Annotated in this window: 47 protein-coding genes; 16 read left to right on the top strand and 31 right to left on the bottom strand. The window is 55.1% G+C overall.

Translation table 11 applies throughout. From position 1 onward, the window contains the following. Positions 1–370: 370 nt before the first annotated feature. The 6 genes from VV869_RS22220 to gmhB form a co-directional block, all read right to left on the bottom strand. Positions 371–1,219, bottom strand: a complete 849-nt coding sequence (locus tag VV869_RS22220; RefSeq protein ID WP_337737132.1) for an ATP-binding cassette domain-containing protein — start codon at positions 1,217–1,219, stop codon at positions 371–373. Positions 1,220–1,252: 33 nt separating this feature from the next. Beyond that, positions 1,253–2,131: an ABC transporter ATP-binding protein gene (locus tag VV869_RS22215; RefSeq protein WP_337737131.1), complete on the bottom strand. Its 879-nt coding sequence runs from the start codon at positions 2,129–2,131 to the stop codon at positions 1,253–1,255. 11 nt (positions 2,132–2,142) lie between these two features. After that, positions 2,143–3,975 (bottom strand): extracellular solute-binding protein, encoded by a 1,833-nt coding sequence (locus VV869_RS22210; protein ID WP_443147358.1) that lies wholly within the window; start codon positions 3,973–3,975, stop codon positions 2,143–2,145. A 21-nt stretch (positions 3,976–3,996) separates the two neighbouring features. Beyond that, the gene (locus tag VV869_RS22205; RefSeq protein WP_337737130.1) at positions 3,997–5,040 is read right to left on the bottom strand and encodes an ABC transporter permease; all 1,044 of its coding nucleotides are present in this window, start codon (positions 5,038–5,040) and stop codon (positions 3,997–3,999) included. Between the two features lie 2 nt (positions 5,041–5,042). After that, positions 5,043–6,068: an ABC transporter permease subunit gene (locus tag VV869_RS22200; RefSeq protein ID WP_337737129.1), complete on the bottom strand. Its 1,026-nt coding sequence runs from the start codon at positions 6,066–6,068 to the stop codon at positions 5,043–5,045. 241 nt (positions 6,069–6,309) lie between these two features. Then, on the bottom strand, positions 6,310–6,864 hold the full coding sequence (gene gmhB, locus VV869_RS22195) for a D-glycero-beta-D-manno-heptose 1,7-bisphosphate 7-phosphatase (RefSeq protein WP_337737128.1): 555 nt from the start codon (positions 6,862–6,864) through the stop codon (positions 6,310–6,312). A gap of 322 nt (positions 6,865–7,186) precedes the next feature. Here gmhB and metN point away from each other — a divergent pair, with 322 nt between their 5' ends. The 3 genes from metN (at position 7,187) to VV869_RS22180 (ending at position 9,803) form a co-directional block, all read left to right on the top strand. Continuing rightward, entirely contained in the window at positions 7,187–8,221 is a 1,035-nt protein-coding gene (metN, locus tag VV869_RS22190; RefSeq protein ID WP_337737127.1) for a methionine ABC transporter ATP-binding protein MetN, read from the top strand. Continuing rightward, entirely contained in the window at positions 8,211–8,897 is a 687-nt protein-coding gene (locus VV869_RS22185) for a methionine ABC transporter permease (protein ID WP_337737126.1), read from the top strand. The genes metN and VV869_RS22185 overlap by 11 nt, the downstream gene beginning before the upstream one ends. A 90-nt stretch (positions 8,898–8,987) precedes the next feature. Beyond that, positions 8,988–9,803, top strand: a complete 816-nt coding sequence (locus VV869_RS22180) for a MetQ/NlpA family lipoprotein (protein ID WP_337737125.1) — start codon at positions 8,988–8,990, stop codon at positions 9,801–9,803. A gap of 100 nt (positions 9,804–9,903) precedes the next feature. On the opposite strand, the gene ykgO is transcribed toward VV869_RS22180, so the two are convergent. Together ykgO and VV869_RS22170 are read right to left on the bottom strand one after the other, a co-directional pair. Next, the gene (ykgO, locus tag VV869_RS22175) at positions 9,904–10,044 is read right to left on the bottom strand and encodes a type B 50S ribosomal protein L36 (RefSeq protein ID WP_337737124.1); all 141 of its coding nucleotides are present in this window, start codon (positions 10,042–10,044) and stop codon (positions 9,904–9,906) included. 2 nt (positions 10,045–10,046) lie between these two features. Next, positions 10,047–10,310 carry a type B 50S ribosomal protein L31 gene (locus VV869_RS22170; RefSeq protein ID WP_255389607.1) on the bottom strand — a complete coding sequence of 88 codons (264 nt, stop codon included), beginning with the start codon at positions 10,308–10,310 and terminating at the stop codon, positions 10,047–10,049. A 145-nt stretch (positions 10,311–10,455) separates the two neighbouring features. On the opposite strand from VV869_RS22170, the gene tsaA reads away from it, so the two are divergent. The 6 genes from tsaA to VV869_RS22140 all read left to right on the top strand — a co-directional run bounded on the left by tsaA (position 10,456) and on the right by VV869_RS22140 (position 15,798). Continuing rightward, positions 10,456–11,160 carry a tRNA (N6-threonylcarbamoyladenosine(37)-N6)-methyltransferase TrmO gene (gene tsaA, locus VV869_RS22165; RefSeq protein ID WP_337737123.1) on the top strand — a complete coding sequence of 235 codons (705 nt, stop codon included), beginning with the start codon at positions 10,456–10,458 and terminating at the stop codon, positions 11,158–11,160. A gap of 130 nt (positions 11,161–11,290) precedes the next feature. Further along, a complete protein-coding gene (locus tag VV869_RS22160; protein ID WP_337737122.1) occupies positions 11,291–13,006 on the top strand; it encodes a proline--tRNA ligase in 1,716 nt (571 codons plus the stop codon). A 173-nt stretch (positions 13,007–13,179) separates the two neighbouring features. After that, complete coding sequence (locus VV869_RS22155) at positions 13,180–14,304, top strand: patatin-like phospholipase family protein (RefSeq protein WP_337737121.1); 1,125 nt, start codon at positions 13,180–13,182, stop codon at positions 14,302–14,304. 92 nt (positions 14,305–14,396) lie between these two features. Continuing rightward, entirely contained in the window at positions 14,397–15,251 is an 855-nt protein-coding gene (locus VV869_RS22150; protein WP_337737120.1) for a GGDEF domain-containing protein, read from the top strand. Between the two features lie 152 nt (positions 15,252–15,403). After that, a complete protein-coding gene (locus VV869_RS22145) occupies positions 15,404–15,610 on the top strand; it encodes a YaeP family protein (protein WP_337737119.1) in 207 nt (68 codons plus the stop codon). Next, on the top strand, positions 15,610–15,798 hold the full coding sequence (locus VV869_RS22140) for a DUF4250 domain-containing protein (protein WP_337737118.1): 189 nt from the start codon (positions 15,610–15,612) through the stop codon (positions 15,796–15,798). Before VV869_RS22145 ends, VV869_RS22140 begins: the two co-directional genes overlap by 1 nt. An 83-nt stretch (positions 15,799–15,881) precedes the next feature. Here the strand turns inward: VV869_RS22140 and VV869_RS22135 are convergent, their stop codons facing one another. From VV869_RS22135 to rpsB, 20 genes are all read right to left on the bottom strand, one after another. Beyond that, on the bottom strand, positions 15,882–17,231 hold the full coding sequence (locus VV869_RS22135) for a sodium-dependent transporter (protein ID WP_337737117.1): 1,350 nt from the start codon (positions 17,229–17,231) through the stop codon (positions 15,882–15,884). A gap of 211 nt (positions 17,232–17,442) precedes the next feature. Further along, on the bottom strand, positions 17,443–17,754 hold the full coding sequence (locus VV869_RS22130) for a c-type cytochrome (protein ID WP_337737116.1): 312 nt from the start codon (positions 17,752–17,754) through the stop codon (positions 17,443–17,445). 85 nt (positions 17,755–17,839) lie between these two features. After that, entirely contained in the window at positions 17,840–19,159 is a 1,320-nt protein-coding gene (gene tilS, locus VV869_RS22125) for a tRNA lysidine(34) synthetase TilS (RefSeq protein WP_337737115.1), read from the bottom strand. Positions 19,160–19,311: 152 nt separating this feature from the next. Continuing rightward, a complete protein-coding gene (gene accA, locus VV869_RS22120; RefSeq protein WP_337737114.1) occupies positions 19,312–20,271 on the bottom strand; it encodes an acetyl-CoA carboxylase carboxyl transferase subunit alpha in 960 nt (319 codons plus the stop codon). Positions 20,272–20,329: 58 nt separating this feature from the next. Further along, complete coding sequence (gene dnaE, locus VV869_RS22115) at positions 20,330–23,809, bottom strand: DNA polymerase III subunit alpha (protein ID WP_337737113.1); 3,480 nt, start codon at positions 23,807–23,809, stop codon at positions 20,330–20,332. A 148-nt stretch (positions 23,810–23,957) separates the two neighbouring features. Continuing rightward, entirely contained in the window at positions 23,958–24,563 is a 606-nt protein-coding gene (rnhB, locus tag VV869_RS22110) for a ribonuclease HII (protein WP_337737112.1), read from the bottom strand. Further along, on the bottom strand, positions 24,564–25,703 hold the full coding sequence (lpxB, locus tag VV869_RS22105; protein ID WP_337737111.1) for a lipid-A-disaccharide synthase: 1,140 nt from the start codon (positions 25,701–25,703) through the stop codon (positions 24,564–24,566). Between the two features lie 2 nt (positions 25,704–25,705). After that, a complete protein-coding gene (gene lpxA, locus VV869_RS22100) occupies positions 25,706–26,494 on the bottom strand; it encodes an acyl-ACP--UDP-N-acetylglucosamine O-acyltransferase (protein ID WP_337737110.1) in 789 nt (262 codons plus the stop codon). After that, the gene (gene fabZ, locus VV869_RS22095) at positions 26,491–26,946 is read right to left on the bottom strand and encodes a 3-hydroxyacyl-ACP dehydratase FabZ (protein WP_261601866.1); all 456 of its coding nucleotides are present in this window, start codon (positions 26,944–26,946) and stop codon (positions 26,491–26,493) included. The genes lpxA and fabZ overlap by 4 nt, the downstream gene beginning before the upstream one ends. Positions 26,947–27,042: 96 nt before the next feature. Beyond that, positions 27,043–28,068, bottom strand: a complete 1,026-nt coding sequence (gene lpxD, locus VV869_RS22090; protein ID WP_337737109.1) for a UDP-3-O-(3-hydroxymyristoyl)glucosamine N-acyltransferase — start codon at positions 28,066–28,068, stop codon at positions 27,043–27,045. 149 nt (positions 28,069–28,217) lie between these two features. After that, positions 28,218–28,727, bottom strand: a complete 510-nt coding sequence (locus VV869_RS22085; RefSeq protein ID WP_337737108.1) for an OmpH family outer membrane protein — start codon at positions 28,725–28,727, stop codon at positions 28,218–28,220. 18 nt (positions 28,728–28,745) lie between these two features. Then, positions 28,746–31,169, bottom strand: a complete 2,424-nt coding sequence (gene bamA / locus VV869_RS22080; RefSeq protein WP_337737107.1) for an outer membrane protein assembly factor BamA — start codon at positions 31,167–31,169, stop codon at positions 28,746–28,748. Positions 31,170–31,214: 45 nt separating this feature from the next. After that, complete coding sequence (gene rseP / locus VV869_RS22075) at positions 31,215–32,570, bottom strand: sigma E protease regulator RseP (RefSeq protein WP_337737106.1); 1,356 nt, start codon at positions 32,568–32,570, stop codon at positions 31,215–31,217. After that, a complete protein-coding gene (ispC, locus tag VV869_RS22070) occupies positions 32,567–33,763 on the bottom strand; it encodes a 1-deoxy-D-xylulose-5-phosphate reductoisomerase (protein WP_337737105.1) in 1,197 nt (398 codons plus the stop codon). Before ispC ends, rseP begins: the two co-directional genes overlap by 4 nt. Positions 33,764–33,874: 111 nt before the next feature. Continuing rightward, entirely contained in the window at positions 33,875–34,723 is an 849-nt protein-coding gene (locus tag VV869_RS22065; protein WP_337737104.1) for a phosphatidate cytidylyltransferase, read from the bottom strand. 147 nt (positions 34,724–34,870) lie between these two features. Beyond that, positions 34,871–35,629 (bottom strand): isoprenyl transferase, encoded by a 759-nt coding sequence (locus tag VV869_RS22060; RefSeq protein ID WP_337737103.1) that lies wholly within the window; start codon positions 35,627–35,629, stop codon positions 34,871–34,873. 80 nt (positions 35,630–35,709) lie between these two features. Continuing rightward, positions 35,710–36,267, bottom strand: a complete 558-nt coding sequence (gene frr / locus VV869_RS22055; RefSeq protein WP_337737102.1) for a ribosome recycling factor — start codon at positions 36,265–36,267, stop codon at positions 35,710–35,712. Between the two features lie 86 nt (positions 36,268–36,353). Then, positions 36,354–37,082: a UMP kinase gene (gene pyrH / locus VV869_RS22050; RefSeq protein WP_337737101.1), complete on the bottom strand. Its 729-nt coding sequence runs from the start codon at positions 37,080–37,082 to the stop codon at positions 36,354–36,356. Positions 37,083–37,175: 93 nt separating this feature from the next. After that, positions 37,176–38,021: a translation elongation factor Ts gene (gene tsf / locus VV869_RS22045; RefSeq protein WP_337737100.1), complete on the bottom strand. Its 846-nt coding sequence runs from the start codon at positions 38,019–38,021 to the stop codon at positions 37,176–37,178. A gap of 113 nt (positions 38,022–38,134) precedes the next feature. Further along, a complete protein-coding gene (gene rpsB, locus VV869_RS22040) occupies positions 38,135–38,863 on the bottom strand; it encodes a 30S ribosomal protein S2 (RefSeq protein ID WP_337737099.1) in 729 nt (242 codons plus the stop codon). A 323-nt stretch (positions 38,864–39,186) separates the two neighbouring features. Between rpsB and map the strand changes: the two genes are divergently transcribed. The 3 genes from map (at position 39,187) to VV869_RS22025 (ending at position 43,292) form a co-directional block, all read left to right on the top strand. Then, positions 39,187–40,014 carry a type I methionyl aminopeptidase gene (gene map, locus VV869_RS22035; protein ID WP_337737098.1) on the top strand — a complete coding sequence of 276 codons (828 nt, stop codon included), beginning with the start codon at positions 39,187–39,189 and terminating at the stop codon, positions 40,012–40,014. A 111-nt stretch (positions 40,015–40,125) separates the two neighbouring features. Further along, complete coding sequence (glnD, locus tag VV869_RS22030) at positions 40,126–42,750, top strand: bifunctional uridylyltransferase/uridylyl-removing protein GlnD (RefSeq protein WP_337737097.1); 2,625 nt, start codon at positions 40,126–40,128, stop codon at positions 42,748–42,750. A gap of 161 nt (positions 42,751–42,911) precedes the next feature. After that, complete coding sequence (locus VV869_RS22025) at positions 42,912–43,292, top strand: DUF3461 family protein (protein ID WP_261601852.1); 381 nt, start codon at positions 42,912–42,914, stop codon at positions 43,290–43,292. 194 nt (positions 43,293–43,486) lie between these two features. Here the strand turns inward: VV869_RS22025 and VV869_RS22020 are convergent, their stop codons facing one another. The 3 genes from VV869_RS22020 to VV869_RS22010 all read right to left on the bottom strand — a co-directional run bounded on the left by VV869_RS22020 (position 43,487) and on the right by VV869_RS22010 (position 45,201). Next, complete coding sequence (locus VV869_RS22020; RefSeq protein ID WP_337737096.1) at positions 43,487–43,942, bottom strand: flavodoxin; 456 nt, start codon at positions 43,940–43,942, stop codon at positions 43,487–43,489. A 174-nt stretch (positions 43,943–44,116) separates the two neighbouring features. Continuing rightward, entirely contained in the window at positions 44,117–44,857 is a 741-nt protein-coding gene (truC, locus tag VV869_RS22015) for a tRNA pseudouridine(65) synthase TruC (RefSeq protein ID WP_337737095.1), read from the bottom strand. After that, positions 44,857–45,201 carry a YqcC family protein gene (locus tag VV869_RS22010; RefSeq protein ID WP_337737094.1) on the bottom strand — a complete coding sequence of 115 codons (345 nt, stop codon included), beginning with the start codon at positions 45,199–45,201 and terminating at the stop codon, positions 44,857–44,859. The genes truC and VV869_RS22010 overlap by 1 nt, the downstream gene beginning before the upstream one ends. A 186-nt stretch (positions 45,202–45,387) precedes the next feature. On the opposite strand from VV869_RS22010, the gene VV869_RS22005 reads away from it, so the two are divergent. The 4 genes from VV869_RS22005 to VV869_RS21990 all read left to right on the top strand — a co-directional run. Beyond that, entirely contained in the window at positions 45,388–46,431 is a 1,044-nt protein-coding gene (locus VV869_RS22005) for a DUF3549 family protein (RefSeq protein ID WP_443147359.1), read from the top strand. Positions 46,432–46,480: 49 nt separating this feature from the next. Beyond that, positions 46,481–46,783 (top strand): DUF3301 domain-containing protein, encoded by a 303-nt coding sequence (locus tag VV869_RS22000; protein ID WP_337737093.1) that lies wholly within the window; start codon positions 46,481–46,483, stop codon positions 46,781–46,783. 2,542 nt (positions 46,784–49,325) lie between these two features. Further along, positions 49,326–49,556 (top strand): DUF2789 domain-containing protein, encoded by a 231-nt coding sequence (locus VV869_RS21995; RefSeq protein ID WP_261601847.1) that lies wholly within the window; start codon positions 49,326–49,328, stop codon positions 49,554–49,556. Positions 49,557–49,584: 28 nt separating this feature from the next. Continuing rightward, positions 49,585–49,848, top strand: a 264-nt coding sequence (locus VV869_RS21990) for a hypothetical protein (RefSeq protein ID WP_337737092.1), incomplete at its 3' end; no start/stop codon positions are given.

Raw genomic sequence — 49,848 nt, 5'->3', positions numbered from 1 at the left:
GGCTCAGTGATTACTGATTTCTTGCCGCCGCTTTTTAAGAAAAAGCAGAAGCAAAAATAAATTGACTGTGCCGATATAGCCGAAGCTATGTCGTTTTGGTCACTCAGTTCACTGATAAATCTTTTGACTATCATTTCACGAGTGCCCACACAGATTGCATGGTCAAATTGTTAAAGAACTTGTTTTCACAACGTTTCTTGCGAACCGTTTATCGTGTCAACGGAGGCGCATTATAGGGAGTATTCAGAACAGCGCAATCCTTTTTTTCAGGTTTTATGGCAGAAACCAACCAAGCGAACAAAAAACAAACCAAAATACCTTAAGCCATCGTTTTTTCACCATCATTTGTCATTCCACGGTAACCCTTTCGCTAAATTTGATGCTCGGCACGCTCTTTAATCGGTATTCGGGGCTTTTTTCGCCGTCTGTCCCTCGGGTGCGTGGCAGGAATCGCAGCTAACAAGGTTTTGGTGTAATCCGCCTGCGGCGCATGATAGATCGCTTCAACAGGACCGCTCTCAATAATTTGTCCGAAGTGCATGACAGCTACCCGATCGGACACCTTCCGAACCACAGACAAATCATGCGAGATAAAAATCATCGCCAGATTCATCTCGCTTTGTAGCTGAAGCAACAAATTCAGGATCTGGGCCTGGACGGATACATCCAGCGCAGAAACGGACTCATCACAAATCAGTAGCTTGGGCTTTAAGGCAATTGCCCGGGCAATCCCGATACGCTGGCGCTCGCCACCGGAAAACTCGTGCGGATATTTATGGACAGATGCTGCCGGTAAGCCGACTTTATCCAATAACGCCTTAATCCATACCAGCCGCTCGCTCGCCGTACCGACCTGGTGGATGGCAAATGGCTCTTCCAGGATCATCCCTACCGTATGGCGTGGATTCAGCGATTCCATCGGATCTTGAAACACCATCTGCATTTCCCGACGTAAGGGACGCATTTGCCGGGCTGTCCACTGAGTGATCTCCTGGCCTTCAAAAAAGATCTGTCCCGCCGTCGGCTCATGCAGTTTCAATATGGTCCGCCCCAGCGAGCTTTTCCCGCAGCCGGACTCACCAACCAGCCCCAGAGTCTCCCCCCGGGCCACCGAAAGGCTCACTCCATCGACGGCTTTCACCGTATAGCCTTTCTTAATGATGCCCTTCCCGGAAATAAAGTGTTGCTTGAGATTTTCCACGTGCAGCACTGTTTTCATCCCGCTTCTCCTTTACCTGCCGCGAGCACGCCATCAATCGGATTGCGGCGACCGGAACTCCGGAAACAGCTCGGGATCAATCGGCTTGATGTCAATCAGCTGCTTCGGCTCACTCTCTAAGCCCGGCATCAAGCCAAGCAGCCGCTGCGTATACGGATGACGAGGGCAGTCAAATAAAGTAAAGACATCCGCGTACTCGACAATCCGTCCGTTATACATCACCGCGACGTCATCACAGATCTCCGCCACCACGCCTAAATCATGGGTGATAAAAATCATCGCCATGCCGGTTTCCTGTTGCAGATCCAGCATTAAGTCCAGGATGGAAGCCTGAACGGTGACATCCAGCGCGGTTGTCGGCTCATCACAAATTAAGATATCGGGATGGCACGCCAGCGCCATCGCAATCATCACCCGCTGCCGCATGCCGCCGGATAAATGATGCGGATACTCATGAACCCGCGTTTCCGGTTCGGGGATCTTCACTTTTGCCAACAATGCAACGCAATGGCGCTGCCTTTCTTTCTTCGTCAGCTCCGGACGATGCAGCGCCAATACTTCAGCCAGTTGCTGACCGACCGAGTAAACCGGATTGAGTGCCGTCATCGGATCCTGAAAAATCACTGAAATCCGATTGCCGCGCATGGCGTACATCTCCCCCGGTGGCAACGTCACCAGATCCGTCCCACGATACAGCACCTGTCCCCGGGTGATCCGCCCGTAAGGCTTGGGCAGCAATCCCATAATGGACATTGCCGTCACGCTCTTGCCGCAACCGGACTCCCCCACCAGCCCGAGCGTTCGGCCCCGGCGCACCTCGAAATTCACCCCATGCAAGACCGGCGTCACACCGTCATCGGTCATAAACACCGCATGGAGATCACTGACACGCAGGATCACATCATCTGTCATACGCACCTTCCTCAAAGCTTGAATCGGTCGTCAATCACGGTGACTGGCTCAAAGGTCTTGCCGTCCTCCATGGCTTTAAGGGTTTGTTGCTTGACCGCTTCATCAATCCAGAAGGTGCCGTATTCCACCGGGTAAAACATGACTTCGGTTCTTTTGGTCATGCCCGGATCCGGATATTTCACCCAGCGCCAGTGCGCTTCCCGGGTATAGGGCACCATATAACCCGGCACAATAATGAAAGCATCGGCGACGAGTTTCTGGATCCGGCGCGACAGCGCATAACGCTTCTGGACATCAAACTCACGCTTAAACGCATCAATCAGCTGATCCAATTGCGGCGAACTGTAGCTGGCATGATTGTTGGTTTGCGGTTTCACATTGTCCGAATGCAGATATTCCCAGTAAGCCGGGATTTCCCCGCCGCTCATATTCAAAAAAGCCAGATCGTGTTTTTTCTCCAGAATGTATTTAAACGCCGCCGAGCCATCGACCAGATTGAGGGTGAACTCCAGCCCGGCCTGTTTGGCCTGCTCTTTTAAGTACGCAATGCGCGGGGTCCACACCGGATAGCCGTAGGTAATCGCAAAACTGAGCCTTTGCCCCTGACGGTTGATCCGGATCCCGTCCGGACCAATGCGGTCAAAACCGGCCTCGGTGAAGTACTTCGCCGCCAACGCCGGGTCAAATGGCGGCGGGCGGTTGTCCGGGCGGTCATACTCCCCATGTCCGAATCCCAATCCATGAGGTTTACGGGCATAATCCCCGCGCAGGACATGCTGAATCATGCCGTCAAAGTCAGTGGCGTAGGTGATCCCCTGCCGGATCGCCAGATTGTCCAGCAACGGCTTGGCCGTGTTCATCCACAATCCCCCCGCTCCCTGAGCCACCTGGTTGTAGCCCCAGAATTTATGAATATAGCCTTTACGATACGGCTCGCTGTCCGACTTTTCATGCCACAGGGAAGGCAGGATCAAACCAAAAGTATCGAGCTGACCTTTCTCAAAGTATCGCAGTGCGATGTCGTTATCGCGGATCACCCGAATCCGCACCTGATCGACATTGTAGCGGTTGCGGTAATAACGGTTCCCGTACCCCCACCAGTCCGCCCCGACATGCTTGAAGGTCACGCTTTTCCCTTTCTTCACGTCAGACAGGTAATACGCCCCGGCCGTCGGCTCGCTCTTGAAGTTATAACGGCGGACAAAATCATCATCGATTCCATCTTTGTTAACGTCTTTCTTGGGTTTGAAAAAATGTGCCGGGCGGGGTTGCAGGCCATTGCTGGGCAGGTTGATCTGCACCATCAGCTCATCCTGACTCTTCGCCGTACCGGAAACAATCGCGATGGTGTAATCATCATATTTTTCGACCGCCTTGATCGAGTGGATAAAAAAGTCGTTGTACCAGGGATCGATGATGTCCTTCGAGCGGTAATAGGTCAGCATGAACAGATAGTCATCTGCCGTGATCGGTTTGCCGTCCGACCAACGGGCGTCGGGGTTGAGCTTGAAGTACACGGTTTGATGGTCGTCACCAAACGCCCAGGCCTGCGCCAACTGTGGTATCCATTTGCCGGTATTCGGATGCCTTGCTGCCAGCTTCGGTGTCCCGTCCATAAAGTAATGCCGCAACCCTGAATTGGCATCCGGCCCGACACTGCGCAATGTTTGGGGAAAGCTGGCCATAAACGTGTGCAGAGTGCCGCCGCGCTTGGCCTGATCGGAGGCAAACAATGGCTCTTCCATATTGGAGACCCAGACCAGATCCTGAGGCAAGTCCGCTGCCAGGGTGGGCCGGAGACTCAAAACCATCAGACAAAACAACCACAGTTCACGACTTCTCATCTTCACATCCTGTCGATAGCGTCAGATATAACGGGTAAATTTTTTCGGATCGAATGCCGCCCGGATCGCTTCCCCGATAAAGGTCACCATCACCAGCACCAGGACAATCGCCGTCACGACTGAGCCGACGATCCAGGGCGCATCCAGGTTCGATTTCCCTTGTTGCAGCAACTCCCCCCAACTCGGCGTGGGTGGCATCAGCCCCAAGCCCAGATAATCCAGTGCCGTCAGGGCGGTAATGTTGGCTGCAATAGTGAACGGCGCCAGGGTCACGATCATCACCGTGGTGTTAGGCAGAATATGGCGAAAGATGATCCGCCCGGTCGATGCCCCCAGCGCCCGGGCAGCCATCACATACTCACGGGCAGATTCTTTATACGTCATGGTGCGCATATACCAGGTCATGCCCATCCAGCCAAAGAGCACATTGATCCCGACAAACAGGGTGAACGTCGGCTGGGTAACCGAGACCAAAATCATGATCACATACAAAAACGGCACCATAGACCACACTTCAATAAGGCGCTGGACCAGCAGGTCAAACTTGCCGCCGAAAAAGCCCATCGCGCATCCGACCGCCGTGCCGATGGCGTAAGACACCGTCATGGTCAGCAGGGCGAATCCCATCGCAGTACGAAATCCATAGACCAGCCGCGCCAGAATATCGCGACCAATCACATCGGTTCCCAGATAATGCTGAGTCTGGACGCTGGGCGGCGTCGGCGGATAATCACCACTGAAATCCTGCTCAAACGGATCCCACGGCACCAGCGGCATGATCACGAAGTTCTCGCTGCCCTCCAGTTGAAACTGACGTTGCATCGCTTTGTAATCCGGCTCACTGAGATAATCGAAACCATAATCGGTGCCGGCCTTCACATCACTGAACACAGGAAAGCTGTATTCACCGTTGTATTTCACCACCAAAGCTTTGCTATTGATCAACAGCTCCGCCACCAGCGACAGCATCAGCAACCCCGAGAGCAGGACGAATGACCAATACCCCCGCTTGATCGCCTGAAAGCGTCGCAATTTTTTCCGGGTCAGCGGGTCGAGTCTCAGCATCGTCAGGCTCCAAACCGCACACGCGGATCGACCGCCGCCACGCAGATATCCGAGACAATATTGCCGAGCATCAGCAAGGCGGCATTAATCGCCACGATCCCCATGACCACCGGATAGTCGCGCTGCATAATCGACTCATACCCCAGCAGGCCGATACCATCAATGTTGAAGATCACCTCAATCAGAAACGAGCCGGTCATAAAGAAGAGTATAGAGTTGCCGAAATGGCTAGCGATCGGGATCAGGCTGTTGCGCAGGGCATGCTTTCGCACCGCGGTCCGGAACGGCAAGCCTTTGGCAATCGCGGTGCGGATATAATCCGAGGACAGGTTTTCCATCAGGTTATTTTTCATCGTCATAGTCAGGGTGGCGAAATCCCCGATCAGATAACAAATCAGCGGTAAGACCGCATGCCAGAGCACATCCTGCACCTGTTGATATAGGGTTTCATAATCGTCAAAGTCATCACTGACAAAGCCGCCCATTGGAAACCATTCCAGGTGATAGCTGAACAAGGTGATCAGCAACACCCCGACGACATACCCCGGCAGGGCATAACCGACAAAGATCAGAATGGAAGAACCAGAATCAAACGCCGAGTCATGTTTGATGGCTTTGAAATAGCCCAAAGGGATGGAAATAAAATAGCTGATAAAGAACGTCATCCCACCGTAGAACAGCGAAATCGGCAGTCGTTCGGCAATCATCTCGGTGACCGGCTCGTAATAACGGGTCGACTCCCCTAAATCAAAGCGTATCAGCTTCTTCAGCCACTCCCAGTACGCCTGGTGAACCGGTTTATCCAGGCCATAAAACGCATTGAGCTGCGCCAGCTGATCATCAGACAAGGCCGTACTGCCGCCCGCGGTCGTCATCGCCGCCGCTCCATCCCCCTGAAACTGCATGTTCGCCAGCATCCGCTCGACCGGCCCGCCGGGCACCAGCCGGGTAATGGCAAAGATCAGCACGGTAATGCCTAAGAATGTCGGTATAATCAGCGCCATACGATGCAATAAATACGACAGCATGTATCGGCCCGCTCCCTTTCTCATAGCCTGAGCAAGGTCCCGCCATCCACAAGAGTTGATGACATGATGTCCAGACGACTCAGGTAACGAATTGACCACGCTCACAGGGCGTGTCTTCAACTGAGTATAGTGTCAAATTTATAACAGTGAGAAACCGCAAGTTTTTCTGATGATGTCAAAAAAAACAGGTCGCGAGACGACCTGTTTTTTTATCTCTGGAAGTTGTGTACTGTTTTGCGGTTTAGCGCGCAGCCAGCCAGGCCGGGACATCGGCAACGCTGTCGAGCACAGTATCAGCCAGTGCTTCGCCGGCTTCGGTGATCGGTTTGCCGGTACGGACCAGGATCTTGGTGCCGACGTCTGCCGCCTGCGCCGCTTTCATGTCATCGGTTTTGTCACCAATCATCACCGAGTTGGCCATATCGATTTTCAGGAAATCGCGGGCTGAAATGAACATCCCCGGATTCGGCTTGCGACAGTTACAATCCTGCAGGTAATCCCCTTTGCCTTCCGTCGGATGGTGCGGACAGTAATAAATCCCGTCAAATTCCACTCCGTTGTCGACAAAGTTCCAGTCCATCCACTCGGTCAGGGTCAGGAATTCATCTTCGCTGTACATGCCACGGGCAATCCCCGCCTGGTTGGTGACCAGGACCAGCAAATAGCCCATCGCCTTGAGCTTTTTACACGCCTCAAAAACACCTTCGACATACTCAAAATCATCGACGGTATGCACATAACCATGATCCACGTTAATCACGCCGTCACGATCAATAAAAACTGCGGGTTTGGCCAAAAGTCAGCCCTCTGTCTGTCTACATTACTGGCGCGATTATGACACGGCTCACCCCGGGATTCATCCGTTTATCCGCCCGGTTTCTGCCAGGGCTGAAGATTTTGGCTCAAGTCAAGAAAGCCATTTAGACGTCCAGACGTAAAAATATCTATTGACTTAGCCGTCTAGACACCCTAGCATCAACCACATAAGCGTTTAGGAAACACTTTACGCACAAACTAATTACAGTGTAAACACAATAAACAGCAACAAATTAAACCATTATCACCCATTTTTGCCCGGTGAATTGTATTGGGCAGCAGCAAACAGCTCAGGAAGTTCGATGATAGAAATCAATAGAGTGAACAAAGTGTTCTATCAGGGAGAAAAGGAAATCAACGCGCTGCGTGATATCAACCTCTCCATTGAGCAAGGCACAATTTTCGGCGTGATCGGTTCATCCGGTGCAGGGAAAAGTACCCTCATCCGCTGCGTGAACCTGTTAGAAAAGCCCACCAGCGGCCATGTGATTGTCGATGGTGTCGATTTGACTCAGCTCTCCACCCAGGAGCTGACGTTAGCCCGGCGTAAAATCGGGATGATCTTCCAGCACTTCAATCTGTTGTCTTCCCGGACGGTGTTCGACAACGTGGCCCTGCCGCTTGAGCTGGCCGGGACCAAAAAAGCGGACCTCAAAAGCAAAGTGACTGAGCTGCTGCAACTGGTGGGGCTGGCCGACAAGAGCAGTGCCTATCCGTCCAACCTCAGCGGCGGCCAGAAACAACGTGTGGCCATCGCCCGGGCCTTGGCATCCGACCCGAAAGTCCTGCTGTGTGATGAAGCGACCAGTGCGCTGGATCCGGCGACCACCCAGTCGATTTTAGAGCTGCTCAAGGAGATCAACCGCAAGCTGAACCTGACCATTTTGCTGATCACTCACGAGATGGATGTGGTGAAAAGCATTTGTAGCCAAGTGGCGATCATCGGCGATGGTGAACTGGTCGAGAAAGGTCCGGTCGGCGATATCTTTGCCCATCCGAAAACCGAACTGGCCCGGGAGTTCATTCGCTCAACCCTGGATCTGTCGATCCCGGAAGACTACCGCGCCCGGCTCACCGACACCCGAGTTGAGAACAGCTACCCGCTGGTCCGCCTGGAATTTACCGGCGCTTCCGTGGATGCTCCGCTAATCAGCCAGGTCGCCCGTGAGTTTAATATTGACATCAGCATTCTGAGCTCAGATATGGATTATGCCGGCGGCGTCAAATTCGGCCTGATGCTGGCGGAGTTTTTCGGCACCGAACAAGCAGCAGAGCAGGCCATTGCCTTCCTGCGCGATCACAAGGTTAATGTAGAGGTACTGGGTTATGTTGCTTGAAACAATTGCGAACTGGTGGCAGGCCAATGAACGCCTGACGTATTTACTGATTGAGGCGCTGGGTGAAACGCTGGTGATGGTGCTTGCCTCCGGTCTGATTGGCTTCGCCATCGGGATCCCGGCTGGTGTTGCCCTGCACCTGACCAAACAAGGCGGGCTGCTGGAACACTCGACCCTGAACAAGGTTCTGGGGACCGTGACCAATATCGGCCGCTCGATCCCGTTTATTATCCTGCTGGTCGCCATTATTCCGTTTACCCGTTTTGTGGTCGGCAGCTCGATTGGGACCGCCGCGGCGATTGTTCCGCTGACCGTTGGCGCGATTCCGTTTATCGCCCGCCTGGTTGAAGGGGCGCTGCTGGAAGTGCCGGGCGGCCTGGTAGAAGCCGCTCAGGCGATGGGTGCAACACCGCGCCAGATCATCAGCAAGGTGCTGCTGCCGGAAGCCATGCCGGGCATTATCAACGCTATCACCATTACGCTGGTGACCCTGGTGAGCTACTCAGCCATGGCCGGCACCGTCGGCGGCGGCGGTCTAGGCGATGTTGGGATCCGTTACGGCTACCAGCGTTTCGACGGCACCGTCATGCTGATCACCGTGGTCATGCTGGTCATTCTGGTGCAATGCATTCAGTCTGCCGGTGATCATCTGGTCAAGCGTGTCGATCACCGCTAAGTCCACCCAATACGAACACACAATGTAAAAACAAAGACAACCCTATTACCGACTAGGATTATGGAAATCCCGCTTTTAAGGAGAAGTAACATGGCGTTTAATCTGAAAAACCTGTTTGCAGTAGCCGGCCTGGCCTCGGCACTGGTTCTGACCGGCTGCGGCGAGAAAGAAGCTGCGGTAGACAACAGCAAAATTAAAATCGGTGTCATGGCGGGTGCAGAAGCACAGGTTGCTGAAGTGGCTGCCAAGGAAGCCAAAGACAAATACGGCCTGGATGTTGAGCTGATCACCTTCACCGACTACGTTTCACCGAACGCAGCACTGGAAGAAGGCTCGATCGACATCAATGCGTTTCAGCACAAACCATACTTGGATCAGCAAATCACGGACCGTGGCTACAAGTTTGCGATTGCCGGTAACACGTTTGTCTACCCGATTGCCGCCTATTCCAGCAAAATCAAATCAATCGATGAGCTGAAAGATGGCGATCAAGTCGCAGTACCAAACGATCCGACCAACCTGGGCCGCTCGCTGCTGCTGCTGCAACAACAGGGCCTGCTGACCCTGAAAGACGGTGCGGGCCTGACGGCAACCGTGCTGGATATTGTCGGGAATCCGAAGAACCTACAGATTGTTGAGCTTGAAGCAGCCCAACTGCCGCGTTCGCTGGATGACGTTCAGCTGGCGATCATCAACACCACGTATGCCAGCAGTATCAACCTGACACCAGAGCGTGATGGGGTGTTCGTCGAAGACAAAGATTCACCCTACGTGAACCTGATTGTGGCCCGCGAAGACAACGTGAATGCTGAAAACGTGCAGACTTTCGTCAAAGCCTACCAATCTGAAACCGTGTATGAAGCGGCCAAAGAGATCTTCCAGGGCGGTGTGGTGAAAGGCTGGTAATTTCAAGGCTGCTGTTCCTTCCTGAAACAAGCCTCGCCCCTCCAATCGGAGGGGCTTTTTTATCGCTGCCGACCAGCGTTCCCTGCTGGTTCTGTCTTACTTATCGCTTTTTCACCCGTCCCTGAACCGCTTTGAATCGTGGGTTGGATTTACAAATCACATAGATCCGCCCGCGTCGTTTCACGATCTGGCAATCCCGATGACGCAACTTGGCACTTTTGAGTGAGCTGAGCACTTGCATGATCACCCCTCCTGCTTGGCGCCGAAGCGACCGAATCGGCGGTTAAAGTGAGCCATCCGACCTTCACTGCTGACCACTCGCTGCTTGCCGGTGTAAAACGGGTGCGAGGCCGATGACACATCCAGGGTGTAGTACGGGTAGGTGTTGCCGTCTTCCCATTCAATGGTGCGATCGGTTTTCAGCGTCGAGCCGACTAAAAAATACTGATCCACGCTGGTGTCGTGGAAAACAACGGTGCGATATTCCGGGTGAATACCTGGTTTCATCCTGATCTCCTTGAGCAATGCCCGGTCTGTGAACACCACAAACCGAAGTGTTATGTTATAACATACCATTTGACATCAATTCTCATTAAAAGATCAAGCACAATTTTATGCTATCGTCAGCGCCAGATTGAAAAAGGCCCATGCAATGAGTTACCAGATTGACCCGGTAGGCGTGATCCGCTCGCCGTATAAAGAAAAATTTGCCGTCCCGCGCCAGCCCGGACTAGTCCCCAGCGCCCGCTCGGAGCTGGTGCTACAGGGGGAAGCCAATGCCCTGGAGGCTGTCCGGGGCATTGAGCAGTTCAGCCACCTGTGGTTGCTGTTTCTGTTTGATCAGAACCTGGAAGCCGGCTGGCGCCCGACCGTTCGGCCACCGCGCCTCGGCGGGAATGAGCGCATCGGCGTATTTGCCAGCCGTGCGACGTTTCGCCCCAACGGGATCGGAATGTCCGCGGTCGAACTGATCGGCGTGCGCCAGCAAGGCGGGGATGTGATCCTCGAACTCGGTAGCGTGGATCTGGTCGACGGCACCCCGATTATCGATATCAAGCCCTATATTCCCTACTCCGACAGCCTGCCCGGGGCCATCGGCGGATTTGCCAGCGAGAGCCCGGAAACCCTGCCGGTTCACTTCAGCCCCAAAGCCGAGTCGCAACTGCAAGGCCGTCACTTGGCTCGCCAACGGGCGGTGATTGAAGAAGTGCTGGCGCAGGATCCGCGCCCGGCCTATAAGAAAGGCAAACCGGATCCCAAAGAGTACGCCGTGCACCTGTTCGACTACAATGTAAAATTCAGTGTCAGCGACGCACAGATCACCGTCCATGCGCTGGAGCGTCCGCTCACAAAATAACAGTCGCCAACCGTTTGTTCTCTTTGGCGAACCGGCAATAGGCTGTTAATATATGCGGTTATCGCCCTAAAACGGCGGACGGGGCTGGCCCCGAACCCAATTCATTTCATCTAACCAACGGATACCATCAATGCGTACCAGTAAATATCTTCTTTCAACGCTGAAGGAGACTCCAAACGACGCAGAAGTGATCAGCCACCAGCTGATGCTACGTGCAGGTATGATCCGTAAGCTGGCTTCAGGTCTTTACACCTGGCTACCTACAGGTCTGCGTGTTCTGCGTAAGGTCGAAAACATTGTTCGCGAAGAAATGAACAATGCAGGTGCAGTCGAAACATTAATGCCCGTGGTTCAGCCCTCTGAGCTATGGGAAGAAACCGGTCGCTGGGACAAGTTTGGTCCTGAGCTGCTGCGTATCGCTGACCGCCATGACCGACCGTTTGTGCTGGGCCCTACGCACGAAGAAGTGATCACCGACATGGTTCGCAACGAAGTGAAGTCATACAAACAACTTCCTTTGAACCTGTATCAGATCCAGACCAAATTCCGTGACGAAGTGCGCCCACGCTTCGGGGTGATGCGCTCGCGTGAGTTCATCATGAAAGATGCTTACTCGTTCCACCTGGACAAAGAAAGCCTGGTTGAAACCTACGAGATCATGCATCAGGCATACTGCAATGTCTTCAACCGCATGGGCCTGGACTTCCGTCCGGTGCTGGCGGATACCGGCTCGATCGGCGGCTCTGGCTCTCATGAGTTCCACGTTCTGGCTGAGAGCGGCGAAGATCTGATCGCCTTCTCGACTGAGTCTGAGTACGCGGCCAACATCGAAAAAGCAGAAGCACTGGCACCGGCAACCGAGCGCGCTGCGCCGACTCAGGAGATGACCCTGGTCGATACGCCGAACGCCAAGACCATTGACGAGCTGGTTGAACAGCACGGGATCGCGATCGATAAGACCGTGAAAACCCTGTTCGTCAAAGCATCGGACGAAGTTGACGCTGAACTGATTGCCCTGATCATCCGTGGCGACCACGAGCTCAATGAAATCAAAGCTGAGAACCTGTCTTGCGTTGCTGCGCCACTGGAGTTTGCAACTGAAGAAGAAATTCGTGCCATCGTGAATGCCGGTCCTGGCTCACTGGGTCCGGTGAACCTGCCGGTACCGTTTGTTGTCGACCGCACTGTCGCTGTGATGAGTGACTTCGGCGCGGGTGCCAACATCGACGGTAAACACTACTTCGGTATTAACTGGGGTCGTGACGTTGCGCTGGGCCAGGTCGAAGATCTGCGTAACGTGGTTGAAGGTGACCCAAGCCCATGCGGCAAAGGCACCCTGCAGCTCAAGCGCGGCATTGAAGTCGGCCACATCTTCCAGCTGGGCAACAACTACTCCGCAGCAATGAACGCTGCAGTACTGGGTCCGGATGGCAAGAACGTGATCATGGAAATGGGCTGCTACGGCATCGGCTGTACCCGCGTGGTTGCTGCGGCCATTGAGCAGAACAACGACGACAACGGCATCATCTGGCCGGATGCGATCGCCCCGTTCCAGGTGTCGATTGTACCGATGAACATGGCGAAATCTGATGAAGTTCGCGACGCGGCTGAGAAGCTATACGCCGATCTGACTGCTGCCGGAATCGAAGTCCTGTTTGACGATCGCAAAGAGCGTCCGGGCGTGATGTTTGCCGACCACGAGCTGATCGGGATCCCGCACACCATCGTCATTGGCAACCGCAGCCTGGAAAACGGTGAGATGGAATATAAAAACCGTCGCGCCGGCACCAAAGAAGGTGTGCCTGTGACTGAAATCGTGGACTTTATTCAGCAAAAACTGGCTTAATCCACCGCTCACATGCAATCAAGCCTCCCTTGCGGAGGCTTTTTTTATGACCGTTTTCCTGGCCAACAGCAGGCTTTGGGACACCTGCCGCAGATCTCAGAAGCAGGTTGTCACGATCCAATGTCGGATGATTCCGGTGTATAGTGAGTCGAGAAAGAGAGAAGGAAGACCCAATGGCGAAGGATAAGCCCAGGATCAGCTTGCTACTGCCCGGCGGGGGCGCCCGAGCCGCTTATCAGGTCGGCGTGCTGAAGGCGATTGCCGAGTGGTATCCCCGCGTTCACCACAGCCCGTTTACCATTTACTCCGGCACGTCTGCCGGGGCCATCAATGCCACCGCCATGGCCTGCTATGCCTCCTGCTTTCGGCTTGGGGTCAAAAAGCTGGAATGGATCTGGGCCCGGCTGCACAGCCGCCGGGTGTTCCGGGCCAGTGCCCTAGGCATGACCGGTTACCTCGCCCACCAATGGCTGGCCCGCCTGCAGGCCGACTATCATGAACGCCCACCGTTTGGGTTACTTGACAGTCGTCCGCTGCGCCAGTTGCTCAATCAGGTCAACAACTATGAGCGGCTGGAAACGCAGATCCTGGCCGGTAACCTGCACGGCCTGTCTGTCACTGTCTCGAGCTACAAAAGCGGCCAGTCGGTCAGCTTTTTTCAGGGCCAGCCGGAAATTCCCGAGTGGAACCGAGCCAAGGCCAAGGGCCGCCGGTCCCTGATCACCACCGAGCACCTGCTGGCTTCGGCCGCAATCCCGGTGGTCTTCCCGGCGGTGCGGATCGGCAGGACCTATTACGGCGATGGCTCGATCCACCAATTGGCTCCCCTGCGCCCGTCCCTGAAAATGGGCGCCGACAAGATCCTGATCATTGATTTGATCAACCAGAAGATCAACGAAATGGATCACACCAAAGCGCCCGGCCTGGCAACCCTGGGCGGCCACCTGATGGACACCATTTTCAGCGACACCCTGGCTGCGGATCTGGAACATCTGGCGCGATCCAATCAGCTGATCCAAGCTCTGCCGCCAACTGAAAAAGAGAAAATGGGGATGAAGATCGTCGATCATCTCCTGCTCTATCCCAGCCAGTCATTCGAACCGCTGGCCCAGAAATATTACGGTCAGATGCCACCGATGACCCGGGCATTAATGCGCCTGACCGGCCTGAGTCCGAAAGATGATGCGGCAATTACCAGTTATATCCTGTTCGAACCAGGATATATTCACGCCTTGATGGAGCTGGGGTATCACGACGCCCTGGAAAAAGAAACGATCCTTCGCAATTTCCTGCAATAAATCCTTATATTTATTGATAAAAACCCATGATAAGTGTTGAAATGGCTTAATAATTGCCTATAGTAACCCCCTGATCTTTTTTTGACGCCCTTATGGATCCAAAAGTCTGGAGTAATATATTTGCCGACAGCAGTAAACCAAGGACCAAACCCCTTGGGGCTGATCAACGTCTGCTGATCCTGCAAAAATTCCAGGGCAAGCTGGATCTCGGCTTAATTTTTGAGATTTTTGCCCGCGAAGTCGAAAAACAGATCGATGTCAGTCGCATGGTCTGGGCGTTTGAAGAGACCACCTCCCTGGTCCGCCGGGGGCAGGCAACCCCACACAGGCAAACCTTTGTCCTGCGATTTGGCGACAACGAACTGGGCAAGCTGCAATACGCCACCCCCTACCCGCTCGATAAAGACGAAATCAGCCTGCTGCACACCTACCACCGGTTATTTGCCGGTCCGCTGGCGAACGCCATTGAATATCGCCGGGTAAAAAACATGGCGCTGCGCGACTACCTGTCGGGCCTCGGCAACCGCAGCAGCTTCGAACAGGATATCCAGCATGCCATCGCCATGAGCGAGCGGCGCAATGTCGGCCTGGTGCTGATGATGTTTGACCTGGATAACTTCAAACAAGTCAACGACAAATACGGCCACCTGGACGGCGATAAAGTGATCCGCAAGTTTGCAAGCCTGCTGAAACAGGCCGTACGGAGCTCCGACCGCTGTTACCGCATCGGCGGCGATGAGTTTGCCGTCCTGCTCCAGCCTGCCACGGACCAATCTGCCATGCACGTCAGCGAGCGGGTCGACCAGCTCATGCAGGAGGACCCGACCCTGCGCAACTTACGGATCGGGGTCTCGATCGGATTTGCCGAATACCAGAAAGGAGACACCAGCACGACCCTGGTTGACCGCACCGACCGCCAGCTCTACCGCCACAAACGAGCCCGTTAACGCACCAGATTTTGATCTCAGCACCAAAGCCGTGCTACAACTTTGCTAAGATAGCTGGGGTTGACGCACCGCCGGGCAAGGCGCACGCAGCCGCACTTCCCATAGATATTCCGGTGTCTATCGGAAGTGAACGAATCAAGAAGGACACGACCATGAAAGTCTATGAATGCTGCGAGCTGATCCGGATGACCTATGCCCAAATTGGTGGCGGTGAACTGGGATATATCCCCAATGCGATTCATTGTGCCGTCAAGGCACTCAACGAGATTGCTGCCAATGAACAAGTCCCGCTGGCGCTGCGCGAGCAGGCTGCATTTGCCGCCGCAAATCTGTTAATGAGTGATCACGAGGACCAATAATGGATGTGACAAAGTTTGAAACCATGGATCCGGTGATGCTGATGAGCATTGTCAACATGAAGATCCGCGATGAGTTCGGGACCCTGGACAGCCTGGTCAAATACTACGGGATTGACAAAGACAAGCTCATCGCCCGCCTCGCGGCCGCCGGGTTTGATTATCTGCCGGACGCCAAGCAGTTTCGCTGAGCCCGCGCGAGCGTGCCATACGCCCGACACCGAAAAACAAAAACGGAAGACAAGGCTTCCGTTTTTTTATATTGAAGGTCAGTTTATCCCAGAGAGGCGTAAAGCACCGTCGCCACCAGCACCGGGCACACCACCTTGACGTAGAGCGGCCAGATTTTCCAGAACAGGCTGTGTTGCAGATCCGGACTCCCGGCACTGAGCTCTTTCAGCTTCGAGTGACGCGACCACACCCACCCCCCGAACAAGGTGAACATCAGTGCTGCAACCGGCTGGAAGTATTGGGTAGCCACTTTGGCGACCAAGCCGAACAAGGCGCCGAAGTTGAAAATAATCACCACACTGAACAGCGCAATCACCCCACCCAGCAACCAGCTCGTCGGCTTGCGGCCTAAAGCAAAGCGCTCACTCACCAGCGACACCGGGCATTCCAGCATCGATATTGAAGAGGTCAACGCGGCAATGGTCATCAGGATAAAGAACACCAGTGCCACCAGCTGGCCGACAAATCCCAGGCTGTCAAACAGCATCGGCAACACGGTAAAGACCAGGGTATCCGAGCTCAGCAGCGAGCCGTCTTCGGCATAAATCGCCACGCCTTTGTTCATGGCAACGAACATGGCAGGCAGGACCACCAGGCCAGCGATAAAGGCCACAGCCGTATCCACCAGCGTCACGCTCAGCGCCATTTTCGGCAGGCTTTCTTTTTTGCTCAGGTACGAGCCGTAAATCAGCATGGAGCAGCCACCAATCGTCAGCGAGAAGAAGCCCTGGCCCATCGCCGCTAGAAGCAGCTCACGATCAAACACCATACTAAAATCCGGCACCAGGTAGTGCTTGAGGCCTTCCATCGCCCCGTCCTGGGTCATGATGTAGAGAAACAGCAAACCGAACAGCGCAAACAGCGCCGGCATTAAACGGGTAGACCATTTCTCAATCCCCTGCTTCACCCCGCTCTGAACAATCAGAATCGTCAGCAGGTAAAACACCACGGCACCGAACAGATTTCGGGAAACAGAGAAGCCTTTCAACCACTCAGACGCAGCCTGCAGGCCGATCATATCGGTCACGGCAGCCAGCATAAAACAAATCAACCAGCCCGCGACAATGCTATAAAACGCCAGGACCAACGACGGGACCATCAGACCAATCCAGCCGACCAGTGCCCCGGCCTTTTTTGCCGTCGGGTTGTCCGACAAGCTGCGCATACTGTCGATAGGGTTCGCCTGACCGTGACGGCCGATCGCCATTTCGACAATCAGCATCGGAAAGGCCACCACCAGAATCATCAACAGATAAACCAGCAAAAAAGCGCCACCGCCGTTGCTGGCAGCTTGCGTCGGGAATCCCCAGATGTTGCCCAGGCCCACGGCAGCACCGGCGGCTGCCAAAATAAACCCTATCCGTGATCCAAAATGTTCTCTGTTTCCTGCCATGACCCTTACCTTGATGTATCAGTGTGCTAGTACAATAATCCATCCCTGTTTTCGGATCAACACCAGAACGTCCGACTGGCTAAAACATAACCACCTAGCGGAAAGTATCAGGTTCATTCTGATTTAAACGATTCCTGACGCACATAAAAAAGCCGCTTCCCCGGAGAGGAAGCGGCTTTTTTGTCTGCGTCTCGCAAGACAAGCAGATAAATTATTTCAGCGAGGCATAATAAGCCGCCACATTGGCAATATCGCTATCGCTCAGCATCGCAGCCTGTGGCTGCATCACCACGGCCATGCCGCCAGTCCGCTCTTTGTTTTTGTAAGCTTTCAGGGCTCCGACCAGGTACTGCTCATTCTGGCCTTTCAGGTTTGGGTAAGTCGGGATCATCGCCGTACCATCCGCGCCATGGCATGCGGCACAGACCGCAGCTTTCGCTTTCCCCGCGGCTGCATCCGCAGCAAGTGTAGGGCCAGAAATCACGGTTGCTAACACTGCTATTGCAAGAACTTTTTTCATCATGTCCTCTTATAATTTTGTTTATCCAAAGGGGTGGTCTTTCAATTTACGATGAAAAACCAGCAAGTTAGATTGTGCACTCTTTAACCTAACATTGCACATCAAATACATCATTCTGCCAAGTCAGGTCACAGTCTTGACCCCGATACGCATCGACGACAAATAACCCGGCGACAGCCGCCAGCTGATCGCCATAAAAAATCAACGGCGTCCGGCGGCGATTCCAACTCGGCACGCCGTATTCCTGAAACAGTTTTTTGAGCTTGCGCCGCCCCACCCGGCCAACCGGTTTGGCTTCGATGCCTTCCGGATTAAAACGCACCGTCACCGGCTCGTCCGAAGCCGGTAGCCGGAGTTGCCCCTGCCCGGTGTGCTGAAGCAGCACGGTGCCGAGCGCCTGAGGCAAGTGACACGGAGCCCCCAGCGTACAAGACAGCTGAATATGGTGAATCGCCGGCCATTGCCGGATCAGGTACAGGCACTGGCGGTGGCGGCGCACTTCAACCTGCTGCCAGCGAAGCTGCGGGTTGGCATCCGCTCGGGCCATCACCACGCTGTTCCAGAGCTGACTGAGCTGTGCCTGAGACGGCATCAAGACGTCCTGCTGGCGCAACCACAAACGGATCAATTGCTTGCCTGTTCGCTCCGAGCCGAGCTCGGCAATCGCCAGGCTGCCGTCCGCCTGAACGGCCTGGGCTAGCCGGGTGGCCAGCAGCTCTGCCAACAGCGCTTCCTGCTCACCGCACAAGGCCGCGCTACGCGCGACAGACTTGCGCAGCCCGGGCCAGCGTGCCGTCAACCCGGGGGTGATCTCATGGCGTAAGAAGTTCCGATCATACCGGGTATCCCGGTTGCTCTCGTCTTCAATCCACGCCAGCCCCTGATGGCGGGCATACACTTCAATCTCTTCCCGGGTGGCCCAGAGCAACGGCCGCAGATGTTGCCCCTCGCCAAAAGGCGTCTCCGGCGCCATCGCAGCCAACCCCGCCGGGCCACTGCCCCGTTTGAGCGCCAGGAGGAAGGTCTCCAGCTGATCATCGGCATGCTGGGCCGTCAGGAGCAGATCCCCGTCGTTCACATGCCGGGCCAGCGCCTGATAACGCTGCTCGCGGGCCTGTTGCTCGACACTGACCCGGGCGCCCAGCGTTAACGTGACATGCTCTGCCGCAAACGCCAGACCGGCCTGCGCGCTCCAGTCGCGACAGCGCGCCAGCCAGGCATCAGCATTGGGACTCAAGCCGTGATGGACATGAACCACCTGCGCCTGATGTTGCGGGTGGCGCCGGATAAACTGCCCCAGCAATGCCAGCAACACGCGCGAATCCAGTCCACCGCTCAGGGCTAACACAAAACGTCGCGGACGTTCGCCATAAGGCTGAAGAAAGGCAGCGAATCGGGAATACAGCATGGGGCAGCTCACATCGATAATAGTGAAGCTCTTATACCAGAGTGACCCATAAAAAAAAACGGATCACCTGGGTGATCCGTTCTTCCGTCAATTGTGTTGCAGTGCGGCGGTTAGCCGTTAATAGCTAGCAGTTAGCAGTTAGCGGTTAGCGGTTAGCAGTAACCGTAGCTCAGCAGACGCTGGTAGCGACGCTCCAGCAATGCTTCGGTATCCAGACCGTCCAGCTCTTCCAGCGTCGCCAGAATTTGCTTCTTCAGGTTCTCAGCCATTTCGATCACGTTGCGGTGTGCACCACCCAGCGGCTCATCGATAATGTTGTCGATCAGATCCAGCTCTTTCAGGCGCTCCGCAGTCATGCCCATGGCTTCCGCCGCTTGCGGGGCCTTGTCAGAGTCACGCCACAAGATGGAGGCACAACCTTCCGGCGAGATCACCGAGTACGTGGAGTATTGCAGCATGTTGACACAGTCACCCACACCGATGGCCAGCGCGCCGCCGGAACCGCCTTCACCCACCACGTTACAGATCACCGGCACCGTCAGGCCAGCCATCTCTTTGAGGTTGGTCGCAATCGCTTCGGACTGACCACGCTCTTCCGCACCCACGCCCGGATAAGCACCCGCAGTGTCGATGAAGGTGATGATCGGCATCTTAAACCGCTCCGCCATTTTCATCAGACGCAGCGCTTTGCGGTATCCTTCCGGCTTTGGCATCCCGAAGTTACGCAACACTTTCTCTTTGGTTTCACGGCCTTTCTGGTGACCAATCACCATCACCGGACGTCCTTCCAGACGCGCGATCCCACCCACCAGGGCTTTGTCATCGGCAAACGCACGATCACCGGCCAGTTCGTCAAATTCGGTGAACATATGTTCAACATAATCAAAAGTGTACGGACGCTGTGGATGACGGGCTAACTGAGCAACCTGCCAGGCACCCAGATCGCCAAAAATCTTCTTGGTCAGCTCCAGGCTTTTCTTTTCCAGTTGTTCAATTTCTTTGTCCAGATCAACCGATGCTGATTCATCACGGCGCGACACTTCACGCAGTGCTTCAATTTTGGCTTCTAGTTCCGCAATCGGCTGTTCAAACTCAAGGAAGTTCAGGCTCATACCACTTCAATCCTTCGGCTCACGCTTATTGGCTATTGCACAATAAGTATGGGCACATTTAATTAAACTCAAGCTCTACCTGCTTTTCACCCAGCAAGATTTTAAGATCAGAAATCAGCTGATCGGCCGGGGTCACGCGCCACTCGGTCCCGAGGGTCAACTTGGCGCGCGCATTAGAGCGCTGATAGTACATATTTACCGGCACAGTACCTGCGCGGTGCGGCTCCAGCACTTTGCTGAAACGCTCAAAAAACTGTTCATCAATTTGCCTCTCCGTCACAGAGATGGCAAGTCCTCGCAAATGCTTTTCTCTGGCTTCTGAGATATCAAGCACTTCTCGCGCCGACATTTTAAGGCCACCGTTAAAATCATCAAAGCTGACCTGTCCGGAAACGACCAAAATGCGATCTTTCTCGACCAAATCAAGGTATCTTTCCAGCGGATCGGAAAATAACATCACTTCCATCCGCCCGGACCGATCGTCCAGAGTCAGCAAGCCGATGCGGGTGCCGCGCTTGGTGGTCATCACCCGGGCAGCAATCACCAGCCCGGCGACGGTCACCACTTTATCCCGCCCGGTCGGATGGGCATCTTTCAAACGCCAGGTGGTGTAGTGTTTCAGCTCCGGCACATAGACGTTGATCGGGTGGCCGGTCAGATACAGGCCAAGGGTTTCCCGCTCACCTTCCAGCCAGACTTTTTCCGGCCATTCCGGAATATTGGCATAAGCATGCTCAACTTCTTCCGGCGCTTCGGTCAGCACCCCGAACATGTCAGTCTGGCCGAAGGCTTCGGCCTGGTGGTGCTGACTCGCCGCTTTCAGGGCATCGTCCAGGGAAGCCATCATCGCGGCCCGGTTCGGCCCCAGGCGATCCAACGCGCCGCACTTGATCAGCCGCTCCAGCACCCGCTTGTTGACTTTTTTAGTGTCAATCCGGGCACAGAAATCAAACAGATCTTTGAAGTGACCGCCCTTCTCGCGCGCCGCAATGATATTTTCGATCGGGCCCTCACCGACCCCCTTCACCGCACCGATGCCGTAAACGATAGCGCCATTGTCATCGACGTTAAAGCGATACAGGCCCTTGTTGACATCCGGCGGCAGCAGTTCGAGCTTCATCCGGTGGCACTCGTCCACCAGACCGACGATCTTGTCGGTGTTATCCATATCGGCGGTCATCACCGCCGCCATGAATTCTGCCGGGTAGTGCGCCTTGAGCCACAGGGTCTGGTACGACACCAGCGCGTAAGCAGCGGAGTGGGATTTGTTAAACCCGTAACCGGCAAATTTCTCTACCAGGTCGAAGATCCGCATCGCCAGCTCGCCGTCGACGCCGTTCTTGATTGACCCTTCTTCGAAAATTGCCCGTTGCTTGGCCATTTCCTCCGGCTTTTTCTTACCCATGGCCCGGCGCAGCAAGTCCGCGCCGCCCAGGGTATAACCGGCCAGCACCTGGGCGATCTGCATCACCTGCTCCTGGTACAGGATGATGCCGTAGGTCGGCTCAAGAATTTCTTTCAGCGATTCGTGCTGCCACTTTTCATCCGGGTACGACACCGCTTCGCGGCCGTGCTTCCGGTCGATAAAGTTGTCTACCATGCCCGATTGCAGCGGGCCCGGACGGAACAGGGCCACCAGAGCGATCATATCTTCAAAGCAGTCCGGCTGCAGACGCTTGATCAGATCTTTCATCCCGCGCGATTCGAGCTGGAACACCGCGGTAGACTCCGAGCGCTGCAGCATGGCGAAGGATTTCGCGTCATCCATCGGAATGGCGGCGATATTGACCGGCGGCTTGCCCTGCGCTTCGAGGCGTGGGTTCACCATCCCCAGCGCCCAGTCGATAATGGTCAGGGTCCGCAGCCCAAGGAAATCGAATTTGACCAGCCCGGCGGTTTCAACGTCGTTCTTGTCGAACTGGGTGACCGGGTGATGGCCTTCGGCATCACAGTACAGCGGCGCAAAGTCGGTAATGGTGGTCGGTGAAATCACGACCCCACCGGCGTGTTTGCCGGCGTTTCGCGTCACCCCTTCCAGCACCCGGCACATGTCGATCAGATCCCGGACTTCCTCGTCCGCGTCATACACTTCCTGCAACTGCGGCTCGGCCTCAAACGCCTTGGCCAGCGTCATCCCCGGCTCGGCCGGCACCAGCTTGGAGATCCGGTCGACAAACCCGTACGGGTGCCCCAGCACCCGGCCGACATCACGGATCACCGCCTTGGCCGCCATGGTGCCGAAGGTGATGATCTGGGATACCGCATCCCGGCCGTACATTTCGGCCACGTGGTCGATCACCAGATCCCGTTTATCCATACAGAAGTCGATATCGAAATCGGGCATGGAGACCCGCTCCGGGTTCAGGAAACGTTCGAACAGCAGGTCAAATTCCAGCGGGTCCAGATCCGTGATATCCAGCGCGTACGCCACCAGGGAGCCGGCACCGGAGCCCCGGCCCGGCCCCACCGGGATCCCGTTATCTTTCGACCACTGGATAAACTCCATCACGATCAGGAAGTAGCCCGGAAACCCCATCTGGTTGATCACTTCCAGCTCGATGTCGAGGCGCTCATCATATTCCGGACGCCGCTCCTGGCGCACTGCTTCATCCGGGAACAGGAAGGCCAAACGCCGCTCCAGCCCCTCTTTGGACATTTTGACCAGATAATCTTCGGTGCTCAGATCGCCGGTCGGGAAGTTCGGCAGGAAGTATTCATTCAGGCGGACCGTCACGTTACAGCGCTTGGCAATTTCGACGCTGTTTTCCAGCGCTTCCGGAATGTCGGCAAACAAATCGCACATCTCTTCTTCGCTGCGCAGGTATTGCTGGGCGCTGTAGAGCTGCGGCCGGTTCGGATCGGCCAGGGTATAGCCGTCATGGATCGCGACCCGGATCGAGTGGGCATCGTACTGATCCGGCGAGATGAAGCGCACATCGTTGGTCGCGACCACCGGCAGCGCCATTTGCTCAGCCAGTTCAATCGCAAAGTGCAAATACACTTCTTCATCCGGGCGACCGGTGCGGGTCAGCTCGAGATAGTAACGATCGGGAAAGTGGGTCTGGTAGAACGCCACCAGGCGCTCGACCATCTGCTGGTTACCCTTGAGCAGCGCCTGGCCGACATCACCCCGCCGGCCGCCGGAGAGCAGGATCAATCCCTGGTGGCGCTCAACCAGCCAATCTTTGTCAATCACCGGCTGATGCTGCACATGACCGCGCTGATACGCATCCGAGATCAACAAGGTCAGGTTGCGATAGCCATCATTGTCAGCGGCCAGCACGGTCAGTTCGGTCAGGTCATCCCCCATCTCGTCCGAGCGGACTTTAAAATCCGCCCCGATGATCGGTTTCATCCCGGCACTGTGCGCGTTGTTGTAGAACTTCACCAGACCACACAAGTTGGTGAAGTCGGTCAGCGCCATGGCCGGCATGCCCATAGCGGCGACTTTTTTGACCAGCGGCGGGACCTTTGACAGGCCGTCAACCATTGAGAAATCACTGTGGACACGAAGATGAATAAAGCGGGGTTCAGCCATGACAAACCAGATTTGATAAATGCTTAAATCGTTAAGCGAGGATTATAGCCTAAAGGACGCCGCGCATCACCGCATGCGATGCAATCGGGCAAAACGCCACGCGCACGTGGCGAATGCCTCAGCGACCCGGCGCTGTCCTGCGGGAAAATCAGTCAATCCCGAGAATGCGTTTGACGGGTTTGAAACTCTTGCGGTGCTGTTCAATCGCGCCGAATTTTTCCAGGGCTTCAAAATGGGCCTTGGTCGGATAGCCCTTGTGCCGGGCAAACCCGTAATCCGGATACTGGGCGTCCAACGCTTCCATTTCCCGATCCCGGGTCACTTTGGCCAAAATCGAAGCGGCACTGATCTCCGCCACCCGCAAATCGCCTTTCACCACCGCCTGAGCAGCCATCGGCAGCTGCGGGATCTTATTGCCGTCAACCAGGACAAAATCCGGCTGGACCGACAGGCCCGCGACCGCCCGCTGCATGGCAACCATGGTGGCCTGCAAAATATTGAGCTGGTCGATCTCTTCCGGCTCACAACGCCCCAAAGACCAGGCCAGAGCCTTTTCCTTGATTTCATCAAACAAGGCGTTGCGCTTTTTCTCGCTCAGTTTTTTGGAGTCGGTCAGCCCGGCAATCGGGTTGGCCGGGTCTAAAATCACCGCTGCAGTGACCACCGCGCCGACCAGCGGCCCGCGGCCGACTTCATCCACCCCGGCAATGCACTGCGCCGCCGGGTATTCAAAAGGTTCCAAAGATGTTGCCATTTACTTGCCTATCAATTTCAGCACCGCTGCCGCGGCCTGTTGGTCTGCATTACATTTGATGAGCTGATGCAGGCGGGCAAACTCAGCCATCAGCGCGCTGTTGTCCGCATTCAGGAAGCGATCCACTTCGTGGCATAACTTCTCCGGCACGCAGTCGTCCTGCAGCAGCTCCGGCACCAGTTCGCGATCGGCCAGAATATTGGCCAGCGAGACATACTTGGTTTTCAGCATGCGCTTGGCCAGCCAGGCGGTCAGCGGCTTGACCTTATAGCCCACCACCATCGGCCGTTTGACCAGCATACACTCGAGTGCCACGGTGCCCGAAGCCAGCAGCACCACATCCGAAGCAATCATGACATTGCGGGCCGTATCGTCCACCAGCACAAAGTCGAGCTCCGGTGCGGTTTCGCGCCAAGCCTGCTCAAACTGCTCCCGGCGCTTTTGATTGACCAGCGCCACCACAAATCCGAGATCCGGGTGCTTTTGCTTAAGCAGCTTGCAGGTTTCGATAAACGGCGCGGCCAGCATGCCCATCTCGCTGCCCCGGCTGCCCGGCAATACGGCTAGCCAGCGTTTGCTGCGATCGAGTCCCAGCAGGTCCTGCGCCGCCCCCTGATCGGTTTCCAGCGGGATCGCATCGGCCATGGTATGGCCGATAAACTCACACGGGACATTGAATTTGTCGTAGAAGGCCTTCTCGAACGGCAGGAACGCCAGCACCAGATGAGTGGCGGCTTCAATCTTGAAGATCCGCTTCTGGCGCCAAGCCCAAACCGACGGGCTGACATAGTGCACGGTTTTGATCCCGCGCAGCTTCAGATCGCGCTCCAGACGCAGGTTGAAATCCGGGGCATCAATACCGACAAACACATCCGGCGGATTGTCACTGAAATACTTCACCAGCTCGGCTTTGACTTTCAGCAAGCGCGGCAGGCGGCCGAGGACTTCAACAATCCCCATCACCGCCAGCTCTTCCATATCAAACAGGGTCTCGCACCCGGCGGCCTGCATCCGCGGGCCGGCAATACCGACGAACTCCGCGTCCGGATACTGTTGCCGGATGGCCTGGATAAACCCGGCACCTAAAATATCGCCGGAGATTTCCCCGGCGACAATTCCAATTCGAAGTGGCTTGGTCATATTCAGCGAATGATTCCGCGCGTTGATTGCTCGAAGAAGTCGACAAACCGTTGCACCGGGGCATGCGTTTTCGCCAGGGCTTCGATTTCCGGTTTCACTTCCGCCAGGGTCTTGCCTGAGCGGTACAGCGCCTTATACACCGCACGAATTGCTTTGATATCTTCTTTCTCAAAGCCGCGGCGCTTGAGGCCTTCAACGTTGATGCCGAACGGCGCACAGTGGTTCCCCTGTGCCATCACGTACGGTGGGACGTCCTGAACGACAATCGAGCCGCCGCCCAGCATGCAGTGATCGCCAATGGTACAGAACTGGTGAATCGCAGACATTCCGCCGACAATCGCATGGTTGCCCACGGTCACGTGACCGGCCAGGGTTGCGTTATTGGCAAAAATACAGCGGTCACCGACGACACAGTCATGCGCCACATGGGCGTTAATCATGAACAGGTTGTCATTGCCGACTTTGGTGATCCCGTTGTCCTGAACCGTACCGCGGTGCATGGTTACGCTTTCGCGGATGGTGTTGCGATCGCCGATCTCCAGACGGGTCGGCTCACCGGCATATTTCAGGTCCTGGCACTCTTCGCCAATGGAAGCAAACTGGAAGATGCGGTTCTCACGGCCAATCTTGGTCGGACCTTTCACTACCACGTGGGACATAATTTCTGTCCCTTCACCGATTTCAACATCAGCGCCGATGTAGCTAAACGGACCCACTTTCACGTTGGCACCGAGAATCGCCCCTGCTTCGACCACCGCCGACGGGTGGATTTGGGCTGTTTCGTGAATCATGAAAACTCTCGTCTTGCACATTTCAGTTCGGCAGAGCACACGACGTCGCCATCAACTCTGGCAACCCCATTAAACATCGCAATGCCGCGGCGCTCTTTCAGGAATTCCACTTCAATGATCAGCTGATCACCCGGGCCCACCGGCTTGCGGAATTTCGCGTTATCAATGCTGGCAAAGTAATACAGTTCATTTTCCGATGGCGCGCCAAAGGTCTTAAATGCCAGCAGGCCAGTCGCCTGAGCCATGGCTTCCAGGATCATGACCCCCGGGAAAACCGGCATCTTCGGAAAGTGGCCGGTAAACTGCGGCTCATTCACAGAAACATTCTTAATCGCGGTCAGGGTTTTACCCTCTTCGTAGTCGGTTACGCGATCAATCATCAGAAACGGATAGCGGTGTGGCAAAAGTTCCTGAATCTCTGTGATATTTAGCGTCTTGTTTTCGCTCGTCAAAACTGCATTCCTGTCTTAAATAAAAGTCAATATGGGCTCATTCTACCGCAAAAAGATCCGCAGAGTGTGCGGACCTGTTGATTTCGGCGAAGGCGATCAGCTGTTTTCGTCCAGCTTCTTCTCAACCGCCTTGAGCCGCTTATTCATGTCGTCAATCTTCATGGTGCGGGCCGCGGTCTTGCGCCATTCTTTGTTTGGCTGCAACGGGATCCCGGAAGAGTACATGCCCTTCTCTTCGATACTGCGCATCACCATCCCCATGCCGGTAATCGTCACGCCATCAGCGATCTCGATATGACCGTTCAACACGGACGCGCCGCCGATAATACAGTATTTACCGATTTTGGTACTGCCGGCGACAATCGTGCCGCCCGCCATCGCGGTGCCGTAACCAATCTGCACGTTGTGGGCAATTTGCATCTGGTTGTCGATAATGACGTTATCTTCGATGATGGTGTCTTCCAGGGCACCCCGGTCAATGGTCGTCCCGGCACCGATCTCTACCCGGCTGCCGATCCGAACGCTACCCAGTTGCGGGATCTTGACCCACTCGCCTTTGTTGTTAGCGTACCCGAAACCGTCCGAACCAATCACAGTGCCGGCCTGCACCAGACAATCGGTGCCCAGCACCACGTTGTGGTAAATGCTCACATTGGCCCAGATTTTGGTCCGCGCGCCAATCTCAGCATTCTTACCGACAAAACACCCCGGGCCAATCTGGACGTGATCGCCCAACTTCACACCGGATTCAATCACGGCATTGTGGCCGATGGCCACACCTTCGCCCAGTACCACGTCATCAGCGACATAAGCACTTGGGGCAATCTCGGTCGCCGCGGCTGGCGTGGTATCGAGCAGCTGAGCCACAAGTGCATAGCCCAGGTATGGGTCGTTCATCACCAGGGCATTGCCGTCAAAATAAGGCAGATCCGCTTCTTTGAGGATCACCGCCGAAGCCCGGCATTCCGCCAGATGCTTGCGGTATTTACTGCTCGACAAAAACGTGATGTCACCCTGCCCGGCCTGGTTGGTGCCCGCGATCGATTCAATGCTGACAGTGCCATCTCCGCGTAGCTCTGCCCCCAGTTTCGCTGCTATTTCAGCAAGAGTAATTCCAGCCATGTGTTACCTTAAATTTTTTATCATTGTTCAGCGGTGATCGGCGACCCTGAGGGTCTCCCAGAAACAGCAAAGCGAAAGGGATAGCCACTCGAGATGACCATCCGCTTTCGACTTGATTACTGCCATTCCAGCCAGGTGTTGCGCGCTGCTTATTTCACCGCGGCAATGACCTTCGACGACAAGTCATCTTTCGGGCTGGCGTGCAGCACTGCATTGGCATCAAGCACCAGATCATAGCCTTCTTTCTTAGCCACATCCTGGATTGCCTGGCGAATTTTCTGAACCAGTTTCTGCTCTTCTTCGGAGCCGCGGCGACGCTGATCTTCCTGCAAGGCCTTGGCTTTCAGTTTATAGTCAGACTCCAGGGCAGCCATTTCACGCTGTAGTTTGGTGCGATCTGCGGCGCTCATCAGCTCGCCATCACGCTTAAGCTTTTCGACTTTCGTCTTCATGCTATTTTCAATACCGCGCAATTCGTCGATGCGATCTTTAAATTCATTGCGCAGCTTTTGTGGCACATTATACCGTTTTGCCAGCTGAGCCATAGCCTGACCAGTCGCAACATAGCCGACTTTTTGCGCAGCTTCCCCGGCATTGGCATACATCGATGAAGAAATAATCACCAGGCTCAGGCCTGCCGCTTTAATCCACTGTTTCAAAAGACTCTCCTTAATTGATTAGAATGTGCGACCGATGGTGAAGGTGAAGAACTCTTCATCATCCCCTTCGTATTTCTTGATTGGACGTGCAACCGAGAATACGAGCGGCCCCATCGGGGACATCCACTGCAATGCAGCACCGTAAGATGCCCGGATCAAGGATGGATCAGAGTAGTCATTCAAGAATCTCCCATCCGAATCCGTCAGATCATATTCAGTATCCCATACCGTCCCGGCATCCACGAACACACTGGTGCGTAACTGGTTCTGGGCTTCTTCCGAAGCAAACGGGGTCGGGACAATCAGCTCGACACTTCCCAGTGCCACAGCGTTCCCCCCGGCCGCATCATCGGTCCCGGTTGCACAGCTGTTATTCCCGCCACCACCGATCCCGCCGGATGGACAACCACCGACATAGACGGCCTTCGGACCCACAGTGTTCGAGCGGAAACCACGCAGGGTCGAGAAACCACCGGCATAGAAGTTTTCATAGAACGGCAGCAGGTGATCGCTGCCGTTATCCGTAGTGCCGTAACCGTTGCCGTACCCCAGCTTACCACGCAGCAGCAGGCTGAAGTGGTGGTCTTCATCCAGTGGATAGTACTGACGGACGTTATACTGCACCTTGAAATACTGCGCATCCGACCCCGGAATCGTCATCTGGAACGACGCCCGCTGGTGATTCCCTGCCGTCGGGAAATAACCGCGGTTGAGGTTATTGCGGGTCCAGGAGACCGACCAGTCGAAGTCATCGAGCTCAATCACGTTGTCACCGCGGTCAAAACCGTGGATCGCTTTGAATTTCTCGATCTGGTAATACTCCTGGGTATTGGAGATCTTGTTGTGATCATAGCCCAGGCCAAATTCGAAGAAGTTCAGCTCGTCAAACGGGAAACCCCAGGTCAGGCTGGTGCCGTAACTCTGGTTGGTATAGTCCGAAATGTTCGCATCCGACGCTTCGAACTCATTGTAGTAAACTTTCCCGCCCAGGCTGACGCCATCCAGCGTGAAGTACGGATCACGATACTCCATGCTGATATTTTTCTGGTAATCGTTCATCATCGCGCTGATGCCGAAGCGATTCCCGGTACCCAGGAAGTTATCCTGCTGGATCCCGGCCTGGAAGCTGACCCCGGATTCGGTGCCGTAGCCAATCCCAAAGTTGATGTTACCGGCGTTGGCCTCCTTCACAGCGTATTGCAGGTCAACCTGATCGTCGGTGCCCGGCACCCGGACGGTCTGAACATCCACCGTTTCAAAGAAACCGGTCCGGCTCAGACGCTCTTTACCACGCTCAACGGATTTGGAGTTGAGCCAACTGCCTTCCATCTGGCGCATTTCCCGGCGCAGCACTTCGTCTTTGGTCGAGACGTTACCGGAGAAGCCGATGTTGCGGACATAAATCCGCTTCCCCGGATCCACATTCACAATCAGGGAAACTTGCTGGTTGGCATCATCGAAATCGGGGATCGTGGTCACCTGCGGGTAGGCATAACCCAGCTCACCCAGCTTACGCTTCACCGCTTCTTCCAGCGCCGTCACTTTGGCGCCGTTATAGACTTCGCCACCCTTGATGGTCACCAGGCTCTGAAGCTCGTCGCCCTTGTCCATCAGGTTACCGCGAAAACTGACGCCTTGGACCCGGTACTGCTCGCCTTCATTGATTTTCAGGGTGATATACACCCCTTTTTTGTCCGGTGAAATTGCCACCTGGGTCGATTCAAGCTTGTACTTGAGGTAACCATTGTTCAGGTACTGCGAGCGCAGGGTTTCCAAATCGCCGGCCAGCACCTGCTTCTGATATTTTTCATCCGCCAGGAAGTTCCACCACGGCACTTCCGCCTGGAGGTTGAACTTGTCCTGCAGCGCTTCATCCGTAAAAACGCTATTCCCGATGAAGTTAATTTGCTGGATTTTGGCAGACACGCCTTCGGTGAAGACAAATTTTAAGTCCGCGCGGTTACGCGGCAGCGGGGTGACCACGGCCTTAACCGTCGCATTGTATTTCCCGACGCTGTAATAGAAGTCTTCCAGCCCTTTTTCGATCTTACTCAGGGTGGTGCGATCCAGCGCTTCCCCCACCGAGATGCGCGAGGCATCCAAGTTTTCCTTGAGCTGCTCCTCTTTGATCGCTTTGTTGCCGGAGAAAGTGATACTGGCAATCGTCGGACGCTCCAGCACCTTCACCAACAGGGTGTCTCCATCACGGAACACCTGAATATCTTCAAAGTTGCCGGATGCAAAAAGGGATTGAATCAATTCCGCAATATCGCGCTCATCCACGCCATCGCCAACCCGGACCGGCATGGCCAACAAAGCCGCCCCTAAGGTGACGCGCTGCAAGCCTTCAAAACGAATGTCTTCAACTACAAATTGTTCCGCGCTCTGCGCAACACTACTACCGAGTATCAGTGATGCGACCAATAAATTTTTTATCGCCATTAGTGTTCTGATTATTCCTTGCTAAAAATCGCGCTTAAGCACTGTTCAAAGGCGGGTAAAGTCATTGAATAGCGCAACGGCCATTAACGCAACCAAAATGGCTGAGCCCACTCTGTAGCCTATCTCCTGAACACGTTCAGAAACAGGACGACGGGTTACCGCTTCAATGGCGAAGAACATCAAGTGTCCACCATCCAGCACCGGCAGCGGTAACAGGTTCACAATCCCCAGGTTGACACTAATGAGCGCCAGGAACCCCAGAAAATAAACCACCCCGTAATCTGCCGTCATTCCCGCCCCTTTGGCGATGGAAATCGGGCCGCTGAGGTTTTTAATCGCAACGTCACCCGTCACCAGCTTGGTGACCATGTCGAATGTCAGGGTGACCAGCTGCCAGGTTTTTTCAACCGCTTTCCCCACAGCCTCAATCGGGCCGTATTGCAAATTGATCCGGTAAGACTCCGGCCACGGTTCGACCTGCGGAGCAAACCCGGCATAACCGATCACTTGTCCGTCACCCAGGGTCTTACTGTTTGGCACCAGCGTCAGCGGTAATGTCTGGCCATCACGACGCACCATCAGCGCCAGCGGTTGCTGCGGGTGGGCGCGCACGGCATCCACCACTTGCTGCCACTCGGTCACCGGGACCTGCTCAATGGCCACAATCTCATCATTGAGCTGTAATCCTGCCGTCAGGGCCGCCCCCCCTTCAACCAGCTTGGCAATGGCCAGGGTGATTGGCGGAGAGTAAGGGGTGATCCCCAGCGACGTCAGCACCGGCTCGCGGTCCGGGTCAAAGGACCAGGAGCGCAAATCCAGCGTCCGGCGGATCTCATAACCGCCTTCCGGCTCTGCAACCGTGATCACCATTTCCTGATCACCGATGTGGGAGATCATGGCCATATTGGCAGACTCCCAATCAGCGGTTTGGATTCCCGAAATGGATTTTAGTTCCATCCCGCTGCGAATTCCTGCCTCGGCCGCAATCGACTGCGGGGCAACGTCTCCCACCACAGGGCGAACCGCCGGCACGCCGATCAGGTACACCACCCAGTATGCAAAAATCGCGAACAGGAAATTGGCCAGCGGCCCGGCGGCCACAATCGCACTGCGCTGCCACAGCGGTTTGTGATTAAATGCCAGATGCTGTCTCTCGGCCGGGACATCATCCACCCGGCCGTCCAGCATTTTGACATAGCCGCCCAGCGGGATCATCGCCAGGGTATATTCCGTGCCGTCCTTCCCGATTTTGCGCCAAAGCGCGCGGCCGAAGCCGATCGAGAAGCGCTCGACATAAACACCACAGCGACGGGCGACCCAAAAGTGACCGTATTCGTGTACTGCAATCAATATCCCCAGGGCAACGAGAAACGCCCCCAGGTTCCACAAAATACCCATCATAACGATACCTTACCAATCACTTCCCGAGCCAAAACTCGCGCCATTCTATCCAGCTCAATTACGCTTTCCAAGTCAGTGGGTTCTGTCATTTGTGCCCGTTCCAGAACCTGCTGGTTGACCTGCGCAATGCCGGTGAACGTGAGCTGATGATCCAAAAATGCCGCAACCGCTTCTTCATTGGCGGCATTGAGCGCGGTGGTGGCTGCTTGCCCGCTGTAACAGGCATCCATCGCCAGCTTCAGACACGGATAACGGGAGAAATCCGGCTGCAGGAAGGTAAACTCTCCCACTTTGCTGAAATCGAGCGCTGCCACACCGGCATCTACCCTTTCAGGATAGGCCATTGCACAGGCGATTGGGGTCCGCATGTCCGGCAGCCCCATCTGCGCCAGCACCGAGCCGTCTTTGTACTGCACCATCGAATGAATCACAGACTGAGGATGGATGATCACCTCCATCTGCTCGCGCGTGGCATTAAACAGCCAGCGCGCTTCAATGTATTCCAGCCCCTTATTCATCATGGTGGCCGAATCAACTGAAATTTTCGGCCCCATCGACCAATTCGGGTGGGCAATCGCCATCGCCGGGGTCACGGTGGCCAACTCGCTGATGTCGGTATAGCGGAACGGGCCGCCGGAGCCGGTCAGCAGAATTTTACTGATCCCGTGCGCATCCAGATCGCAATGTCCCAGGGTTTGCTGAATCTGCGCCGGCAAGCTCTGGAAAATTGCGTTGTGCTCGCTATCGACCGGCAACAGCTCGGCACCGCTGGCCCGGCAGGCGTCGATAAACAGCTGTCCCGACATCACCAGGGCTTCTTTATTGGCCAGCAGAATCCGTTTACCGGCGCGAACCGCGGCCATGGTCGGTAATAACCCGGCCGCACCGACAATCGCCGCCATCACCGTATCGACTTCATCGAGCGCTGCCACCTGGCACATCCCGTCGACCCCGGCCAGCACCTCCGTCGGTAAATTATGCTGATTCAGTTGGTGTCTCAGCGCTGCGGCAGCCTGCTCAGTTGCCATCACCGCATACTTCGGCCGCCACTGCCGGCAAAGCTCAAACATTTTCTTGCTGTTTGTCCCAGCCGCCAGTGCCACCACCTCAAACAGGTCCGGGTTTTGAGCGGCGACTGCCAGCGTGCTCCCGCCGATGGAGCCGGTCGCACCAAGAATCGTTAACTTACGCATAAAATCACTTACATTCAGCTGTAAAAAGCAGCCCGCAGGCTGCTCAGAAACACGGGGGTAGACTTGGCGCAAAGCCCCGGGCCTCCGCTGTGGCGGACCCGGCGCTATGCATCAGACAAGCCAAAGATAGAGCAAAGCAAAAACAGGCAGGGCGGCGGTCAGGCTGTCAATACGGTCCAAAATACCGCCGTGGCCCGGCAAAATGCTACCGCTGTCTTTCACGCCGGCTGCCCGCTTAAACATACTTTCAACCAAATCACCCAGCACCGAAGCTACCACGGTGATCACCGCAATCAGCAACAGGCTGCCCAGGCTGCCAAATGGAATATCCATCAGGGCGGCACTGCCCCAGGTGACGAGCACCGCCAGCGTTGCGCCGCCAACCAAGCCTTCAATGGTCTTATTCGGGCTGACAGACGGTGCCATTTTCCGTTTTCCGAAACGCTTCCCGGTAAAGTAGGCCCCGGTATCCGCAGCCCACACCAGAATGCAGACCAGCAGGACCAACTTAGCACCGTGATACGGCGCTTCGGCATAATTGACGGCACGCAGCATCAGCACGCCCCAGAAGAACGGGATCAGGGTCAGTAAGCCGAAAAGGTATTTTAATGAGGTGGCTTTTGACCAAAGTGTGGCACTGGCCGGGTACGTGATTGCCAGCAGCGAAGCCACCAGCCACCAGAGCCCACCCACCGCTAACATGTAGTGATGCGAGCGAGCCAGTTCAGACAGGGCGGTTACATCCATCGGCAACCAAGCCATGGAGCCCCCCAGTACCAAAGTTGGAACGATCATCGCGCCCCAACGCGATTTAGCGTCTACAAATTGCGTCCATTCCCAAAAACCGGCCAAAGTCACTGCCGCCAGTGCAAAAACAAAAGCAGGGAAAGGAAGGTAGAAAATCCCTGCAATGACTAACGGCGCGAGGATGAGCGCGGTAATAATACGTTGCTTAAGCAAGCTGCGTCCTCTCGTTGTTTATTATATTCGGTAACAGCCCAGCATATCGTTTGCTGTCAGTGCTGCCGTGGCAGCGGATCACAAGGCACACTCGAAGCCGTTGTGCCTTGGTTTCAGCCACCTTAAGTCACGATCATATCGTCGTGGCTATGATTCCAATAAAGCCTGTACCTGTTCGCCGGTACACCCGAACCGACGTTCGCGGTTCACATACCAGGCAATCGCATCCGCCAAACTCTGTTCGTCGAAATCCGGCCAGTGCTGCTCCGTAAAATACAGCTCAGCGTAAGCCATCTGCCATAGCATGAAATTACTGATCCGCCGCTCGCCGCTGGTCCGGATCAACAAATCGACGTCCGGCAGACCGGAAGTCGACAGGGCTTGCGCCAGGGTCGTTTCCGTAATGGCGTCGACCGGCATCGCCTGATCAGCCACCTGCTGCGCCAGTTGCCGGGCCGCCTGCAGGATATCCCATTGACCGCCATAGTTTGCTGCAACATTCAGGACGAGTCCGGTGTTTTCAGCAGTCAACGCTTGCGCTTCCGCAATTTTCTTTTGCAGACGCGCACTGAAACGGGTGGTATCGCCAATAATGCGCAGGCGAATATTGTTCTTGTGCAGGCGTTTGACTTCACGGCCCAGTACCGTCATGAAGAGCTCCATCAACAAAGAGACTTCTTCTTCCGGACGCCGCCAGTTTTCACTACTGAAGGCAAACAGGGTGATCACCTGGATCCCGAGCCGACTGGCTGCCGACACTGTTTTTCGCACTGCCTCCACACCGGCTTTGTGGCCAAATACCCGGGCTTTGCCCTTCGATTTCGCCCATCGGCCGTTGCCATCCATAATCACAGCAATATGCTTGGGCAGCTTATCAGCAGAAAGCATTGTTTCTGGTTCTGCCATAGAGCTTCCTCAAAAAAAAAGCGCTGTGCTGCACGCACAGCGCCTGACCTCTCTTTCGCTAATGACAAAGACGTGGCGTCTTATACTTCCATCAGCTCTTTTTCTTTCGTTTCCAGGATCGCGTCGATTTCCTTCACTGCCGCATCGGTCAGCTTCTGGATATCATCCTGCGCGCGACGATCATCGTCTTCAGAGATTTCTTTGTCTTTCAGCAGGCCTTTCACGTCTGCGTTGGCGTCACGGCGAATGTTACGCACGGCAACACGGCCCTGCTCCGCTTCGGCACGAACGATCTTCACCAGATCACGACGACGCTCTTCGGTCAGCGGTGGCAGAGGGACGCGGATCACGGTACCGGCAGACATTGGGTTCAGGCCCAGATCTGACATCATGATCGCTTTTTCAACTTTCTGCGTCAGCTCTTTGTCGAACACAGTGATGGCCAGCGTGCGTGCATCTTCAGCAATCACGTTAGCAACCTGGCGCAGCGGTGTGTTTGAACCGTAGTATTCCACCTGAATACCGTCAAGCAGGCTTGGGTGCGCACGACCGGTACGTACCTTGCTCAGTTGGTTTTTCAGCGCTTCTACGCTTTTGCCCATACGCTCTTTAGCGTCTTGTTTAATTTCATCAATCACGGTTTATACCCTTAATGATTCGGCTATCGCGGGAGCGCGAGTCGCTCCCGGCCAGAAAGAATGATCAGAACTTAATCGTCGGCCACTTAATAGTTGCAGATGAGCGTGCCTTCTTGCTCACCCATCACGACACGGCGCAGCGCACCCGGTTTGTTCATGTTGAACACACGGATTGGCATGCCATGGTCACGTGCCAGCGTAAATGCCGCTAAGTCCATTACTTTCAGTTCTTTGTCCAGAACGTCATTGTAGCCTAGCTTATCATAAAGAACAGCTTCTGGGTTCTTCACTGGGTCATCTGTGAACACACCATCAACTTTTGTCGCTTTCAGCACCACATCTGCTTCAATTTCGATCCCGCGCAGGCAGGCTGCAGAGTCTGTGGTAAAAAACGGGTTGCCGGTACCGGCAGAGAAAATCACGACACGGCCCTGACGCAGTTGGCTGATCGCATCAGCCCAATTGTAGCTGTCACAGACACCGTTCAGCGGAATTGCAGACATCAACTTGGCGTTCACATAGGCACGGTGCAGCGCATCGCGCATGGCCAGGCCATTCATCACGGTCGCCAGCATGCCCATGTGGTCGCCCACAACTCGGTTCATCCCTGCTTCAGCCAGGCCTGCACCACGGAACAGGTTACCACCACCGATAACCAGGCCAACTTGTACACCCAGTTCGATCAATTCTTTGATTTCTTGCGCCATACGGTCAAGAACATTTGCGTCAATACCAAAACCTTCATCGCCCTGCAGCGCTTCACCGCTCAGCTTAAGCAAAATTCGTTGATAAGTCGGTTTAGGATTCGTGGTCATTAATGATACCTTCCAGGCTTACTTTGAGATAGGGAGTTGTAAAAAGACCGCAGCCAAGGCCACGGTCTTCTGTATAAGCAAATTCGCTAAGGATTAACCTTTTTGCGCCAGTGCTACTTCTTCTGCGAAGCTCAGGCCTTCTACTTTCTCGATGCCTTCGCCTACTTCCAGACGTACAAAGCTAGAAACTGTTGCGCCTTTTTCTTTCAGGAACTCACCAACAGACTTCTTCGGTTCCATGATGAACGGCTGGCCAGTCAGAGAAACTTCGCCGGTGAATTTCTTCATGCGGCCTTCAACCATTTTCTCTGCGATTTCTTGAGGCTTGCCTTCGTTCATCGCGATTTGAACCTGAACTTCACGCTCTTTCGCGACTACGTCAGCTGGTACGTCTTCTGGGTTTACGTACTCAGGACGAGATGCAGCAACGTGCATCGCGATGTGCTTCAGTGTTTCAGCGTCGCCGTTACCTGCAACAACAACACCGATGCGGTCGCCGTGGCGGTAAGAAGCGATGTTCTCGCCTTGGATGTACTCAACGCGACGGATAGAGATGTTCTCACCGATTTTAGCAACCAGAGCAACACGCTTCTCTTCGAAGTCAGCTTGCAGAGTAGCAACGTCAGATTTGTTTGCAACAGCAGCTTCTGCTACTTCGTTTGCAAATGCCAGGAAGTTACCGTCTTTCGCAACGAAGTCAGTTTGGCAGTTTACTTCCAGAAGTGCAGCTACACCTTCACCTTCTTTGATGATGATTGCGCCTTCAGCGGCCAGGTTACCTGCTTTCTTAGCAGCTTTCGCAGCACCGCTCTTACGCATGTTTTCGATCGCCAGCTCGATGTCAGCGTTCGCTTCAACAAGCGCTTTTTTACATTCCATCATGCCTGCGCCAGTACGCTCACGCAGTTCTTTAACTAGGGCAGCTGTAACTGTTGCCATTGTTATATCCTCAGTTTTGAATACTTGGTGTAAAAATCAGGGGCCATGATCGGCCCCTGGTAACCATTCTTAGTTTACACAAGGTAACTTAAGATGCTCAAAGGAGCCGGCTATTACTCAGCTTCTACGAAACCGTCTTGCTCAGCTTGAGCAACGATGTCTTGGTTACGAGCTTCAGTCACAGTTTGAGCTACCGCACCAGTGTAAAGCTGGATTGCACGGATTGCGTCATCGTTACCTGGGATAACGAAGTCAACGCCGTCTGGGTTAGAGTTCGTATCAACAACTGCGAATACTGGGATACCCAGGTTGTTCGCTTCTTTGATTGCGATGTGCTCGTGATCAGCATCGATAACGAACATTGCGTCTGGCAGACCGCCCATGTTCTTGATACCGCCCAGAGATTTCTCCAGCTTCTCCATTTCACGCGTACGCATCAGCGCTTCTTTCTTGGTCAGCTTGTCGAAAGTACCGTCAGTAGATTGAACTTCCAGGTCTTTCAGACGCTTGATAGACTGACGAACAGTTTTCCAGTTAGTCAGCATACCACCCAACCAGCGGTTGTTTACGTAGTACTGGTCACAGCCGATTGCAGCTTCTTTGATTGTTTCGCTGGCTGCGCGCTTTGTACCAACGAAAAGTACTTTACCTTTACGGGCAGCAATTTTGTTCACTTCAGCCAGAGCGTCGTTGAACATTGGTACAGTTTTCTCAAGGTTGATGATGTGCACCTTGTTACGAGCACCGAAGATGAACGGCTTCATCTTAGGGTTCCAGTAACGAGTTTGGTGACCGAAGTGTACACCAGCCTTCAGCATGTCGCGCATTGATACAGTTGCCATTGAAAATTCCTCTATGGGGTTAGGCGTCCACATACCCCACTCTACCGACCCATATCGCCTGCCAAATTCGGCAAACGGACAGCCATTCGGCTGATGGGCACCCCGGAGAATGTGTCGATATGTGTGAGTGATTTAATATAAAAGTTAACCGAAATCAGCTGACGGCTTGAAACGCACATCAGACAATTCCGGCGCGCTTTATACCATATTTTGCCAGCTAAAATCTAGCCTAATTATAGTTGAGACCCATAAACTTGGTTTCCATCCCGGCCCCTCACTGTTACCATGTAAACAAGAGCAACAGTCCATGTAGAGAAGATTGAATGAGCATCAAGATCAAAACGGCTGATGAAATCGAAAAAATGCGCGTCGCCGGTCGTTTGGCTGCCGAAGTGCTGGAGATGATTGAGCCGCACGTCAAGCCAGGCGTGACCACCGCAGAGCTGGACCGCATCTGTCATGAGTACATTACCAAAGAGCAAGGCGCGATCCCGGCACCGCTGAACTACCATGGCTTCCCGAAATCGATCTGCACCTCGATCAACCATGTCGTGTGCCACGGCATTCCGGCCGAGCAGGACGAGGCTGTCAGTGACAAGTACAATAAACCGGCTGTATTAAAAGACGGTGACATCATCAACATCGATATCACGGTGATCAAAGACGGGTACCACGGTGATACTTCGAAGATGTTCGAAGTGGGCGAAGTGTCGCTGGAAGACAAGCGCCTGTGCCGCGTGGCCCAGGAATCGCTGTATCTGGCGATGAAAAAAGTGAAGCCGGGCACCAAGCTGGGTGAAATCGGCACCGCGATCCAGAAGTTCGTCAAAAACGGCAACAGCCGCTTCTCCATCGTCAAAGACTTCTGTGGCCACGGGATCGGCAACGAGTTCCACGAAGAGCCGCAAGTCGTGCACTACAAAAACGGCGACCGCACCGTGCTGAAAGCCGGGATGTGCTTCACCATCGAGCCGATGATCAATGCCGGTAAATTCGGCTGTGACATTGATGACAACGATGGCTGGACCGTGTACACGGTCGACGGCAAGAAATCGGCTCAGTGGGAGCATACCCTGCTGGTGACCGAAACCGGCTGTGAAGTGCTGACGCTGCGCCAGGAAGAAAGTATTCCGCGCATCATGCACAACTAATCACAGCGATTGAATCCCTAAGCCGGCATCCAGCCGGCTTTTTTGCATCTTTTCATTTCAGTCTTTACCGTTATAGTAAGACCATAACTTCAGCACATGGCACGGATTGCGATGACCGATACTTTCTCAGCCTCTCCCCAACCTACCGCCACGCCCCTGACCCAGAGCGCTCTGCGCCAGGAGTTGGAGCAGTTCAGTGCCCAGCAACAGCAACTGTTTGCCGAGCATACCCCGGTCACCATGCTGGTTGAAGCGCGGGCCGGTTTTATTGACAGCCTGCTGCAACGCCTGTGGCTGCATTTTGGCCTCAACACGCATCCTGAGTTGGCTCTGGTGGCCGTCGGCGGCTACGGGCGCGGGGAGCTGCACCCACTGTCCGATGTGGATATCCTGCTCCTCAGTGCCACGCCCCTGGATGAAGACACCGGCCACACCGTCAGTGCATTTCTGACCTTTTTGTGGGATTTGAAACTGGAAGTCGGCCACAGCGTCCGCACGATCGATGACTGCATCCAGATTGGCCTGAGCGACCTGACGGTGGCCACCAACCTGCAGGAAGCCCGCCTGCTGTGCGGCAATCCGGAAACTTACCAGTGTCTGGAAGAGCAGGTGAACTCCGGCAAGTTCTGGCCCAGCGAAGCGTTTTACCAGGCCAAGCTGCAAGAGCAGCGCACGCGGCACGCCCGCTACCACGACACCACCTACAACCTGGAGCCGGACATTAAATCCAGCCCCGGCGGACTGCGGGATATCCATACCCTGAGCTGGGTGGCACGCCGCCATTTCGGCGCCACCAGCCTGCTGGAAATGAGCCGTTTCGGGTTTCTGACCGATGCCGAATACCGCGAGCTGGTCGAGTGCCAGGACTCCCTGTGGCGGATCCGCTTTGCCCTGCATTGCGAGCTGCGCCGCTATGACAATCGCCTGACGTTTGAACATCAGGCCTCGGTCGCCCGTCAGCTGGGTTACCAGGGCGAAGGCAACCGCCCGGTCGAGATGATGATGAAAGAGTTCTATCGCACCCTGCGGCGGGTCTCCGAACTCAACAAAATGCTGCTGCAACTGTTTGATCAGGCCATCCTCAACAACGGCCAGATTGTCGAGGCCACCCCGCTCGATGACGATTTCCAGCTGCGCGGTAACCTGATCGAGGCCACCAAGCCCGCCCTGTTCCAGGCGCGACCGGAAACCATTCTCGACATGTGCCTGCATGTGGCGCGCAACAGCGCCATCGAAGGGATTGCCGCCCCGACCCTGCGCCAGCTGCGCACGGCGCGGCGCCGGCTCAACCGGTTTCTGGTCGACATTCCGGCGGCCCGGGAAAAATTCATGGATCTGGTGCGCGAGCCCAACGCCCTGCAACGCGCCTTTAGACTGATGCACCGCCACGGTGTCCTGTCGGCCTATTTGCCGGAATGGAGCCAGATCGTCGGCCAGATGCAGTTTGACCTGTTCCATGTCTATACCGTCGATGAGCACAGTGTCCGGCTACTGAAAAACCTCAATAAGTTCAGCGATCCGGCCAACCGCGAGCGCCACCCGATCTGTTGCGAGGTCTACCCGCGGATCGTCAAGAAAGAGCTGCTGATTTTAGCGGCGATCTTCCATGATATCGCCAAGGGACGTGGCGGCGACCACTCCGAGCTCGGCGGCGAAGATGCCTACCGGTTCTGCCTTCTGCACGGCCTGTCGAAGCCGGAGGCCAATCTGGTCAAATGGCTGGTCAATCAGCACCTGCTGATGTCAGTCACCGCCCAGCGCCGGGATATCTATGATCCGGACGTCGTGGCCGACTTTGCGACAAAAGTCCGTGACGAGGAGCGGCTGGATTACCTGATTTGCCTGACGGTGGCCGATATCTGTGCCACCAACCAGGAGCTGTGGAACAGCTGGAAGCGTACCCTGCTGGCCGAACTGTATTACTCTACCCAAAAAGCTCTGCGCCGCGGGCTGGAAAACCCGCCGGATGTCCGGGAGCGGATCCGCCACAACCAGCAGATGGCTTCGGCCCTGCTGCGCAGCCAGGGCTTTACCCCGCGCGAGATTGAAGTGTTGTGGCAACGCTTTAAAGCCGACTACTTCCTGCGCCATACCCACAAGCAAATCGCCTGGCACGCCGCGGCAATTCTCAGCCACGAGGATCCGGACAAACCCCTGATCCTGATCAGCGAGAAAGCCACCCGGGGCGGGACCGAGGTCTTCGTCTACAACAAAGACAAAGCTAAGCTGTTTGCGATTGTGGTCTCCGAGCTGGATAAGAAAAACCTCAGCGTTCACGATGCCCAGATCATGAACAGCAAGGACGGTTTCGCCCTCGATACCTTTATGGTGCTGGATCACAACGGCGAAGCCCTCAACGCCAACCGCCACAGTACCGTGCGCCGGGCGCTGACCAAAGCCCTGACCCACATGAAATCGGAGCGCAAGAAAAAACGCCCGCCGCGCAAACTGCTGCACTTCAACGTCAACACTCAGGTCGATTTCCTACCGACCAAAACCGGTAAGAAAACCCTGATGGAGCTGGTCGCCCTGGACATGCCGGGGTTACTGGCCCGGGTCGGCTCGGTATTTGCCCGCCAGAAAATCAGTCTCCAGGCCGCCAAAATCACCACGATTGGCGAGCGCGCCGAAGACTTTTTTATCCTGGTCAACGAAGAAGGTACCCAGCTCAGTGCCGCCCAGCAGACCCAGCTGCGCGAAGCCCTGATCGCCCGGATTGACGCGGCGAAAAAATAGCCACCCGCCGGACCGGCTCCCCCTGGTCCGGCAGCTTCTCGTGCCGCGATGACACCAACCTCACAACCTGGCACGCGACCTCAAGACAGCCTCCGCAGTAATTGCTACATTGAACACCATCCAAGCAGTAGAATCCATGCAGTAGAAGTAACGAGGCACCTATGTATCCACACCTCACCAGTATCGGTATTGAAAACCCCAAATCCATCGAACGCTACAGCCTGCGCCAGGAAGCGGCCAACGACATTCTGAAGGTCTATTTTGCCAAGCAGAAAGGGGAGCTGTTCGCAAAAAGCGTGAAGTTCAAATTCCCGCGCCAGCGCAAGTCGGTGGTGGTCAACAGCGGCAGTCGCGAATACAAAGAAATCACGGAGATCAATCGCAACCTGACGTTTATTATTGATGAGCTGGATCAAATCACCCAGCGCAAACACACTGAGGTTGATTTGAAGAAGAAGATCCTGAAGGATTTACGTCATCTGGAGCAGGTGGTGACCCACAAGATTGCCGAAATTGAAGCGGATTTAGAAAAGCTGAAATGATCCCCGAGCGGCTGCGTCACCGGAATCTCTGACGGCGCAGCCTTCCCTCTCAACGTCCCCTGACACCTCAGTTCCCAGATCGCTAAACCGGTCGCGATGATAGGCTCGCTGCAAACAAGCCGCAATGAAAGGGCCATCATCAAAAGACCGCGGCGACAGAGCCGCTGAGAAAAGACAGACCAATGGCCGTCAGGCTAGCGGAGTGCTTCCACCAGCGCCTCCAGCCAGGGCTGGGCCACTTCCATCGGGTCAAAGTGGATACAGGCATCGACATCCAGCCGCACGGCCAGCGATCGGCCCTGCAACTCCGCCAGCAGCGCATCAAACTGCCGACCGGCCCCGCAATACCGCTCCTCCCCGTAACTGGAGTCGCCCATCGCGATCACGGCAAACTTAAGCGCCGGCATCAGCGGGAAACGGTCCTTGAGTGCCACAAACAGCGGCAACAGATTCTCCGGGATCTCCCCCTGGCCGGTGGTCGAGGTGATGACCAGTGCCACATCGTGCTGGTACTCGAGAAAATCCTCCAGCAGCGGTTCGAGATAAAGCTGAGCGGCATGGCCCTTGTCAATCAGTTGATCAACCACTTCATGCGCCACTTCCTCTGCGCCGCCGTATACCGTTCCCACAAATACGCCGATTTTTGCCATCAATTGCTGCTCCGTGTTGCCCAACGTTTCCCTACTGTGAAGGTTCCCGCCAACGGATGCAAATGAAAATCCCGAATGCCGGCCAAAGCAGCCTGCAAAATCAATTGGCTATCACACCTTGTCCGGCGAGACGCCCACCCAGCCGGATGCGCTCCTCACCCGGCGCTGTGACCGTTAATCGCGGGGTTGCATCAGGTGCTCGCCCCAATCGAAGGCGTCCATCACCCGCCCCCAAGCAGCGTCCGTACCAGCGCGAATATCCAGTGCCTCTCCTGTAACCGGATGAGTAAGCTGGAGCCGCGACGCATGCAGCATCAACCGGTGGCAATCGTAGTGCTGGCGGAAGCTGCGGTTATGGCGGCCATCCCCGTGATTCACATCGCCGATAATATGGTGGCTGAGGTGATGCATGTGACGGCGGAGCTGGTGTTTGCGCCCGGTTTCCGGCTTCATCTCGACCAGGGTATAGCGGCTAGTTGGGTAGCGACCGATCGCAATATCCGTTTGGACATGTGCCAGGGGTGCGTAAGCCGTCACCGCTTCCTGGGCTTCCTTATCCTGAGCCGCCTGCTTGTCGGCAATTTTATCCAGCTCTTCTTTGAGCGGGTAATCCAGGACCGCCGCTTCCTGAATCCATCCCCGCACCACGGCGTGATAAGTTTTCTTGATGTCGCGTCCGGCAAACTTGGGCATCATCTGTGCGGCAACCTCGCTGGAGAGGGCAAACAGCAACACCCCGGAAGTCGGGCGATCGAGCCGGTGCAACGGAAACACATGCTGGCCGATCTGATCGCGCAGGGTTTGCATCACAAATTGCGTTTCGTGCCGATCCAGCCAGGAGCGGTGCACCAACATCCCGGCCGGTTTATTCACGGCCACGAGATCGGCATCTTGATACAGGATTTCTAATTCCATCACTTCTTCGCTTTCAATTCTTCACAGGCGCCGAGCAGCGCATCCAATTGACGGGTCACAGCAAGCACGGCGTCACAACCGGCATGCCCGTTGAGGGCTTCCTCAAGATAAGGGGAAATGACGAACTGGTCCGGCAGCGGCGCCTGAGCACTGACCAGCGCATTCATGCGCGGCAGAAAAATCCACTGCAACCACTGGCCGCCAGTCAGGGTATCGACCGCAAAAGGTGCGGTGCTGGCCAGCGCGGTCGGCGTCGGCGCGTCGGTCTCCCACACCCCGGCCTGACGCAACGCGGCTTCAAGTGCCGTCAGCAAAGCCTGACACTGGTGATATTTATCCATCATATTTTCCCCGCAGTACGCATTCACTCTGCTCAAAGCCCCATTATCCTTACAGAAAGCGCGCAAGGATACCATCGAAACGCGCCAGCCCCTAGCACCGCCCGGCCCCAGAAAATCGTGTGCAGACGAGCATCTTGAGCGAAGTTAAGGTTATAATCCGCCCATCATTGAGGAGTAAGCATGATGTCCATGGATAAATTTCATACCCTGACCCAGCTACTGGATAACGCCGGTTGCCAGTATACAATTTTTGATCTCGGCCGCCGTGTCAGTGAAATCGATATCGACCAGTTCAAAGCGGTCGAAGAGAACCGCCAGCCCTATCCATGGCCTTTGCAGCAACATGCACACCTGTCGATCTCCTTCTGGCAAGCCGGCAACCCACCGTGGATCTGGTTTCTGCGTCTGCCGCTTGATGAGCGCGGCCTACTCAAGCAAGCAGCCGTCGGGGATTTCATCAAGTATGTAATTGAAGCCATGGGCGCCACGCTCAACAGCACGCCAACGGAAGAAGAGCAGGAGAAACTGGCCGCCAACCCGTACACCTTCAAGCCGAATGACGACAAGATGGCGATGTTCCATGCCCATTTACGTCACCAGCTTGCTCTGCCAGCCAGCCAGTACTACGAGCATGCCCAGCATTACCTCACCGGTGATTTAGGCTGGGACCAGTGGCAGGGCGTCGGCCTGCAGGGCCTGGCGGATGTGTGTGCCCGGATGAAACAGGAAAACAACAGCACCCAACTGCGCAAAGCCATCAATAACCTGCCGATGACCCCGCTTTATGCGCTGCTGGGCTGCCTGGAGCATTGTGAGCTGCCGGAGGCGCTCAGCCAGCGCCTGATCGAGCGACTTACGCGCGAAGTCGAGCAAGCGGAGCCGGATCTGTTTCTGATCTCGGCACTGATCCGCGCCCTGTCTGGTGCCGAGCCGACGCTGCTGCAGCACCAGCTGACGCAACTGCTGGCCAACCCCGTCCTGTGTCACCCGGAAATCCTGGTGGCGATTGCCGGGCGCTGCTGGCAGGGATTGGCCACCGCCGACATCGCCCGGACTTTCCTACTCCGCCTGGCCCAGACCGGCGATCAGGCCTTGTTCAACCAACTCTTTGCCGACTTGGTGATGCTGCCGGCTCTGCGAGGCATGATGCTGCAAATTCTCCACGGTCAGGCAGATCCGGCGCTGGTTGAGGCCATCACCAAACTTCAGCAGCACGCCCGCGGCCAGGCCTGAAACCCCACCAAGGACGAAAGACCATAAACGGATGGATAAATAAAAACTGATGGATAATTTACTGGGGATTTTACTCTTGGCGCTGTTTGGCTACCTGTACTGGCAACAGCGCCGCCAGACCGAGTTTGCGCAGCGGTTTATCGAGCAACGCTGCGAACATCTCGGTCTGCAATTGCTCAGCATTTCCCGAGGCGCGCACCGGCTTAAAGACCCGCAGGGACGCTGGCACTGGCATACGGTGTATTTTTTTGAGTTTTCAGCTGACGGGGCTGATGCCTACCAGGGCTATGTGGTGATGGAAGGGTTTCGGCCAAGCCAGTTTCAGGTTCCCCCGCACCGGATGCCGGAATAACAGCGCCCAAATGCGGTAAAGATCCGGCCGGACCTGAAGGCTGTTAAGTCAAGGTTGAAGCGCTTGCTACCGCTGAAGAGCTTTAAGCCACGGCTGAAGGCTATCGGCCAAGGCGGCCCAAAGTGGTTTGTTTTCCGGGCCCCAAAACAAGAGCGGGCGCGACTTGCGTCGCGCCCTTAGGTCTTACATGCAGCATTCCCGCTACGAAAGTGCTCCCTGCATCATTCCATTGATATGCTGTAATCCTTCAGCAGTATCCTTGTCTCTTCATCCTGAAGATGTCCTTCGGTCTCCTGACCCGTCAGTTCATCCTGTCCTGACTCTCTTCGACCATCCTGGCGGTGTCCCTGGCTTCTTCCTGAAGCGGTCCTTGTGTCTTCCTGACCAGCAAACGTCCTGCCTGCTGTACCGAGTCCTTCGGTGGTTCCCTTCACAGTCCATGTTCGACATACCATCCTGGTACACCGGTCTCATCCTGAGACTGCCCAAATCCTTGGCAAAGTTCCTGTTCCGTTCCGTCAGTTCCCTCCGACACCTTTAAGATTACGCAGTTTCAGCCGGAAAAGAACCCGGCTTACAGAGAAAATCATTCCCCGACAGATCGCTCACGACACCAGACAAACTAAAATTAAAATAAAAACAGACACTTAATGTCAATCTTGTAGTGTTTTTCCATGCCAAATTTCCTGTTTATCCCACAAGCTTGCGAGAGATCTCTTACAAAGCCACGAGACAATCCAGAAGTATTGTGCTGAGCTGAAACGTTCCCTGACCCGGGCATCAGAACCTGAAACCGGCCCATAAAAAAACGGGCGTGACTTACGTCACGCCCTTAGGTCTTTCTGCAGCATTCCCGCTACGCTTGATGCTCCCTGCCGGCATCCATGTTGTACGCATCCCTTTGCGACCATCCCTGAACTCATCCCAGAGTGTCCTTTGGTCCAACCCTGACCCGTCGTCATCTCCGATGACGGCTCTCTCTTCCTGACCTGGCGGTGTCCCTTCACTTCTTCCTGAAGCTGTTCCTTAAATTGCCGTCCCGGCACGATCCCTGACTTCATCCCGAAGTTGTCCCTTCAAACACTATCCCGGTGCGGTCCCTGGCTTCATCCCGAAGCTGTTCCTTCAAACACTATCCCGGTGCGGTCCCTGGCTTCATCCCGAAGCTGTTCCTTCAAACACTATCCCGGTGCGGTCCCTGGCTTCGTCCCGAAGCTGTTCCTACAAACACCATCCCGGTGCGGTCCTTGGCTTCGTCCCGAAGCTGTTCCTAAAACCACTATCCCGGTGTGGTCCTTGGTTCTTCCTGCCAGCCGGTCTCCGACCCGCTGCCGATATCCTGCTCGTTCCTGCCTTCCTGGCTGCCGGCATACCTTGCCAACAACGTCCCATACTGGGGTCAGCACATCCTGTACTGCCGTGGTCCTTATCGCGCTTCCCTGCAATACGAGATATCTTACGCGGTTCCCCCCGCCGAACAACATCCTCACTTCCCTCGCTGCGGTGCAGAATCAACAACAAGCTTGCAACAACACACTTAAATAACTGAATTTAAATAGAAAAATAAGAACACAGCAGTGAATTAAGATGATGAGACACATCTTTCTCCCACGCGGCTGTAAGAGATCTCTTACATCCGCCCTGGCATATGTCCGGTAACCGATTACATTGTCAGAAAATCTGTTAAATCAAGGTTAAACCAGAAAAAACTCTAAACGAAGCGAAAAAATGAAGGTACATACAGTGACGAGGTGGCACGCTGCTCAACCATCAGGAGAATCAAGCAAGTTGGGATCAACAAAAAGCGAAAAGCGAAAAGCGAGGATGAAGGGCCCGGTCAGTGATTGCAGCAACCCGGGTCTGGCAGAGCGCCTCTATTAACGCGCCCAAAAAGAAACGGGCGCGACTTGCGTCGCGCCCTTAGGTCTTACATGCAGCATTCCCGCTACGAAAGTGCTCCCTGCAACATTCCGTTGTGCTGAATCCTTCAGCGATCCTTTTTTGTCTTCGTCCTGAAGATGTCCTTCGGTCTCCTGACCCGTCAGTCCATCCCGTCCTGACTCTCTTCGACCATCCTGGCGGTGTCCCTAGCTTCTTCCTGAAGCGGTCCTTGTGTCTTCCTGACCAGCAAACGTCCTGCCTGCTGTACCGAGTCCTTCGGTGGTTCCCTTCACAGTCCATGTTCGATATACCGTCCTGGTACACCGGTCTCATCCTGAGACTGCCCAAATCCTTGGCAAAGTTCCTGTTCCGTTCCGTCAGCTCCTTCCGACAGGGTCCATCATACGGTTTCCCGGCGGCAGAACAATGCGAGTGCCTGGCGAAAAACGGACGTATTTCGAAAACCCGAAGACCGACAAAACACAAATGAGAATAAAAACAAACACTTAAAGCCAAACCATCAGATATATCCAAAAGCTCAACATTGCGATGTCCTACGCACTTGTAAGCGATCTCGCACAAGCGCAGCAGATATCAGGACATAAATATTCTCTATACTTAGGCATAAACCGCGATGACAATCATAAGAAAGGAGTGCGCAATGGAGACCTTCAACCACAACTTATCCAACTTATTCAATCAATTAGGATTAAATAGCTCCAAGGAGTTCATTGAAGAATTTGTCAAAAAGCATCACCTGGAAGAGCATGAGCAACTGGCAGAAGCCCATTTCTGGCAACCGGCTCAGCAGCGATTTCTCAAAGAATCCGTGGCAGAAGATGCCGACTGGTGTGAAGTGATTGATCAGTTGGATGCTTTGCTACGAAAATAACCCCTCTCTCACTACGTCAGGAAGCGTTATGTCATCCGAGATCACCCAGGCCCTGGAGCAGGCCATTGCCGCCCTTATTGCCGAAGGCAAGGAGCCTTCAGTGGCGCTGATTAAATCCCGTCTGTCCCGGCCGCTACCGATGCCGCTGATCATTCAGGCCCTGCAGGCCTGGCGGAAAAGTGCCAAGGTTCCGAAAATTGAGCAATGTGCCGCCCCGCAAACTCAGGAGGCCCGTATTGCCCAACTCGAACAGCAAGTCGCGGATTTGACTGCACGGCTGGCGCAACTGGAA

It is taken from the genome of Photobacterium sp. MCCC 1A19761 (genome assembly GCF_037389125.1).
In the GTDB taxonomy this organism is placed as follows: Bacteria; Pseudomonadota; Gammaproteobacteria; order Enterobacterales; family Vibrionaceae; genus Photobacterium.
The sequence above is the reverse complement of the archived record's forward strand: the minus strand, read 5'-3'. Positions and strand labels throughout refer to the sequence as shown.

What these genes read in the sequence shown, in the direction of transcription:
- map (WP_337737098.1), top strand. Translation starts at nt 39,187, where the DNA reads ATGAGCATCAAGATCAAAACGGCTGATGAAATCGAAAAAATGCGCGTC.
- VV869_RS22220 (WP_337737132.1), bottom strand. Translation starts at nt 1,219, where the DNA reads ATGAAAACAGTGCTGCACGTGGAAAATCTCAAGCAACACTTTATTTCC.
- metN (WP_337737127.1), top strand. Translation starts at nt 7,187, where the DNA reads ATGATAGAAATCAATAGAGTGAACAAAGTGTTCTATCAGGGAGAAAAG.
- VV869_RS22160 (WP_337737122.1), top strand. Translation starts at nt 11,291, where the DNA reads ATGCGTACCAGTAAATATCTTCTTTCAACGCTGAAGGAGACTCCAAAC.
- rpsB (WP_337737099.1), bottom strand. Translation starts at nt 38,863, where the DNA reads ATGGCAACTGTATCAATGCGCGACATGCTGAAGGCTGGTGTACACTTC.
- rnhB (WP_337737112.1), bottom strand. Translation starts at nt 24,563, where the DNA reads ATGGCAACATCTTTGGAACCTTTTGAATACCCGGCGGCGCAGTGCATT.
- VV869_RS22150 (WP_337737120.1), top strand. Translation starts at nt 14,397, where the DNA reads ATGGATCCAAAAGTCTGGAGTAATATATTTGCCGACAGCAGTAAACCA.
- VV869_RS22010 (WP_337737094.1), bottom strand. Translation starts at nt 45,201, where the DNA reads ATGATGGATAAATATCACCAGTGTCAGGCTTTGCTGACGGCACTTGAA.
- lpxB (WP_337737111.1), bottom strand. Translation starts at nt 25,703, where the DNA reads ATGACCAAGCCACTTCGAATTGGAATTGTCGCCGGGGAAATCTCCGGC.
- tilS (WP_337737115.1), bottom strand. Translation starts at nt 19,159, where the DNA reads ATGCTGTATTCCCGATTCGCTGCCTTTCTTCAGCCTTATGGCGAACGT.
- VV869_RS22140 (WP_337737118.1), top strand. Translation starts at nt 15,610, where the DNA reads ATGGATGTGACAAAGTTTGAAACCATGGATCCGGTGATGCTGATGAGC.
- dnaE (WP_337737113.1), bottom strand. Translation starts at nt 23,809, where the DNA reads ATGGCTGAACCCCGCTTTATTCATCTTCGTGTCCACAGTGATTTCTCA.
- glnD (WP_337737097.1), top strand. Translation starts at nt 40,126, where the DNA reads ATGACCGATACTTTCTCAGCCTCTCCCCAACCTACCGCCACGCCCCTG.
- VV869_RS22205 (WP_337737130.1), bottom strand. Translation starts at nt 5,040, where the DNA reads ATGCTGAGACTCGACCCGCTGACCCGGAAAAAATTGCGACGCTTTCAG.
- VV869_RS22215 (WP_337737131.1), bottom strand. Translation starts at nt 2,131, where the DNA reads ATGACAGATGATGTGATCCTGCGTGTCAGTGATCTCCATGCGGTGTTT.
- lpxD (WP_337737109.1), bottom strand. Translation starts at nt 28,068, where the DNA reads ATGGCTGGAATTACTCTTGCTGAAATAGCAGCGAAACTGGGGGCAGAG.
- VV869_RS22020 (WP_337737096.1), bottom strand. Translation starts at nt 43,942, where the DNA reads ATGGCAAAAATCGGCGTATTTGTGGGAACGGTATACGGCGGCGCAGAG.
- VV869_RS22025 (WP_261601852.1), top strand. Translation starts at nt 42,912, where the DNA reads ATGTATCCACACCTCACCAGTATCGGTATTGAAAACCCCAAATCCATC.
- ykgO (WP_337737124.1), bottom strand. Translation starts at nt 10,044, where the DNA reads ATGCAAGTGCTCAGCTCACTCAAAAGTGCCAAGTTGCGTCATCGGGAT.
- ispC (WP_337737105.1), bottom strand. Translation starts at nt 33,763, where the DNA reads ATGCGTAAGTTAACGATTCTTGGTGCGACCGGCTCCATCGGCGGGAGC.
- pyrH (WP_337737101.1), bottom strand. Translation starts at nt 37,082, where the DNA reads ATGACCACGAATCCTAAACCGACTTATCAACGAATTTTGCTTAAGCTG.
- VV869_RS22210 (WP_443147358.1), bottom strand. Translation starts at nt 3,975, where the DNA reads ATGAGAAGTCGTGAACTGTGGTTGTTTTGTCTGATGGTTTTGAGTCTC.
- accA (WP_337737114.1), bottom strand. Translation starts at nt 20,271, where the DNA reads ATGAGCCTGAACTTCCTTGAGTTTGAACAGCCGATTGCGGAACTAGAA.
- rseP (WP_337737106.1), bottom strand. Translation starts at nt 32,570, where the DNA reads ATGATGGGTATTTTGTGGAACCTGGGGGCGTTTCTCGTTGCCCTGGGG.
- VV869_RS22130 (WP_337737116.1), bottom strand. Translation starts at nt 17,754, where the DNA reads ATGATGAAAAAAGTTCTTGCAATAGCAGTGTTAGCAACCGTGATTTCT.
- VV869_RS22200 (WP_337737129.1), bottom strand. Translation starts at nt 6,068, where the DNA reads ATGCTGTCGTATTTATTGCATCGTATGGCGCTGATTATACCGACATTC.
- VV869_RS22185 (WP_337737126.1), top strand. Translation starts at nt 8,211, where the DNA reads ATGTTGCTTGAAACAATTGCGAACTGGTGGCAGGCCAATGAACGCCTG.
- VV869_RS22005 (WP_443147359.1), top strand. Translation starts at nt 45,388, where the DNA reads ATGGATAAATTTCATACCCTGACCCAGCTACTGGATAACGCCGGTTGC.
- VV869_RS22000 (WP_337737093.1), top strand. Translation starts at nt 46,481, where the DNA reads ATGGATAATTTACTGGGGATTTTACTCTTGGCGCTGTTTGGCTACCTG.
- VV869_RS21995 (WP_261601847.1), top strand. Translation starts at nt 49,326, where the DNA reads ATGGAGACCTTCAACCACAACTTATCCAACTTATTCAATCAATTAGGA.
- VV869_RS22145 (WP_337737119.1), top strand. Translation starts at nt 15,404, where the DNA reads ATGAAAGTCTATGAATGCTGCGAGCTGATCCGGATGACCTATGCCCAA.
- truC (WP_337737095.1), bottom strand. Translation starts at nt 44,857, where the DNA reads ATGGAATTAGAAATCCTGTATCAAGATGCCGATCTCGTGGCCGTGAAT.
- tsaA (WP_337737123.1), top strand. Translation starts at nt 10,456, where the DNA reads ATGAGTTACCAGATTGACCCGGTAGGCGTGATCCGCTCGCCGTATAAA.
- VV869_RS22060 (WP_337737103.1), bottom strand. Translation starts at nt 35,629, where the DNA reads ATGGCAGAACCAGAAACAATGCTTTCTGCTGATAAGCTGCCCAAGCAT.
- VV869_RS22180 (WP_337737125.1), top strand. Translation starts at nt 8,988, where the DNA reads ATGGCGTTTAATCTGAAAAACCTGTTTGCAGTAGCCGGCCTGGCCTCG.
- tsf (WP_337737100.1), bottom strand. Translation starts at nt 38,021, where the DNA reads ATGGCAACAGTTACAGCTGCCCTAGTTAAAGAACTGCGTGAGCGTACT.
- VV869_RS22170 (WP_255389607.1), bottom strand. Translation starts at nt 10,310, where the DNA reads ATGAAACCAGGTATTCACCCGGAATATCGCACCGTTGTTTTCCACGAC.
- VV869_RS22155 (WP_337737121.1), top strand. Translation starts at nt 13,180, where the DNA reads ATGGCGAAGGATAAGCCCAGGATCAGCTTGCTACTGCCCGGCGGGGGC.
- lpxA (WP_337737110.1), bottom strand. Translation starts at nt 26,494, where the DNA reads ATGATTCACGAAACAGCCCAAATCCACCCGTCGGCGGTGGTCGAAGCA.
- bamA (WP_337737107.1), bottom strand. Translation starts at nt 31,169, where the DNA reads ATGGCGATAAAAAATTTATTGGTCGCATCACTGATACTCGGTAGTAGT.
- VV869_RS22135 (WP_337737117.1), bottom strand. Translation starts at nt 17,231, where the DNA reads ATGGCAGGAAACAGAGAACATTTTGGATCACGGATAGGGTTTATTTTG.